The sequence below is a fragment of the Novosphingobium sp. HR1a genome, assembly GCF_015594425.1.
In the GTDB taxonomy this organism is placed as follows: domain Bacteria; phylum Pseudomonadota; class Alphaproteobacteria; order Sphingomonadales; family Sphingomonadaceae; genus Novosphingobium; species Novosphingobium resinovorum_A.
Map to the genome: position 1 here is coordinate 57672 of NZ_JABXWS010000102.1, position 57131 is coordinate 114802.

General features: G+C 63.9%; 57 protein-coding genes (2 of these 57 cut by a window edge). 34 read left to right on the forward strand and 23 right to left on the reverse strand.

The genetic code is table 11. The features are described from left to right. Positions 1-1059, forward strand: the 3' portion of a protein-coding gene (locus tag HWN72_RS26785; RefSeq protein ID WP_069710140.1) for an Atxe2 family lasso peptide isopeptidase. The gene continues 996 nt to the left of window position 1, outside the view; 1059 of the gene's 2055 nt are visible here — the last part of the coding sequence; its start codon lies beyond the left edge, outside the window; its stop codon occupies positions 1057-1059. Here HWN72_RS26785 and HWN72_RS26790 read toward each other — a convergent pair. From HWN72_RS26790 to HWN72_RS26805, 5 genes are all read right to left on the reverse strand, one after another. Beyond that, complete coding sequence (locus tag HWN72_RS26790) at positions 1043-2824, reverse strand: asparagine synthase C-terminal domain-containing protein (RefSeq protein ID WP_211151838.1); 1782 nt, start codon at positions 2822-2824, stop codon at positions 1043-1045. The genes HWN72_RS26785 and HWN72_RS26790 overlap by 17 nt on opposite strands. Continuing rightward, entirely contained in the window at positions 2824-3522 is a 699-nt protein-coding gene (locus HWN72_RS26795; protein WP_069710142.1) for a lasso peptide biosynthesis B2 protein, read from the reverse strand. Before HWN72_RS26795 ends, HWN72_RS26790 begins: the two co-directional genes overlap by 1 nt. Then, the gene (locus tag HWN72_RS31680; protein WP_256434636.1) at positions 3512-3643 is read right to left on the reverse strand and encodes a hypothetical protein; all 132 of its coding nucleotides are present in this window, start codon (positions 3641-3643) and stop codon (positions 3512-3514) included. Before HWN72_RS31680 ends, HWN72_RS26795 begins: the two co-directional genes overlap by 11 nt. 60 nt (positions 3644-3703) lie before the next feature. Then, positions 3704-3835, reverse strand: coding sequence for a benenodin family lasso peptide (locus tag HWN72_RS26800; RefSeq protein ID WP_156800062.1), 132 nt, complete (start codon positions 3833-3835; stop codon positions 3704-3706). Between the two features lie 117 nt (positions 3836-3952). Continuing rightward, on the reverse strand, positions 3953-4570 hold the full coding sequence (locus tag HWN72_RS26805) for a GntR family transcriptional regulator (protein ID WP_211151839.1): 618 nt from the start codon (positions 4568-4570) through the stop codon (positions 3953-3955). A 263-nt stretch (positions 4571-4833) separates the two neighbouring features. Between HWN72_RS26805 and HWN72_RS26810 the strand changes: the two genes are divergently transcribed. Continuing rightward, positions 4834-5166 carry a hypothetical protein gene (locus tag HWN72_RS26810; protein WP_211151840.1) on the forward strand — a complete coding sequence of 111 codons (333 nt, stop codon included), beginning with the start codon at positions 4834-4836 and terminating at the stop codon, positions 5164-5166. A 20-nt stretch (positions 5167-5186) separates the two neighbouring features. Here HWN72_RS26810 and HWN72_RS26815 read toward each other — a convergent pair whose 3' ends face one another. Next, entirely contained in the window at positions 5187-5615 is a 429-nt protein-coding gene (locus HWN72_RS26815; protein WP_211151841.1) for a transcriptional regulator, read from the reverse strand. A 704-nt stretch (positions 5616-6319) separates the two neighbouring features. On the opposite strand from HWN72_RS26815, the gene HWN72_RS26820 reads away from it, so the two are divergent. The 20 genes from HWN72_RS26820 to HWN72_RS26915 all read left to right on the forward strand — a co-directional run bounded on the left by HWN72_RS26820 (position 6320) and on the right by HWN72_RS26915 (position 27658). After that, entirely contained in the window at positions 6320-7120 is an 801-nt protein-coding gene (locus HWN72_RS26820) for a DsbC family protein (RefSeq protein WP_083274913.1), read from the forward strand. Between the two features lie 186 nt (positions 7121-7306). Beyond that, complete coding sequence (locus HWN72_RS26825) at positions 7307-7621, forward strand: hypothetical protein (protein ID WP_069710146.1); 315 nt, start codon at positions 7307-7309, stop codon at positions 7619-7621. Positions 7622-7751: 130 nt separating this feature from the next. Further along, on the forward strand, positions 7752-8018 hold the full coding sequence (locus tag HWN72_RS26830; RefSeq protein WP_069710147.1) for a type IV conjugative transfer system protein TraL: 267 nt from the start codon (positions 7752-7754) through the stop codon (positions 8016-8018). A 14-nt stretch (positions 8019-8032) separates the two neighbouring features. Next, positions 8033-8659, forward strand: coding sequence for a TraE/TraK family type IV conjugative transfer system protein (locus HWN72_RS26835; protein ID WP_211151842.1), 627 nt, complete (start codon positions 8033-8035; stop codon positions 8657-8659). Then, positions 8646-9458: a type-F conjugative transfer system secretin TraK gene (locus tag HWN72_RS26840; RefSeq protein ID WP_211151843.1), complete on the forward strand. Its 813-nt coding sequence runs from the start codon at positions 8646-8648 to the stop codon at positions 9456-9458. Before HWN72_RS26835 ends, HWN72_RS26840 begins: the two co-directional genes overlap by 14 nt. Further along, a complete protein-coding gene (locus HWN72_RS26845) occupies positions 9455-10714 on the forward strand; it encodes a TraB/VirB10 family protein (protein WP_211151844.1) in 1260 nt (419 codons plus the stop codon). Before HWN72_RS26840 ends, HWN72_RS26845 begins: the two co-directional genes overlap by 4 nt. Continuing rightward, complete coding sequence (locus tag HWN72_RS26850) at positions 10711-11340, forward strand: TraV family lipoprotein (protein ID WP_211151845.1); 630 nt, start codon at positions 10711-10713, stop codon at positions 11338-11340. The genes HWN72_RS26845 and HWN72_RS26850 overlap by 4 nt, the downstream gene beginning before the upstream one ends. Further along, a complete protein-coding gene (locus tag HWN72_RS26855) occupies positions 11337-13886 on the forward strand; it encodes a TraC family protein (protein WP_211151846.1) in 2550 nt (849 codons plus the stop codon). Before HWN72_RS26850 ends, HWN72_RS26855 begins: the two co-directional genes overlap by 4 nt. Next, a complete protein-coding gene (locus HWN72_RS26860; protein WP_069710152.1) occupies positions 13883-14230 on the forward strand; it encodes a hypothetical protein in 348 nt (115 codons plus the stop codon). Before HWN72_RS26855 ends, HWN72_RS26860 begins: the two co-directional genes overlap by 4 nt. Further along, complete coding sequence (locus HWN72_RS26865; RefSeq protein WP_069710153.1) at positions 14227-14514, forward strand: hypothetical protein; 288 nt, start codon at positions 14227-14229, stop codon at positions 14512-14514. Before HWN72_RS26860 ends, HWN72_RS26865 begins: the two co-directional genes overlap by 4 nt. Further along, complete coding sequence (locus tag HWN72_RS26870; protein WP_083274916.1) at positions 14504-15172, forward strand: conjugal transfer protein TraW; 669 nt, start codon at positions 14504-14506, stop codon at positions 15170-15172. Before HWN72_RS26865 ends, HWN72_RS26870 begins: the two co-directional genes overlap by 11 nt. Before the next feature lie 65 nt (positions 15173-15237). Next, positions 15238-16191: a TraU family protein gene (locus tag HWN72_RS26875; protein ID WP_231958531.1), complete on the forward strand. Its 954-nt coding sequence runs from the start codon at positions 15238-15240 to the stop codon at positions 16189-16191. 352 nt (positions 16192-16543) lie between these two features. Then, positions 16544-18448: a hypothetical protein gene (locus tag HWN72_RS26880; RefSeq protein ID WP_309141591.1), complete on the forward strand. Its 1905-nt coding sequence runs from the start codon at positions 16544-16546 to the stop codon at positions 18446-18448. After that, the gene (gene traN, locus HWN72_RS26885; protein WP_069710156.1) at positions 18445-19536 is read left to right on the forward strand and encodes a conjugal transfer protein TraN; all 1092 of its coding nucleotides are present in this window, start codon (positions 18445-18447) and stop codon (positions 19534-19536) included. The genes HWN72_RS26880 and traN overlap by 4 nt, the downstream gene beginning before the upstream one ends. 298 nt (positions 19537-19834) lie before the next feature. After that, positions 19835-20431: a type-F conjugative transfer system pilin assembly protein TrbC gene (locus tag HWN72_RS26890; RefSeq protein WP_309141592.1), complete on the forward strand. Its 597-nt coding sequence runs from the start codon at positions 19835-19837 to the stop codon at positions 20429-20431. Beyond that, positions 20403-20978, forward strand: a complete 576-nt coding sequence (locus HWN72_RS26895) for a S26 family signal peptidase (protein ID WP_069710157.1) — start codon at positions 20403-20405, stop codon at positions 20976-20978. Before HWN72_RS26890 ends, HWN72_RS26895 begins: the two co-directional genes overlap by 29 nt. Next, the gene (locus tag HWN72_RS26900; RefSeq protein WP_375154547.1) at positions 20975-21898 is read left to right on the forward strand and encodes a conjugal transfer protein TraF; all 924 of its coding nucleotides are present in this window, start codon (positions 20975-20977) and stop codon (positions 21896-21898) included. The genes HWN72_RS26895 and HWN72_RS26900 overlap by 4 nt, the downstream gene beginning before the upstream one ends. A 134-nt stretch (positions 21899-22032) precedes the next feature. Then, complete coding sequence (locus tag HWN72_RS26905; protein ID WP_309141593.1) at positions 22033-22497, forward strand: hypothetical protein; 465 nt, start codon at positions 22033-22035, stop codon at positions 22495-22497. Between the two features lie 12 nt (positions 22498-22509). Then, positions 22510-23931: a conjugal transfer protein TraH gene (locus tag HWN72_RS26910; protein WP_069710252.1), complete on the forward strand. Its 1422-nt coding sequence runs from the start codon at positions 22510-22512 to the stop codon at positions 23929-23931. Position 23932: 1 nt separating this feature from the next. Continuing rightward, positions 23933-27658: a conjugal transfer protein TraG N-terminal domain-containing protein gene (locus HWN72_RS26915; protein WP_289357688.1), complete on the forward strand. Its 3726-nt coding sequence runs from the start codon at positions 23933-23935 to the stop codon at positions 27656-27658. A gap of 8 nt (positions 27659-27666) precedes the next feature. Here the strand turns inward: HWN72_RS26915 and HWN72_RS26920 are convergent, their stop codons facing one another. The 3 genes from HWN72_RS26920 to HWN72_RS26930 form a co-directional block, all read right to left on the reverse strand. Beyond that, positions 27667-28071 carry a hypothetical protein gene (locus tag HWN72_RS26920; protein WP_211151849.1) on the reverse strand — a complete coding sequence of 135 codons (405 nt, stop codon included), beginning with the start codon at positions 28069-28071 and terminating at the stop codon, positions 27667-27669. 193 nt (positions 28072-28264) lie between these two features. Continuing rightward, on the reverse strand, positions 28265-28735 hold the full coding sequence (locus tag HWN72_RS26925) for a hypothetical protein (protein ID WP_248006372.1): 471 nt from the start codon (positions 28733-28735) through the stop codon (positions 28265-28267). Beyond that, entirely contained in the window at positions 28729-29619 is an 891-nt protein-coding gene (locus tag HWN72_RS26930; protein ID WP_211151850.1) for a hypothetical protein, read from the reverse strand. Before HWN72_RS26930 ends, HWN72_RS26925 begins: the two co-directional genes overlap by 7 nt. Before the next feature lie 125 nt (positions 29620-29744). On the opposite strand from HWN72_RS26930, the gene HWN72_RS26935 reads away from it, so the two are divergent. The 6 genes from HWN72_RS26935 to HWN72_RS26960 all read left to right on the forward strand — a co-directional run bounded on the left by HWN72_RS26935 (position 29745) and on the right by HWN72_RS26960 (position 36162). Continuing rightward, positions 29745-30647, forward strand: coding sequence for a tyrosine-type recombinase/integrase (locus tag HWN72_RS26935; RefSeq protein ID WP_069710111.1), 903 nt, complete (start codon positions 29745-29747; stop codon positions 30645-30647). A gap of 6 nt (positions 30648-30653) precedes the next feature. Further along, on the forward strand, positions 30654-31847 hold the full coding sequence (locus tag HWN72_RS26940; RefSeq protein ID WP_008833080.1) for an IS91 family transposase: 1194 nt from the start codon (positions 30654-30656) through the stop codon (positions 31845-31847). Positions 31848-32349: 502 nt separating this feature from the next. After that, positions 32350-33105, forward strand: a complete 756-nt coding sequence (locus HWN72_RS26945) for an MltR family transcriptional regulator (RefSeq protein ID WP_211151851.1) — start codon at positions 32350-32352, stop codon at positions 33103-33105. 346 nt (positions 33106-33451) lie between these two features. After that, positions 33452-34270: a hypothetical protein gene (locus HWN72_RS26950; RefSeq protein ID WP_211151852.1), complete on the forward strand. Its 819-nt coding sequence runs from the start codon at positions 33452-33454 to the stop codon at positions 34268-34270. 339 nt (positions 34271-34609) lie between these two features. After that, a complete protein-coding gene (locus HWN72_RS26955; protein ID WP_211151853.1) occupies positions 34610-35149 on the forward strand; it encodes a hemerythrin domain-containing protein in 540 nt (179 codons plus the stop codon). A 239-nt stretch (positions 35150-35388) separates the two neighbouring features. Then, positions 35389-36162, forward strand: coding sequence for an alpha/beta fold hydrolase (locus tag HWN72_RS26960; RefSeq protein WP_211151854.1), 774 nt, complete (start codon positions 35389-35391; stop codon positions 36160-36162). 358 nt (positions 36163-36520) lie between these two features. On the opposite strand, the gene HWN72_RS26965 is transcribed toward HWN72_RS26960, so the two are convergent. Beyond that, positions 36521-36721, reverse strand: a complete 201-nt coding sequence (locus HWN72_RS26965) for a hypothetical protein (RefSeq protein WP_211151855.1) — start codon at positions 36719-36721, stop codon at positions 36521-36523. Between the two features lie 680 nt (positions 36722-37401). On the opposite strand from HWN72_RS26965, the gene HWN72_RS26970 reads away from it, so the two are divergent. After that, positions 37402-38211 carry a S1/P1 nuclease gene (locus HWN72_RS26970; RefSeq protein WP_248006373.1) on the forward strand — a complete coding sequence of 270 codons (810 nt, stop codon included), beginning with the start codon at positions 37402-37404 and terminating at the stop codon, positions 38209-38211. Positions 38212-38341: 130 nt separating this feature from the next. Here the strand turns inward: HWN72_RS26970 and HWN72_RS26975 are convergent, their stop codons facing one another. Further along, positions 38342-39898, reverse strand: coding sequence for an alkaline phosphatase (locus HWN72_RS26975; protein ID WP_211151856.1), 1557 nt, complete (start codon positions 39896-39898; stop codon positions 38342-38344). A 109-nt stretch (positions 39899-40007) separates the two neighbouring features. Here HWN72_RS26975 and HWN72_RS26980 point away from each other — a divergent pair, with 109 nt between their 5' ends. The 3 genes from HWN72_RS26980 (at position 40008) to HWN72_RS26990 (ending at position 44025) form a co-directional block, all read left to right on the forward strand. Beyond that, positions 40008-40583, forward strand: coding sequence for an RNA polymerase sigma factor (locus HWN72_RS26980; protein WP_211151857.1), 576 nt, complete (start codon positions 40008-40010; stop codon positions 40581-40583). After that, positions 40553-41467 carry a FecR family protein gene (locus HWN72_RS26985; RefSeq protein ID WP_211151858.1) on the forward strand — a complete coding sequence of 305 codons (915 nt, stop codon included), beginning with the start codon at positions 40553-40555 and terminating at the stop codon, positions 41465-41467. Before HWN72_RS26980 ends, HWN72_RS26985 begins: the two co-directional genes overlap by 31 nt. 107 nt (positions 41468-41574) lie before the next feature. Continuing rightward, positions 41575-44025, forward strand: coding sequence for a TonB-dependent receptor (locus tag HWN72_RS26990; RefSeq protein ID WP_248006374.1), 2451 nt, complete (start codon positions 41575-41577; stop codon positions 44023-44025). A 513-nt stretch (positions 44026-44538) separates the two neighbouring features. On the opposite strand, the gene HWN72_RS26995 is transcribed toward HWN72_RS26990, so the two are convergent. Genes HWN72_RS26995 through HWN72_RS27035 form a run of 9 tightly spaced genes read right to left on the reverse strand, consistent with a single transcriptional unit; the run spans position 44539 to position 52128 of the window. Then, on the reverse strand, positions 44539-45795 hold the full coding sequence (locus HWN72_RS26995) for an NAD(P)/FAD-dependent oxidoreductase (RefSeq protein WP_211151860.1): 1257 nt from the start codon (positions 45793-45795) through the stop codon (positions 44539-44541). 25 nt (positions 45796-45820) lie between these two features. Beyond that, positions 45821-46771, reverse strand: a complete 951-nt coding sequence (locus tag HWN72_RS27000) for an ABC transporter substrate-binding protein (RefSeq protein ID WP_211151861.1) — start codon at positions 46769-46771, stop codon at positions 45821-45823. Between the two features lie 44 nt (positions 46772-46815). After that, the gene (locus HWN72_RS27005; RefSeq protein WP_211151862.1) at positions 46816-47598 is read right to left on the reverse strand and encodes an SDR family oxidoreductase; all 783 of its coding nucleotides are present in this window, start codon (positions 47596-47598) and stop codon (positions 46816-46818) included. A 4-nt stretch (positions 47599-47602) separates the two neighbouring features. Further along, positions 47603-48457: an alpha/beta fold hydrolase gene (locus HWN72_RS27010; RefSeq protein WP_211151863.1), complete on the reverse strand. Its 855-nt coding sequence runs from the start codon at positions 48455-48457 to the stop codon at positions 47603-47605. After that, positions 48457-49011 carry a cupin domain-containing protein gene (locus HWN72_RS27015; RefSeq protein ID WP_211151864.1) on the reverse strand — a complete coding sequence of 185 codons (555 nt, stop codon included), beginning with the start codon at positions 49009-49011 and terminating at the stop codon, positions 48457-48459. The genes HWN72_RS27010 and HWN72_RS27015 overlap by 1 nt, the downstream gene beginning before the upstream one ends. Before the next feature lie 25 nt (positions 49012-49036). Continuing rightward, positions 49037-49972 carry a VOC family protein gene (locus tag HWN72_RS27020; RefSeq protein WP_069709607.1) on the reverse strand — a complete coding sequence of 312 codons (936 nt, stop codon included), beginning with the start codon at positions 49970-49972 and terminating at the stop codon, positions 49037-49039. After that, on the reverse strand, positions 49948-50748 hold the full coding sequence (locus HWN72_RS27025) for an IclR family transcriptional regulator (protein WP_083274810.1): 801 nt from the start codon (positions 50746-50748) through the stop codon (positions 49948-49950). The genes HWN72_RS27020 and HWN72_RS27025 overlap by 25 nt, the downstream gene beginning before the upstream one ends. A 4-nt stretch (positions 50749-50752) precedes the next feature. Continuing rightward, on the reverse strand, positions 50753-51799 hold the full coding sequence (locus tag HWN72_RS27030) for an aromatic ring-hydroxylating dioxygenase subunit alpha (RefSeq protein ID WP_069709609.1): 1047 nt from the start codon (positions 51797-51799) through the stop codon (positions 50753-50755). After that, positions 51796-52128 carry a recombinase-like helix-turn-helix domain-containing protein gene (locus HWN72_RS27035; RefSeq protein WP_069709610.1) on the reverse strand — a complete coding sequence of 111 codons (333 nt, stop codon included), beginning with the start codon at positions 52126-52128 and terminating at the stop codon, positions 51796-51798. The genes HWN72_RS27030 and HWN72_RS27035 overlap by 4 nt, the downstream gene beginning before the upstream one ends. A 171-nt stretch (positions 52129-52299) precedes the next feature. Between HWN72_RS27035 and HWN72_RS27040 the strand changes: the two genes are divergently transcribed. Beyond that, positions 52300-53541: an MFS transporter gene (locus tag HWN72_RS27040; RefSeq protein WP_069709611.1), complete on the forward strand. Its 1242-nt coding sequence runs from the start codon at positions 52300-52302 to the stop codon at positions 53539-53541. Then, positions 53538-54377: an SIR2 family protein gene (locus HWN72_RS27045; RefSeq protein ID WP_211151865.1), complete on the forward strand. Its 840-nt coding sequence runs from the start codon at positions 53538-53540 to the stop codon at positions 54375-54377. Before HWN72_RS27040 ends, HWN72_RS27045 begins: the two co-directional genes overlap by 4 nt. Positions 54378-54565: 188 nt before the next feature. Here the strand turns inward: HWN72_RS27045 and HWN72_RS27050 are convergent, their stop codons facing one another. The 3 genes in view from HWN72_RS27050 to HWN72_RS27060 are tightly spaced (at most 55 nt apart) and all read right to left on the reverse strand, a layout consistent with a single transcriptional unit that may run on beyond the window. After that, a complete protein-coding gene (locus tag HWN72_RS27050; RefSeq protein ID WP_211151866.1) occupies positions 54566-55369 on the reverse strand; it encodes an IclR family transcriptional regulator in 804 nt (267 codons plus the stop codon). A 55-nt stretch (positions 55370-55424) separates the two neighbouring features. Continuing rightward, positions 55425-56912, reverse strand: a complete 1488-nt coding sequence (locus tag HWN72_RS27055) for an aldehyde dehydrogenase (RefSeq protein WP_211151867.1) — start codon at positions 56910-56912, stop codon at positions 55425-55427. Between the two features lie 21 nt (positions 56913-56933). Further along, on the reverse strand, positions 56934-57131 hold the 3' end of the coding sequence (locus HWN72_RS27060; RefSeq protein WP_211151868.1) for an aspartate dehydrogenase. The gene runs 594 nt beyond the window's last position; only the last 198 of its 792 coding nucleotides appear in the window; its start codon lies off the right edge, out of view; it ends in the stop codon at positions 56934-56936.

The following is a 57131-nucleotide window of genomic DNA, read 5'->3' on the forward strand; positions in this document are numbered from 1 at the left end:
ATCTTCCGGACCTCGGATCTCCTCGCTGGCTGCGAGATGGTCAAGGAAGGACTCATCTGCGGGCGCGAAAGTTCCGGCTACCCTCGAAGGCTCGTGAACATTGACACGCGAAGCGGAGAAAGTACCGTTTTGTGGGACCCGAATCCCACCTTCGCAAAGATCGAAAAGGGCCGGGTCACCAGGCTTCACTGGAGAAACGAGTTCGGTGCCGAGAACTTCGGGGATCTCGTAGTCCCGCCCGGCAGAAGAAACGGAGAGGCCATCCCTTTAGTTGTAGTCCAGTACAATACGCGCGGGTTCCTACGCGGAGGCACAGGTGACGAGTACCCAATATGGCTGTTCGCACAACGGGGATTTGCAGTTCTCAGTGTTCAGAAATCGCGATCGTACATCAGCCAAGTTCCGGATTCCGCTTTAAGCGACTGGGCGGTCGCCCATGCTCAGGCTTACACAGAATACAAAGAGCAACGAAATCAGGTATCGTCCATAACCGCCGGAGTCGAGAAGGCGATTTCCATGGGAATCGCCGATTCCGAGCGCATCGGTATCACCGGTTTGAGTGCGGGATCGTCTACCGCGATCTATGCGCTTCTAAACACGTCCATGTTCTCGGCTGCTGCGCTCAGTTCGATGGGAATCGATCCGGATTCGATGGTTTACGGTGGGGCGAGGCTGCGCAATTTTCGCATTAAGGAAGGGTATCCGACAGTGGCTAAGGAAAACCCCTCATTCTGGCGGCACACGGCGCTCGCAGTTAATGCCGATCGATTCCAGACGCCACTTCTCATGCAACTTGGTTCGCGAGAATCCTTACTCGGGATCGAAGCGTTCGAGGCGCTACGCGCGCATCACCGTCCGGTGGAGATGTTTGTCTTCGCCAACGAAGGCCACCTGAAATGGCAACCCGCGCACCGAGCGGCCATCTACGAACGAAACCTCGACTGGTTTGACTTCTGGCTGAAAAACAAGATCGACCCTGCAAAAGCAAAGATCGAGCAGTACCGCGCATGGCAAGGCCTTCGCGAAGAGGCGACATCTGACCTCAAAGCAGGGACTTGATGTCTGCTGATGCCTGGCTGCGCCCGCTCCACGCACGCAGCCAGGCCTCGACATCCACAATCGTCATGATGCGATTGAATTCGGGTGTATCATGCAGACGCTCATGGCCGAGGGCAACATGGATGGAATTCATGTCAAGCATGCCATGCGTTGCAAGCATTCCCTCGCTCAGCATGTCCCGGATTTGTGCCCTGCGGGTTTCGAAAATCTTGGCTGCGAAGCCATCGGGAGTTCCCTTGGAGCGCCGGGTTACTATCTGCTGCGGCAGGATGTCAGTGAAGGCAGCTCGCGCCACCGAGCGATTACGTCCACCTTGGAACCACATCCAGGTCGGCACGCGAAGGCACGTCTCAATCACCGGCTGACTCAAGAGCGGCCAAAGTGTCGGCAGCGTTCGGGCCTCTCCATGCCCTTCAATATGGTTCTGGACGTGCATGACCCAAGCAATGTGTGCCGCCTTCCCAGGGAGCGTGCCTGGTGGTGCATCAAGCCAGGGATGATGCGCTACTGCTCCCAGACCTGCAGCGCCAGGAGCCAGATAGCTCGAAGTCTCTGGCCAGACATAACCGTGCCGGGAGGACATCTGACGCCTTAATGAACGCCGGAACACCTCCCAGACGCTCACACCGGCGACCATGCTTACATCGATAGCCGTCTTGGCCAGCCCTCGGCTGAGACCCTCGACACGATACCGGTCAACCACTGGAAGCACGTTATGCATGAGGCAAAAGACATTGTCTCCTCCTCCTCCGCTGAAGAAGGCGTCGGCGTGGCGCGCGTCCGCCAGTTCTTGGAAGAGAGCGTTTGTCGATTGCGCAAAGGCCCTGGCGGTGGGCCGGGGTAAGTGAGCCGCCTTCGATATAGTCAAATCAACAAGATCCAGACTTTCAAAGCATGCATGGAGATCACGGCCTATCGCGGTTGCAATGACGCTGGCATAGGCTCGTTCGTCACCGCGCGGGTCCTGGGTAACCATTGTCGCAAGGGTCACGTCGACCTCGCACTCCGAGAGGCAAGCCGCCACGATTGAAGAGTCCAAGCCACCGCTAACGCCCAGAACCGACCGCCGTGTTTCGCGCGCAAGCGCGCGCACCGCGCTTCTGACTGTCTGCCCCACTGCGACAACAGCATCTTCATAGCGCGTGAATTGCCTCTCGCGACCTGCAAAGGACCACGGAGACCAGACGCAGGCGGGTTTCTCATTCGACCTCCCCAGCCTGAAAACTTGGCTCGCCAAAAGTTCCTTCACGTCGGCGAGGCAGGTTTGCGCGGCCCTTAGTCCAACTCTTCGCAGGTGCGCATCGATGCCTGTCCAGTCGATTGCAGCACTCGCGAGGCCCAGCTGGACCAGGAGGTCGGCATCGGAACTGAATGCCGTGATCTTTGGGCCCGAGGTAAAATAGCACGGCAGGGCGCCCGATGGGTCGCGCATAACGTCAATGTCGCCGCCCGTCACGTCGACGCAAACCGCGAGGTAGCTGCCCCAGACCAGTTCGGGAAGAACCGCGGCGCCGCCAATACCGACACACGCTTGCTGCGCTTCGGACAGCCGCGTTATCCTCGCGCCATCGGGCGCGAACATCGTGCCGAGCAGGAAGCCGCCGCTTGCTATTTCGACGACAGCTGAAGGTGTATCGGTGAATAGCGCAATACGGGAGGACGACGCCACCGCCACGAACTCGTCGCCAAGCTTCGCCAGCCTCTTGGTTACGGCGTCAACCAGTGACGACGGCGGTGCACCCGCCAGAAGAAGGTAGCGTACCATCAGATCACGAGAATCGGCTTGAAGGCGCGAACCTCATCCAGACTATCGTTCAAGACGGTCGTACCCGCCTGCGCCCAGCAATGGGCTTTGAACGGATTGCGCATCACGCCGATTACGAGATCGCAGGCAAAGCCCGTGGCCAGCAGTTCTCCGACCAACGCCACGGACCTTGCAAGGCAGCGCCCATGAGCAGGCAGGAACATGCCGGACCAGTAGTGCGCGGTCAGGCGGTGACAGGGGAGCAGCTGGGATTCACGCGGAACGAGCGTGGCCTTACGCTGCTGGATTTGCAGCACAACCTCACAAAGGGGTTGTGCACGTAACCGTGACCCGGCCGAGACAATCCGTGCAGCACTGCGCACAGCAGGCATCCAAACGCGGCTCGGTAGAGTGTCGAGCCAGCTGGTCTCGACCACGGCGCATGGTTCACACAACTGCGCACGGATGCGGTCATGACCAACCGGCAGCAGCCCACGTTCGATCAGCGGCCGCAGCATCCAGGAGTCGCGTTCGCTCAGCTCCGCCCCTGTACATATCCGCTCGAGCGCAGCGCTGCTGGCGACACCGGCCGCAACATAGTGGTCGTTAGCGAGATCCAGAAAGATCGCCTGACCATCCACAAACGTGAAACTCACCGCTGGCAACATCAGCGTACTCCGGGAAAAGACAGCAAGGTGCTGGCTGTAATCAGTCGTCATGCATTCCGTAGGGATAGCCGGTCCCGACGAATTCAATGAACGGCCCAGGAGGACCTTTCGTGCAGGCAATTACCGAACCCAGTTCGATGATCTCATTGGCCGAAGCTTTGTTGACGCCCATTTCGTGATCCTTTCGGAGTGAGCAGATGCCGGCGCGCGCAAGGGCGCGCGCCGGTCTTGGTCACTCGTCGGTAAGGCCGGTGGCGAGGCTCTTGCCGACGTTGTCGTCGATCACCCCGGGAGGCCCCTTGGTCTCGATGCTGGCCATCCCCAGTTCGATGACTTCGTCGAGCAGTTCGTCATTGCGATCCATGACAACTTCCTTTCTTCGAAACTGCACAATTGCAGCAACGAAGATGATGTGATCGGAAGTGCATATACCGAAGGTTATAAGCTCTCGTCTTCGTTAACGTGTACGTCTACCCGCACGTCACACGTCCAAGGTTCCCCCAACAGCGAGCGTCAACAAGCGGACCTGCTGCAACCGGCGGCGATGATACGACGAGATGGCGGCGGAAAGCCGGCGATGATCTTCCCCCGTCGCGAGATCGAGGAGTACGGCGAGTTCCTCGGCCGCACGCGGAAGGTGGTCGATTTCCTTTAGTCGCACCCGCCGCAAGCTTTCGCCTGCCGTTGCAATCGCATGTTCGAGATGGCGATTCGGTGCTGGAAAGCAGAGGTCTGAGAAGAACATCTCCGCCGTCGCCGCATAGGATTCCGGAGATTCAATCACGGACTCGCTATCAAACGCTATGGACCGCATCGTCAGCGGCCGGCGCGCCAACGCAAGCTTCATCAAATGCTCGTGCCAGAGATAAAGATCTCGTAATGAAGCAGGGGTAATATCCGGCAGCATGTACCCGATCTGGGTACCGGTAAGAAGCAGCCGCTCTCCAACCAGACGGTTCACACTGTCTCGTACGGGAGCGATGCTGACGTCGAAATCGCGTGCGATCCGAGTAATGACGATCTCGCTACCAGGACGATACAAACCACGCAGTATGTCTGAACGCAGCTGCGTGTATACGCGGTCGGTTGCGATGGCCAATGGTGCCAAGGTCAGTCCTCCAGATCAAGAGGCAGCGACGTGACGATGCAATTCATACGTGGCCCATTGATGCAGCGGACCCGAGTGCTCCCGCACAAACGGGAGACCTTTGCCGGCAGCGATCCGAATGTCGTTCTGGCTCAAGCACACACGGCAAATCACTGACCTGTTGACCGAAAGCTTGCCCCGCGCCTGTGCAGATCGTCAAGAAGATGATCCATTGCTGTCATGGCTCGAGGGCGAAGTGAAACCAGTGTTCTGCGATGATCCGCTTCGTCGTGCCCGCGTTCAACAAGGTCTTGTCGCTCAAGAGTCGCGGCCAGGCGATGAGAAGCCGCGGGAGAAAGCTGGGAGACCAAGGCCGACTGATAAAGCGCCCGGCCTTCCAAAGCCGCAAGGTACAGATCGAGAAGAATCTCCCATCGCGGACTCGCGAGCTGATTGCCATCGAAGATTTTCGTAATGAGCGCCTGTTCTGCCAGCAACAGGCGGCACAGCTCACCATGTTCAAGGCGCAAGGAATCTCGCGAAGGTCCATTGGCTGGCGGTTCCTGGTCATCGTCAGTCAAGGAATGAGCCCCACACCGACCATCTGATAGCATGACGCCGCATTTGCTTACGGCCCTTCGAGGTCGATGACCGGGCTGCGCGCAGTGGCAGGGCCGGGGCGCAGTTGACGCGCGACAGATGCCACATAGTAGTCGCCAATGCTGGCGATGCAGTGCTCGTCGAGATCACCGGGATCATCGAGAAGCAGTGCGAGAGGAAACTTCACCTCGTGCTCCATGAAGAGCAGCGGTACGAATAGATGCGATGCTCCAAGGCCAAGCGCGAATGCGCAGCGCAGATGGTTGTCGAATGTGGAACAGGGATTGCCTGCTTCTATCTCCCGCAACCACCGAACCCCTATTCCCGTACTGATGGAAAGTTGGCGCTGAGTAATATGTGAGTGCTTCCTTCGCTCTTCGATCAAACGCCCTGACACCTGTCTCACTTGCTCCAAACGTTCGGGCACCGGCGCGACAACTTTACTCAGTGCAGGCATGCACTACCCTCCTCATAAATCCGGTGTGAGCTCTCCCGCGCATATTTCCTTACAGAGTGATTTCAGTCCGGACAGTCGTCAAAGGGAATTCTTCTCAATCTGAGATGCAAACCATAGGCGCTCGCGGCATTTCCGAATCCATTTGGTTTCGGCAATGCTCTCACCAGGCACGGCCGCTTGGCGAACTCTTTTAAGACAGGAAAGCGAACGATCCAGTTCGCGTCTGGGCGCCCAGTACTCGTTGCGGTCTCAGGAATGCCGTATGAGGCTGCCGCAGTGCCTCTGGCGGCAGGCTCAGGACCTCCCCGCTTGATTGTCGCTCCTGACCATAGGCACCATTCCCATGTTGAATTCCTGAGTGGCGCCGCGCTCGGCGATCTCCAGGGAAACCTGCAAGACACTCTCCGCTCTTCCGCCAAGGAGGCCAGTATGGGATCGATACTCAGGACATTGCCCGCAATGCCCCTTCTCGTATCCGCGGTCGAGCTACTCGCTTGCGCAGGGCAGGACAGACCCACTCCGCTCCCCCATCCTCGTTTTCAGCGAGTGGAGTGGGCGGCGGACCAGTTCGTTGTTCGGCAGCAAGGCCCTGGGTCATGGGATGCGCTGCCGCGTAGCGAAACCATGGCGGCGGCAGGCCATGTGCACCTGGATCATTCTCTTCTGGATAAGCCCATTCAAAACAAACTTGGAAAGCATAGGCGATGAGAACTGTCAGCAAGTACATAGTCTGTCTGAATGCTACAATATTCAGCACAATTTCGTGCGTTGTACCAGCCGTAGGGCAGGACGGTGCGTCACACCGCGATATCTCCGCGCTAGCAGACACCGCGCAACGCAGATTGCAGCAGACTTTCACGAACCTGCGCTTCGAGGACTTCGGCCCGGCACCAGTTACGGGGCCGATCTATCAGGCCATCGCGGGCGGCAAGGTCGTCTACTACGCCCCCGAAAGCGACATGATCCTGTTTGCCGCGGTGTACGACAAGAACGGCGTTAATCTCACTGCCCTTGCTCAGGACGCCAGCGCGCGGCGGCGGATCGGCACGCTCGACCCGAAGGGCGCTCTTGCCATCGGCCCAGCGGACGCGCCTACGGTCATCGAGTTTACCGATCCCGACTGCCCATTCTGCCGCGCCCTCGACAAGTTCTGGGCCGCAAAGGAGGCTGAAGGCAAACCGGTGCGGCGGCTGATCTACTTCGTGAGCGGCATCCATCCCCACGCGGCGGCGAAGGCGGAGCACATCCTGTGCTCACCGGACCCTGCAGCAGAGTTCGAACGCATTTATGCCGGCTCGGTACCAGGCCCCTTGCGGACCTGCCCCGAGGGTCACGCGCGTGTCGCGAAGAACAGCGAGGAGGTCGGCAAGATGGGCATAGCTGCAACGCCGACGCTGATCGTGGACGGCCGGTTGATTTCGGGTTTTCAGCAGGCCGAACTGGACGAGTTTCTCTCCAAACCCAAGGCCACGCTCGAGGCGGAGCCGGCAAGCCATTCTCCCTGAGGCGCCTCGCCCAGAGGCGGAAGCAATCGCCCCGCCCCGGCACCTCTGACATCGAAGGCATGAGTTTCAGGCGGCCGCGCCCCTTCCCGGGGAGCTGTCCTGCGCCGCCGCCGGCTGCCCTGGATGAATGTCCACGACAACCGGCTTCCAGCCGGACGGCTCCCCAACAGGACTGGAGTACAGACCATGAGGTCCATCACTGCAAAGCGCCTTCTCACCTGCGCCGACGTTGGCATACCGCTGCTCCTCGCTCTCACGATCGCGGGCGCCGCGCAGGCCTTTACGGCCCCGGCGGCCGGCGACCTGGGCTACGACATCTACGACATCGTCGTGAATCAGGGGGTCAAGGGGCCGCTCGGCTTCGTCGCCGGGGTCGCTGCCTTCCTCTTCGGCGTATCGCGGCTGTTTTCCAACATCATGGTCGGCATCCCGACGATCGTCGCGGCGGTGTGCCTCATCAAATCCGACACCATTCTGCAGACCTTCGGAATGGTGATCTGAGCAATCGGGCACAGCCTCGCGCAACGACGCTCAGTCCGCGCGTGAGACCGTGCCCTCCGAGCCGGGCAACAGCCCGGATAACCGACACCCGGCCCGGCCGGGCTGTCTGTGAAGCAGGAGGAGAAGAGCCGTGGATGAACGCCTGCCCCAGTACCTTCACCGCCCCGTCCAGATTCTCTGGTTCGGTTCGGACGAGTTCGTGCTGGTCATGTCGACCATCTTCGTTGCCGTCATTGTCGGAGGAGTGATCGGCTGGACGCTCATCGCGGCTCTTCTCCTTTTCATACCCTGGAAGCGGACCAAGCCCCGCGGCTTCATTCCGCATCTCGCCTGGCGCTGGGGACTTGTCTCCTTTCGAGGCTACCCCGGCCCTACCCAGCGGCGGTTCTTCGAGTGAGCGGGGACAAAATCATGGAGCAGGCAGCCCCTCGCCGCCCTGACCCGCTGGCCGGCAAGCCCGCCAGCTGGGGGATCCATCGCTACCTTCAGGGCTCATCGAACCTTTTCGAGGAGAACCGCCTGCTCAAGTTCGCGGTTCTGGGGCTTTTCGGGATCACCGCGGTCCTCGGCATTGTGATCTACAGCGCGAACCGGAACCAGCGAACCGTGGTCGTTCCCTTCGGCGCCGGCGGCGATCTCTACGTAACCGGCGACAAGCCTTCGCCGCAATACCTGCGCAGCATGACGCGCAACATCGTCAGTCTCGCCGGAACCTATACGGCCTACTCGGCGGACCGGCAGTTCCAGGAATTGCTCGCCATCACGCACCCGTCTGCATTCGGCAGCCTGCGGGACAGCCTCAATGCAATTCTCGACGAACTCTCGGGCAATCCCACGCTGTCGATCGCTACCTACATCCGGCCCGATCAGCCCGTGCTTCTGACTTCCAGCAGTATCGCCGTGCCGGTCGAGAAAGTGCGCGTCATCGGCGGCGTCATCCGCAAGTTCCGCGGCACGCTGAAAATCGGCTTTGCCGTCGAGGCAGGGCGCTTCTGGCTGACCTCGCTCAAAGAGGAGAACTTCGATGCGCACCAGTAGGACCGTTCGCGCGCGCAATCCCCTGCTCCGCTCAGGCTGGCCCGCATCGAGGTACACCCTAGCGCTTGCGGCACCGCTTCTGGCGACGAGCACCCAAGCCTCGGCCCAGACGATCTCCGTGGTACCGGACCAGACCAGCGCGATCCGCCTCTCGAACCATGACGTCAACCACATCGTGTGCAGCGGCGGCGAAATCGAGGAGGTCAGGTTCTCCGCAGAGAAGGGTATCGCCGTCGAGCGCAGCGGCGGGGACGCCTGGGTCAAGTTCCTCGTGCGCGAGGTGGAGAGCGAATACGTCCCCACCCGCACTTATGCCACGGCCCCTTCGGAATTCTTCGTGCGCTGCAACGGTTCGGTCTACGCACTCTACGCCGAGCCTTCCGACATCCCTGCGCAGACGGTTTCGCTGCTGCCAGGCGCAGACCAGCGCGCCCGGGCAAATGCCGATCTTCTAGGCCCTCTGGTTGAGGAGGAGCGCGCAGTCTCGATCACCCTGGCACTCCTTCGCGACATGGTGCCCGCGAGCTTTTCCGAAGTCGCGCCCGAAGCGCGTGACATCACGCTCGCGGGCCTGCCCGGCACCCTCCTTCTCGAACGCAAGCGCCTCTCGATTGACGGCGCCGGATTATCCGCCAGCGAGTATCTGATCTCGGGTGGCGGGGCCCAGACGCTCGACGAACGGGCGTTTCTCGACAGCCGGCTTGGCGCCAACATCTTTGCCGTCACACTCGATCGCATCGCCCTGGATGCCGGAGCCACCGCCCGCCTCATCGTCGTGCGCAGGGGAGCCGGAGAATGACCGGACCAAACGAGCGCGATGCCATTGGACCCGAAACGTCGCTCCCAAATCCCGAAAGCCGCAGCGCCCCAGCCCGCGAGGCCTTGCGCGCAAGATGGGATGCACTGTCTTCAACGCATAAGCTTCGCGCGAAACAGGCAGCTATACTTGTCTTCGTCGGTGTTCTGGGTGGCGGCCTCTACGCTGCCAGCCGAAGCGAGGTTCCGGTCGTCTCTGCCCCCGCCGCGACCAAGCTCGACATGGGGGCCGGTCTTCGCGGCGACAGCCTGGAAGAGAAGCTGCGCGGCGATCTCAAGAAGGTTCTCGACGGCCAGCAGATGCTGGGCGACCGGGTCACCGCGATCGAGGAAGGCAAGGCTCCTGGAGGTCCAACCCCGAGCGGCAACGGCCCGAGCGATGGCGAGGGCCTCCCGCCCGCGCTACCCGGTTTTCCCGCACCGCCCGCCGATCTCGACGGCCTCGACCAGGGCATACCTCCTCCGCCCGCCCTGCCCACGGCGCCGGCCGCGCCGCCCGCACCTCCGGTCGAGAAGGTCGTCGGCGGCATCGGCCAAGCGACGATCCCTCTCGTGCCCAAGGAGGGAGCGGGCCCGGATTCGAAAAAAAAGAATCGGATGATCTATTTGCCGCCTGGTTTCATGAAAGCGCGGCTGTTGACTGGGATCGACGCGCTCGCCAGCCGGGACGCGACATCGAACCCCGAGCCTATTATCGCGCGCGTCCAGGCACCGGCCGTCCTGCCCAATGACGTCAAGGCCAACCTCTCGGGATGCTTCGTCATCGGCAATGCGACCGGCAGTCTCGCCAAGGAGCGCGTCGAGGTGCAACTCGTGACGCTTAGCTGCATCGACTTTGAAGAACGCTCTGTCGTGGATCAGCCGGTGAAGGGCTTCTTCGTCGACGCCGATGGCAAGAAGGGCCTATCAGGCAAAGTCGTGACGCGGGCCGGAGCCGCGCTCGCGCGCACATTCATTGCCGGCACGATCAGCGGCATCTCGCAGAGCGTCGAGAACACCTTTGGCAATACCTCGACTTCGGCTCTCGGTACCGTGCGCAAGCTCGATGCCGGCGATGCGATGAAATCCGGTCTGTCCGGCGGCCTCTCCAAATCCTCCGACAAGCTTACCGATTTCTATCTCGACCTCGCCCGGCAGGCCGGTCCGGTCGTAGAGGTCGGCGCCGCAAAGGAGGTGGTCGTCGTCATCCAGGAAGGCGTCGGCCTCGAAATCAAGCCAACCGTCGGAGGCAAGCTGTGAGGCTCTCGAACCGCCCTCTCCTCGCCCGCCCTCTCCTTGCAGGCGTTTTCCTTGCATCCGCCAGCTGCTGCCTGGGGGCATGCACCACCATCGGTTCACTGCTTTCTCCCTATTCGGAGACGTTCAGCTGCAAGAACCCGGATCACGGCCAGTGCATTCACCCCGACCAGGCCTATGCCGATGCAGTCGCCGAACGGACATCGCATTCCGATCCTGCCGTGACCCGTGACAGGCAGCTGCTGAAGAATGGAAACCTGGCGACAGGGCGCAAGACAAGTAACCCGCGCCGCGGCAACGAGACCGTGACCACCGCCTTTGCCGGCTATCGCGACAGTGTCTATCGGGAAATGCAAGGACTGATCGAAGCTCCGGTCACACCGATGCTGAAAGCGCCGCGCACGGTGCGCACGCTTGTCATGCCTTATGCCGATCGCCAGCGCCCGGACCGGCTCTACATGCCCCGTTTCGTCTATTCGATCCTCGACGCGCCCGGCTGGGTGGTCGGCGGCTACCTCGTGAGGCCTGCCTCACAGGCCGGCCAGGCTCCGGTGCTGGGCCAGGTGCACGAGAGAGCGAATGACGAACCCCCTAAGCCGGCAACCGTGCTGGGAGGGGCGCTGCCATGAAGTCATTCGGCACCCGGGGCGGAGGCGGCCTCACATATGCGCGGCTGCGCCAGAGCGTCTCGCGCGATCGTTTCTCGGACTTCATCCCGCTCGTTGCGTGGGACGAGACCGAAGAGGCGTTCCTGTGCATCGACGATGGCTTTGGCTACGCCTGGGAGCTGGTGCCTTCGGCCTACATGTTCGCCCATGTGCACCAGGCACTCCTCGGCCTGCTCAATGTCCACTTCGGCCCCGGCACTGTGCTCCAACTGCATACTTTCGCCGATCCCCTGATCGAGAATGCGCTCGACGCCTTTCTCGATCTCAAGTCGCGTCCCGATCCGCTGATCCAGGCCTCGGCGAGGCGCACTGCGCAGTATCTCAGTGACGGGCGCCATGGTCTCCATGCCCTGCACGGTATCCCGCTGCGCAACTTTCGCACGATCCTGTCGGTCAAAACGCGCGCGCCGATGGCGAGCGACCTGAGGCGCCAGATCGAGGAGCAGCTCGACAAGCTTGGCATCCGCCGGCTTGCTCCCGAGGAGACCGTTGCCTTCTACCGGCGCGTGTTCAACGGTGTCTACCGCGCCGCGCCCGGCGCTTTCGCTCGCAGCGCCGGTAGCCGCGCGGGGGCCAGCGCCGGGTTCAGTGGTGGCGTGCCGCCCATCCGGCGCCAGATCATCGATGCCGGACCCGACCTGCTCTTCGACGGACCCGAGGTTCACCTGGGCGGCCAGGTCGCGCGCTGCCTCACGCCCAAGTCCCCTGCCCGCCGAATTTCCGCGGAACGCGCGAACAGGCTGACCGGCGGCATGCGCGGCGCATCGGAGGACAGCGACCAGATCGGTGGCCCATTCCTTTACACCCTCAATGTCCTGTTCGATCATTCGGCGTTCGAAATCCACAAGCGGGCGCAAGTGCTGTCGGCACAGAAGGCCGCAGGCAGCTTCGCCGTCGAGGTCGGCAAGCAGATCGAAGAGATCGGTTGGGTGCTCGACGAGGCGGGCAACAGCAAGTTCGTGCGCATCATTCCCACTTTGTGGGTCTTCGGCCGGGACGCCGGCCATGCGCGTGACATGGCCGCACGCGCCAAGCGCCTGTGGGAGGCTGAACCCCTGCCCTTCATGATGCAGGAGGAAAGCTACCTCAACCCGGTGCTCCTGCCGATGAGCCTGCCGTTCGGGCTCTATCCCGACAACAAGACGCTGCGCATGCTCGAGCGCGACTTTCGCATGCCGGTCAAGGCCGCCGTGCTGATGGCACCCGTCCAGACCGATTTTCGCGGCGGTGGCCGCCCCGCCCTGCTCTATGCCGGGCGCAAGGGCCAGCTCGTCACGCTCGATCTCTTCGATCCGCGCATCAACAACTACAATTTCATCGTCTCGGCCGAAAGCGGAGCGGGCAAGAGCTTCCTCCTCAACAACCTGTGCCAGCAGTACTATGCGCAAGGCGCGCTCATCCGGATCATCGATATCGGCGGCAGCTACCGCAAGCTGTGCACCCTGTGCTCGGGCCGCTACATCGACATCGGCGAGGAGCGGATCGTTCTCAACCCCTTCGACATGGGGTTCGCGCTCGATGGCGAGGACAAGCAGTCCGCGATCTCGATGGCGGTCGCGATCGTCGCCGAGATGGCCAATGCAGCGACCCGCAAGGGCGTCACGACCTCCCAGTGGAATCTCCTGAAATCGGCTGTCCAGTGGACGATCGACAGCGGCCGTGCCGAGGACGGGATCGACGCTGTCCGCAGGTGGCTCGCAGCCTATCCAGAGCTTGTCCACAGCCCTATCGACAGCGTCGAGCATCTCATTCCCGCAGCGCGCGAGCTTGCCTTCAATCTTCGAGATTTCGGATCGGACGGCGCCTACGGCCATTTCTTCAATGGCCCCTCGACCCTCGACATCTCGCGTGACGAGTTCGTGGTGCTCGAACTCGAGCGCCTCAAGGCCATGCCCGACCTCTTCAACGTCATCGTCATGGTGGTGGTGAACGCGGTCACCCAGGAACTCTACCTCTCGGCCCGCGATCGCCCGCGCTTCGTGCTGTGCGACGAGGCCGCGCAGTTCATGACCAAAACCGATGGGCAGGACCTCTCGCGCCTCGCCGAGGCCTTCGGCCAGGGCTATCGCCGCGCCCGCAAGTACCAGGGCAGCTTCGGCATCGTCCTGCAGTCCATGAACGATCTGCTGCTGTTCGGCGGCACCGGCCAGGTCATTCTCGAAAACGCGGCAACGCGCTTCCTCCTGCAAGGCTCGACATACCACAAGGCAGTCGAAAACAAGATCCTCGACTATTCGGGTTTCGTGCTCGACCTCCTGAAGTCGGTGCGCAATTCCAAACCGCACTACTCGGAAGTCTTCATCGACTCTCCGCTGGGTCTCGGCATCGCCCGTCTCGTCGTCGACCCCTTTTCCTACTGGATCAACACAAGCGCCCCGGAGGAGGTCGCCGCCTTCGAAGCGCGCCTGCGCGCAGGACGCTCGCCCCTCGAGGCCGTCTGCGAGCTTGCCGGCGTCGATCCTGCAGAAATCCTGGGCGAGCCCCGCACCGGCATGGAGACATCATGATGGCAGATTCGAAGCGAAAGCCGCGCAGGGCCGCGGGCGGCGACCAGTTCGCCCTCGACTTGTCCGGCGACCCGATCCTGGAACGCATGGTAGAGGCGCGCGTCGCGATCCGCGCGGAAAATGAAGCCGTCCACTGGCGCCTGCGACTGGTCATGATCGAGGCCGTCATGCTGAGCGCCCTCGTGCTGATTGCAGGCCTCCTGCTCGGCCATCCGCCCACCCTTGTCGTGCGCAACGCTCTGGTGGTCGGTATCGGCTGTCTGCTGGGCGGCATCCTGCTCGTCGGTCTCTCTGCGCTTGCCGGCCACGGCCTCTCGCGCCTGCGTGGCCGGGGCAGATCATGAGGGGGCTGCTCGGCCCCAACCCCGAGCCTGCGGCCATACGGCTCCTGCTTGGCGGCTACCTTCTTCTGCTCATTCAGGCCGGGCTCGTTCTTGTCGCGCTGGCGCGCGGATCGGTCACGTCCGTCGATGCATTGCAGCTGGCTGTCATGCTGCTGGCACTCATTTCGGGCGCCTGTCTTGCAGCAGCGCTCGCCGGCCAGCCTTCCAGTCGCCCCTGTGGTCGCCATCGTCCGCGCCAACCGGCCCGCCAGACCGATATCGAGGCCACTTACGATGAGCGGTGATCGACCGATGATCTCGGAGCCGTTTGCGCGAAAGCTGGCTAAAATCGCCGCTTTTCTTCCCGGTATCCTCGTTGGAACCCTCCCGACCAACGCCCAGGGCGCGACCTCGACCATCGGACGGAGCTGGCCGATCGCGGAGCCCGATGCGCTTGCAGAGATCGAGCACAAAACTTCTGCGCTTCCGCCCGATCTTGGCCAGAAGTTCGGCCCGCGCAGCACCTGGACCTCGATGCATTCGGCGCAGCTGGCAACCGCGAGCGTATCGAAGGTGCGCAGCCTCGTGCCGTTCCATACGCTCGACATGGACATCACGCTGCCAGATGGGCGCGTGCTCTATCCCCGCGGCTTCACCTTCAACCCACTCACTTATGTCACGCTGCCGCAGAAGCTCGTGATCGTCCATCCGCGCGATCTTGCATGGGCGCTCCGCACCGCAGCGCCTACAGACTGGATCCTGCTTGCATCCCCCGCCGGTGATGTCGGTGCCATCAATGGCGATCCCATTCGTCTGGCCGAGACTGCCGGACGCCCGCTCTTCATCCTCGAGGAACGGGTCAAGGACAGGCTTGCCCTGGCCGTCGCCCCGGTCATCGTCCGCCAGGTCGGCAAGAGCCTCGAACTCACCGAGGTGGCCCTCAAGCGCGGACCCGCGACATGACGCGCTGGCTTGTCCGCATAGCATTGGTATGCGCAATCCTGGTCGCGCTCTGGCTGACACCGACGATGCCGCCGCTTGCCCATGCATCCTCTTGCCCTGCCGGGACGGTCTTCAACCCGATCACGAAAGTGCGCTGGACCTGCGTCTTTCCGATCACCATCGGCGGGGTGAGGATCGGCACTTTCGACAAGCTCTCCAAGGAACTCGACGCCCAGTCGTCCTCGAAGCCGCTCTGTGCCTGCCGCAAGGGCGCCACCTTCTGGTTCGGCGTCAAGGTCAGCTTCTGGTCGCCAAGCCGAATGATCGACGTGGTGACCGAGCCGGGCTGCATGATGGCGCTGGGCGCCGACATCATGCCCACCCACGGCCGGCTTCAGGGCAGCCAGTCATCGATCGCGGACGGGACCAATACGCGCAAGATGTTCGCGCAGATGCATTACTACATCGCCCCGGTCTGGGCGATGCTTGACATGTTCACCGACCTGCCTTGCCTGGAGGACGACGGGTTCGACGTAGCGATGATGACCGAGCTGTTGCCGACCTGGCAGTCGGCGACGCTGGGTGCAATCATCCAGCCCGAGGCCATCCTTTTCGGCAATCCCGCGGCCGGCCTTGCCTGCATGGCCGACAGTGCGGCGGCGGCGGCCGGCAAGGTCATCGACCCCCTGTTCTGGTGCATGGGTAGCTGGGGCTCCGCCTACCCGCTCGCCGGTGACATCCATTTCGACGATTCCGTCGAGGCCTGGGCAGGGCTTGCCGCGCGCGGCACCTACATGATGGGCAGGCTTGGCGCCGCGACCATCAGCACTGCGGACGGCTGCGCCTTCAAGGCAGCGCCGATCTGGACCAAGTCGCGCTACAAGTACCAGCTGATGGAGCCGGTCAAGGCCGGTGCCTGCGTCAACATCGGCCGCCCGGGCGCCCTTTGGTCCTCCTCCAAGCATGCCCCGGGCCAGGACAACGCCCAGTTCATGCTTTTCGAAAAGGTGATCTGCTGTGCCGGTATCACGGCGCCCTGAGCGATCACCCCTGCCCTTTCCCGCACCGACCGGTGCCGGCGCGCGAGGCATGCCCGCCACGCATGCGGACGTCCGGCATCGGCAGTGCGGGAACGGGACGGCGCCCGGCCTCCCCAGGGGCGCCGTCCCGCCACCCGTCAGCGCGGCCGCCAAGCCCAACCGCCAGATGCCGGCCCGCCCCCCGGCAGGCTCCTGGCAGGCGGCCGCGCTGACACTCGGGAAACGCAGCGAACGCGAGAGGCAGCGCCGCACGGTGTATGATCGCCGAGGTGGCGGCTCAGAACATGCCTACCGATCCGCCGCGCGCGAAACGGCCCTACGCATGGCAGGGCGTTGTTTACTCGCGGCCTGCGTGCTGACCTTTGCCGCTCCGCAAAGCCGGGCGCAGACAGTCGAAGACCGTGCCCGGGCAGCGGCGACGGCAACGCAGCAGCGGACCGGCTCGAGCGACGCCCTTCGCGGCAACTACCTGACACCGGGCCTGAGCGGAGAGGCCATCTCCACCATCGACCAGAGCCGGACCTTCACGCCCGCGATCGCCTGCCAGAAGACCGCAAGCCTGCTCGAGGTCCTGATCCAGCCCGGCAGCACCGGCGACATCACCAGCATAACACTCTCGCAGGACACCAATCTCGACGGCAGTCTCGATCGCTCGGGCACGATTTCCCGGCCCATCTCGGGGATTTGCGCGAACGGTGTCGTGTCCTGCGAGCCGGGCACCTGGACCCAGTGCCACTATCTCGCCTGGACCGCGGATGCGGGGCGCGCACTCAGCCTTGCCGAGGTGGCGATGCCTGAGCTTGCCGGCTGCTACTGCGTCAACAACAGCTGCGGCGCCAATCTGGTATGGGGCAACCTCGACGATGTCCTGAAGGATTTGGGCGGCGGCATGATCGGCGCGCTCACCACGTCCGACCCGCGCGTCGGAGTAGCCCAGACACAAGTCAATGGCCCGCTCATCCGCTATGTCGGCGCTGAGGCCACCGCATGCGCGGACGACCCCGCGATTGCGCAGGTCTCCTACCGCGCCAATCCGGCGACCATCCAGGCCGACGCAGCAAACGCTTCGACCGGCAGCAGCATTTTCCAGTCGCTTGCCGCTTCTGGTGCAGGCGCCGGCAAGGCACAGCAGATGCGCTCGTGCGCGATCACCCGCGAGGTCACAATTGCCGATCCGTCCATCGACGATGTCATAAGCCGTACGTCGGGCGGATACTCCGAGGTGCGTACAGGCACGGGCGCGATCGACTTCCTGATGGGATCGCCCACCGACGACAGCCTGAAGGGCGGGTCCTGCACGCTCTTCGACTTTCGCATGACGCTGCATGTGAGCCAGGCAAGCCGCATAACCGCCGCCCGGCTCGTGCGCTATTTTGCCGATGACTGGGTGCAGGTCCGGATCGACGGTACACTGCTGGGTTCCGGCCCGTCGCCATGGACAACCACGGGCCTGCCTCCGGGCAAGTGCGAGAAGAAGGCGACCTACCAGGCCTCGCCGAACCTCGACATCATCTCCTATCTTACAGAAGGTGACCACGAGGTCTGGCTGCGCGCCGCCGTCGCCGATAGCGGCGAAGCCTTCGCGCAGCTCCATGTTGAGGTGGACGACAGCTGCACGCTTGCCGAACGCGTCGTCGACCAGTGCGCCGGCTATGCGGCGCAGAGCCAGTGCACGCTTTCGAGCGAGACGGTCGATGGCGTCGAGACCTTCCGCAACGCGGTCGCCACAGGGCTCAGGCCCCTGCCCCAGACCCGCACATTCGGCGCCGATCGCTGCGCGATGTCAATCTCCCGCGACTTCTTCAATCGCGAGCGACAATACGCCTGCGTCACCGACACTTCGGCGATGACAGCACCTGACTTGTCCCGCGGCGCCTACATCATCGACCATTCGACCGAGACCCTGCTGGCCGACCGGACAAGGGCGGCCGATGGCGGCACCGTCTCCACAACGCGGGCGTTCCAGCTGCCCGATCGCGGCACGGTCGCAGCCTGCGAACCGGTCTGCAAGACCAGGGCACCGGGAGCCAGCACCGCCGCCACGCCCACCGGGGTCACCGGCGCGCTGCTCAATAAACCGGCAGGCTGGGACACTTTCTACCATTCATGCTCGGCGCAGAATGTCTGCCCGCTCGGATCCGGCGAAGAGATCGTCAGCGACTGCGGGTGCCTCGATGATTTCCCCGAAGCGGTCGTGATGATGCAGTCGGTAAGGCTCGCCAGCGCCGATATGGTCTGCACGAGCAGCGCGCCATGAGGCTGGCCCGGTCCCTTCGTCGCAGCGTGCTCGCTATCTGCCTGCTTGCGGTTTTCACCCCGCCGGCAAGCGCGCATCAGGTCTGCGCCGTCGATCTCGACGGGGATGGAGAGGCTGCAAGTGCCGGGGAGTTCGCCGCCTGCACGGCAATGGCAGGCGGCGGGGCGCAATGCCCGATCCAGCAGGTCACCTGCACGCAGGATGATACGGGCTCCTATGCTTGTCCGCTCGGCGCCCGCTTCGCCTGTGCTGCCCCGGCAAACGGCGGCCAACCCAGCTGCTCGCCCAATGCCTGCATCGACACCGAGGTGAACCCTCTCGAGGACGAGCCGGTGATCGACGATCCCGGAACACCGGCCGATGGCAGCGTGGATGCCGACGGCAACTGCACGGCTTCGATCGAAATCTTCTCAGGGCGCGCCACGCGCTGCCGCCCTGCCGGCCTCAAGACGACCTTCTCCAACTGCTGCGCGGACAAGGGCAGGATCGTCAAGGACGGCATGGGCTCGTCGATCACCTCGCTCTCGACCAAGATCGCCGTCGCCAAAGGTGTGTTCACCGGAATGAAGGCGGCCTACACCGCTTTCAAGGCAGGGGCGACGGCCGGCCAAGCTGCAACATCTGGCGCCAATGCGATCATCGCCGGCATCGATCCGACCTCGATCGCAATCAGCCTTGCGATCAACTTCATGATCGAGGTGCTGCTGCAGGGCTGCGACCAGCAGGACATGGAAACGGGCATGCTGCGCGGCTCGGACATGTGCCACGAGGTCGGCAGTTACTGCAGCTCTAGGATCCTTGGCATCTGCGTGCAGCGCTCGCGCGGGCACTGCTGTTTCAACACCAAGCTCGGCCGCATCATCCAGGAGCAGGGCCGGCCACAGCTTGCGGCCTTCAACGCGCAAGGGTGGGGGACGCCCAGGCAGCCTTACTGCCGGGGCTTCACGGCCGAGGAATTCCAGGCGCTCGATTTCTCGAAGATGGACCTCTCCGAATACTACGCGAACATCGAGGCGCGCACCCAGAGCGAAATCCAGATCGACATGAAGGAGCGGGTCGATGCGTACCTTCAAACCGCGACGAACTGACGCGAGCAGAATGGCGATGCTGCTCGCCTGCACCCTTCCTTCGCTGTGCACGCTTTCCCCCTCGGTCGCACAGGACGGCACGGGCAAAGCCGCCGCTGCACCAATGGAAGCGGCCCCGCCGGGGGCCAGTGCCGCGATCGGAAGTGAGAGCAATGCTGCGCTCGATCGCTTGCAGCATGCCGTCGACGGCAATAGGCATAACACGGGCCACACGACAATTCCTGAGCTACCGACACCCGGCGGCCGACAGAACCGTGAGGTCACCGAAGCCCTGCATTCACGGAAGGCTGATCACGCAATGGAGAGGCGAAGCAAATCCGCGTTCGACGCCGCGCGTGAGGCGATGGAGCGCGAACGAGAAGTGATGGCCGCCCGTCTAGGGCAGGCCCTTGGCCTCACACCGCCGGACACTGCGGCGCTGGCGAAAGGCGCAATCCCCGCTCCGGCAAAGGGGCACGTCGTCGTTCTTTTCGTATCCTCCTCGATGCCCGTTGCCACGCTGCGCGCCTATGCTGCCCAGCTCGAGAAGGTCGGCGGTGTCCTTGCCTTTCGCGGGATGCCGGGTGGCTTATCGAAAGTGGCGCCGATGGCCCGACTGTCCGCGCAGGTCCTGAGGATCGATCCCGGCTGCGAAGGTCCGGCATGTGCGATGCGCAATGTGCAGGTCATCGTCGATCCGATCGCCTTTCGCGCGCATGGCGTCACGCGCGTCCCCGCCCTTGCCATGATCCCGGGCGACCCGGCGCGGGCCTACTGCGAGCGCGAGGACGAAAGCCCGACAAGTGCCCACCTAATCTCAGGTGATGCTTCGCTCTCGGGGCTGCTTGAGGAATATGCACGCCTTGGTGGACAGGAGGAGGTTCGCGATGCTCAGGCTCGCCTTGATCGGCGGTAGACTTGCCGCCTCGCAGCTTGCATGCTGCGCCCGGCAGGCAGCAACGGCGCTGGGAGAGAAACCGGGCAGGCTGATGCTCGCCCAGGCCCTCGTGCTCCCAACGGCGCTCGCGACTTGGTGGGCCATACCCCAGGTCACTTGGGTCATGAGCCCCTCGATCGACGCATGGGCAGTGCGCGCACGGCCAGGGACGATCCGGCGCGGCGATCTTGTCTCGTTCATGCTCTCCCACCCCCTCGCCGGGCCTCTCCCGGTTTCCGTCACAAAATATGCCCTGTGCATGCCGGGCGATCGCCTGGTCATGATCGAACGCCCGTCGGCAACGACGGGCGCGCGGTACGGACGGTTCTACTGCAATGGCAGTCTGATCGCCGTCAGCAAGCCGCATGGACGGGCGGGGCAGCGGCTGACGTCTTATCGTCCCGCAGACGGCGTAGTGCCCGAGGGAACGATCTTCGTGGGATCGCGCCATGCCGACGGCTTCGACAGCCGATACTATGGCCCCGTGCTTATCGAGCGCCTCACACGGATGGAGCGCGTGCTGTGAAAGCCCACTTCCTGGCATTGGCCGCTGCCGCGATTGCTGCACTCCATGCTGCAACTGCGCAGGCTGCTGCGGCGCAGAGTTCAGTCGCGCCAGGTTCCATCGGGGCTGCGGCCTCCCAGACCAGGCAAGGATACTGGTGGTACCAAACCCCTCCCAAAGGCGAGGATCCAGATCCGGTCGCCGAGCCGATCAGAAAGCCGATCGTCCCGCCGATGACCGAGCTCGCGACCTGGACCCCGCCCAGGATCCGCAAGCTCATCGAGGCTCAGCGCGACTACGCAGCAACAGTCCTCACGGTCGACGCAGTAGCCGATTTCTGGCGGTTGGAGGATTTTGCACGGCGCAAGGCCCGCGCGTTCGCGGGCGTGACCCAGCTGGCCATGCTGCAGCACCCCGAACTCAATTCAAAGTCGTCCAATCCCATGGTCGGCGACGCGCGCGACCAGCTGAGCGCCTACAAGGATGCGACCCGGGCCAGCTATCTGCGCGCCCATGCCGGTGAGTTCGCACTCGTCATGTTCAGCCGCACCTCCTGCGGCTACTGCCGGGTGCAGTGGCCGATCGTCCAGCGGTTCCAGGATGAAATTGGCTGGCAGGTGACGCTGATAGACCTTGATCGGCGACCCGAGCTTGGCAATCGCTTCGGTGTCGAGATGACGCCGACGACGATGATCATCCGCCGTTCAAGCCAGCAACGCATGGTCATCGCGAGCGGCGTCGAGGCCTATCCCACCCTCAAGCAGATGGCCTACCAGGCGGTTCGTCTCCTCACCGGTGACATCCGGCCCGAACAGTTCATGACCGGTCCCGGTCAGGAGGGAGGCTTCTTCGATGCCCTGGCCAATGGCCCGGTCGCAGCCAGCGATCCTGAAGCCTTGGGGCTCGCGGGTCTGGGCAGTGTCCCGGGAGGCCGACCATGATGCGGCCGGCATGGACCGGCGTGGTCATCGCCGGATGCTCCTCGCTTAGCTTCATGGCGCCCTTGGCGGCGCAGCCGGCTCCAGGGAGCTCTGCCGCAGCTGCCGCAATACACCCTGTGGAGAATGCTGCGGCCATGCAGGCCTGGCTTGCAAGAGTTCCCCGGACCCGCGACTTTCCCGCCGATCTGCCTGAAACTCTGCGCAGTTCTGACCGGGCCGCCGTGCTGGAGATGACCACCACGCCCGGGTGCCTGCCCTGCGCGGACCTGTGGTCTCAGCTGAATGCGCTGCACCGGCAATACGCCATTCGCATAGCCGTTCTGCCAGCCGAAGAAGGCATGGTGCGCTCGGGACGGCTTGGTCTTCCATGGATCGGCCATCCGGTCGCCTGGGTCCGCGATGCCGCCAACCCGCAGCGCATGATCCCGATCGCGATCGGGACCGACCACGCACCTAATCTTGCCCGTAACGCCTATCTCGCCATCAAGATGCTCTCCGGCGCACGGCCCGCCGTGGCGGTCAGGGCCATGTCGAAGTTCACTGGTATCGTCGCGCCAGGCCGCACCGGCGCCCCCCGAGCCCTCCCCCGCAACCCCTGAAGGATGCATGCCATGCCTGCCTTGTCCCGCCTGCCGGCTCTTTCAGTCACGAGCTCGAGCATAGCCCTGCTCTTCGCGGTACCGGCCCACGCGCAAAGCTGGGCAGAGACCTGGTTCGACAACGTGACTTACACCTCGCCAGGCAGCTTCGAGGACCAGACCCGTGGCTATCTCACAGCGGGGGGCATGTCGGGCCGCGTCGATGTCCACAATGACTACCTCATGTCGCTCAGCCTCCCCAAGGTTAAGGCGGGTTGCGGCGGCATCGACATGTTCCTTGGCGGCATGTCCTTCCTCGATCCCGAATACCTAGTCGAGAAACTCGAGAGCATCCTTCAGGCCGCTCCCGCGGTCGCATTCCAGTACCTGCTGGAGACGCTCGACGAGAAGATGGGCAACATCATCTCGAAGATGGAAGCCGCCACCAATTACCTGAACTCCATCCAGGTCAACGACTGCCGCCTGGCCAACCGCATGGTGCAGATCGCCAAGGGCGACGACAACATGTCCGGGATCATCGAGGAGATGACTGGCTACCGCTCGGTCAAGCAGGGCTACGCCACTAGCTACCAGCAGAGCCGCGAGAAAATCCAGGCGAACAACAACAACCCGACCGAGGACCTGAAGGAGGCGCTGGAGAACTGCCCGCCCGAGGTCACCGACATTTTCCGGACCGGATCGCTGCTGTCGCATGCTGCCGCGCGTGTCGGCGCATCCGACTGGACCGAGGTCATGCGTGCGCGGGTGGGTGATGTCTACATGCGCTGGAACGATGCCGACAAGGTGCCCCTGTTTTCGGCCATTCCCGCCTGCCCGCACCAGGATACCGAGTCCCCCGACGACTTTCTCGCCGGGCGCGTACAGCGCCGCGCTCTCAATATCCCGGCCACGGCTGCTGACTGCTCGACTGAAACCGGCGGCGGCGCTCTCGCGCTTGCACGTACCCGCATGGAAGCGATCTCGGACAAGATCCGCGGCCGGAGTACCTTAACCAGCGAAGAGCGCCAGTTCGTCGCCAACGTGCGAACTCTCCCCGTCTATCGCATGCTGGAGTGGGGCGTGCGGCAGGGCGTCACGGGTTCGGTGATCGCGGACACGGACGAACTTGTCGCGCTGACCCTCGCCTATCAGATGCTCAATGATCTCACGCGATCGATCGACTACGCGCTCGCCAATGCCGAGCGCGGTACCCTCGCGGCGGGCTCCTCGGATGCCGCGGCAACGGGCATCTGCCAGACACGCATCCTCGGCAAGGGTATCGAGCAACTGCGCGACCTGCGCGAGGAAGTGCTGCGCCAGCGCGCGCAGATGCGCCAGTCCTACCTGGCCTCGCTGGGTTCGGCGAACCTCTCGGCGAACTACGCCGGCCTGGTCCGGGGCCGCGACCGCGATGCCCGGGACGCGGCCGGCACCACGTCATCCCGGCAGCGCTAGCGTGAAAATCCACTTCCACTTCCTCTGCGGCGCAGGTGGTCTGATCGGCACCGCGGCTTCTCCCGCCCATGCCGTCGATGCGAGCTTTCATACCTACGGCGGCTTTGCCGAAACGGTCGATGCCTTCCGGCTGGCATCCATGATCTTTGCGGATGCGCGGTACGGGACGCTTGTCGTCGTCATCGCCACGGTCGGAATTGCGCTGGGAGCCGTCCTGGCGAGCGTTCGTGGTCAGGGTATGGGCATTGTCGCGTTCGGTCTCCAGATCCTGATCGGCATCGGACTTTTCGTCGGCATGATCGCGGCGACGGGCACGGTCCATGTCTACGACCGGGTGCGCAATGCCTACCAGCCCGTTGGCGACGTCCCCAACCTGATCGTTCTCATCGCCGGGACGACCAACCTCATCGAGCGCGCACTCGTCGAGACCATCGACGACAACACCCTCGACCCGTCCGCGAAGATTGAATTTGGCGCCGGCGGCCATGCCTTCGACCTGTTCTTCAACGCGGTCTCACCGCGTGGCCCCATGACCGACACCTTCCTCGATGCAACGATCAAGGACTATGTGCGCCAGTGCTATCCGGTCGCACGCGTATCACCGGCCTACGGCGTCGATGATGACGTGCTGTTTCGCACGACAACCGATCTGCCCGCCGCATTCGCTGCTATGGCGGGGCCTGCAACCTTCTCGACCGTTTACACGGCCGCTGACAAGGGCGGCAGCACTGTCAGCTGCGAGGAGGCCTGGCAGCATATTGCGACCAGACTGTCCGACACCGGCCTGTTCGAAGGCTATGCTGCGCAGGTCTGCGCGGCGACCGGCTTCGACGTCAGTCAGGCCGCGCAGCTCACGCGCTGCCGAAGCCAGCTTGGCGACATGGGGGACATGATGACCGGCATGCCTATGTCGATGCAGACGCTTTTCGCCGATGTCCTGCTCGCCAATTCTCTGGGCGATGTACTCTTCGAGGATAGTCCGGCCGCCGCCGCCAGGGTCATGGCCAACCGCGCGGTCCTGTCGAATGGCCTCGCCACCATGGCGGTCGCCAACGAGTGGCTGCCGACGATCCGCGCCGTGGTCTTCGCAATCATGCTGTTCATGGTTCCTATCGCGATGCTGTTCATCCTGACGCCGATCAGCCTGCGCGTCGCAAGCTTTGCGCTCGGTCTCTTTGTATTCGTCGCGCTGTGGGGCGTCATCGACGCCGGGATCTACCAGCTTACGCTGGGCCGGGCGATGGACGCGCTTGCCCAGATGCGGGGGCAGGCAGCCGGAGCCAATGCATGGCTCCTGGCCCCCTCCTCGGCACAGAAAGCCCTCGCTGTTTTCGGTACGTTTCGCACGGCCGGCGCAGGTCTGGCCGGGGCCTTCGTCTTTACCGTGTTCCGTTTCTCCGGAAATGTCTTCAGCGCATTTACCTCCGGTTCGATGGGCATCCACGCGCAGGCCGGCAATGCCGCCGCCCCGATTGCGACAAGCGAGGGCTTCGCATCGGCGCTCGAAGCCCAGGGCGCGGCTGCCGGCACGATGAACCGCCGCGCATCGTCGGCCGGCTTCGGCGACTTTGGTGAGCGAAGCACTTTCGCTGCCAACCGCAGTTTCGGCGCTGCCGGCACTATGCTGGGCGAAGTGAAGCCTGCGGCCCCGGGTCAAAGAGCCATGTCCCTGGGTGATCTCGACGCAGGCCGGGAACTTGGCGGTCTGTCGCCGGCTCTGGCGAAGGGCGATATTTCGAGTCCCGCAGTTCAACAGGCCGTCCGGGCTAATGCGGCGACCGCGGCGATCCATCAATTCGCGGAGAAAGACGCGCTGCGTGATCTGGGTCATCGCTATTTCGGGAAAGACGAGAGCGGCGAGCGGGCCTTTGCGGCCTTCGCGCAAGGTATGATCCAATGGCGTGCCTTCGGCGACGAACGTGCCTACGACATGATGTTCCAGAACACTGCCCGTCATTTCGAGCGCGCGGGCTACAGCCCGGACGATGCAAGGCTCAAGGCGGCCAGCCTCATTGGCGACGCCGCCGCCGATCCGACTTTCGGCAAGATCGTCGCCAACAGCTTCGAGGCCGAGGTTATGATGCGCAACGATTTAACCGCTGCACAGGTCCAGGTCGGCGCGATGGAGGGCCGGCGCGACCACGACGGAAACCGTATAATCGAAGCCGAACGAGCCAATGTCGCAACCGAGCAAGCCCACCGCACCGGCAGCAACGAGGGTCAGCGAGGCGCCGCCGCCATGCTCGGCTTGTCGGTGGACGAAACCAGCCGCCGCATCAGCTTCATCAACGCGCTCAGCGGCGAGGCCCGCTCCACCGCCATCTCCCAACTCTCCCGCGCGACCGGGCGCAATGAGGCGCAGGTCACAAGCGCGGTCGAGCGTTACCATGCCGCGGTCAGTCTCGGGACCGCCGATGGTGCAGGCGCAGAGGCCGCGCGCGAAGGCACGAGCATCTACGGCCGCACCCGCGAGGCTGCCGGCTACGATTTTGCCGAGCGCGCAGGCAAGCTCGATGCCCAGCGTGAGGTCGGTCTGGAGGGAACCCGCTCTGCCGCCAGGATTGGCGAGCAGCGGCGTCAGTCTGATAACGCCGGCTTTGCACAAGGTGCGGCAGCCGCAGGTGTTTCGGTTCGAGAAGCAGCACGGCTCGACAGTTTCATCCAAGCCTTGTCGAAGACCGCGGGCAATCAGGTCGATATCAGCGAAGGTGGCTCTACCGGTATTGCCGATCGTGCACGCAACCAACGCATGACGAGGATCGTCGATGCCGAGCGTCTTACACGCGCGCAGGGACTGCTGGAGAAGGCGGGCATCCACATGAGCAAGCGCGAGATCGCCCTGGACCAGAACGGCGACTTTGCGTTCAACCTGACGCCGCGCACCGCAGCGCAGATGTGGAAGGGCGGCCTCATCAACGAGAGTCAGCTCGGCGCAATTGCGAACGGCGGCCACGCACGGCTCAGCTTCGCGCACAATGACCTGCTCGTATCGAGCTCCGCAGGTTTCCAGCAGTCAGCCAGAAGCGACACCAGTACGCACTTCGAAGCCGGCAAGCAGGCCGGGCCCGATACCATCGAGCATTTCATGGGCGGCGGGAAGGAAGGTCAGGCAGCGATGGCCAATTGGCTGCAAGGCGGTTTCGAGATGGATCGCAAGGGCAACTGGCACCTCAAACCGCAGGTGGCTGACACCCTCCAGCGCGATGTCCAGGCGATCATGGTCCAGACGGGATGGTCGAGGTTGCTACGAAGGTCGGCAGAAGAAAGCAACTCGATGGGGACCGAAATCAGCGGTACAATCACCGCCGATGCCCGACGCGGAACCCCACCTTCAAAATCAAAGGGTGGAAGCGTCGCCACCGGGGGAATCGCTGGCTCATTCGGCTTCACAAGTTCGGATCGCGGAGGAACGAGCGAAGCTGCAACAGCAAGCATCGATATCCTCAATTATGATGTACGCGCAGCAATCGCGACTGCTGAACGAAAAGCAGCGAGATCTCAAGACCCGGCGGGTACGTTTGCGGGGCATCTTTCAGAGCAGGTCCTCGGACGAAATGGCCTCAGGCACCGCTACCTTGAAGACGCCAAAAATGGGCGAGCCACATTCGACGTCACCGGGCCCCTGTCGTCACTGGAACAGAACTCCGTGCTGAGCACGGGAAGATTCTCGAATGATATCGATGGCAGCCCAGCTGACGGCTATTCAGAGTTCAAGACGCAGCCCTGATCGACTTTTCAAAAGTCGTCGAACCTATGCCAGTACTTCGGCGATCTCGGATCAAGAGGATCGGACATTGGATCGAGCCACCCCCCAACCGACCGCTTCGGCGGGACATAATCACGATCCGGCGGGCCGAACTCCAGTCCATGGTGATCCATCCATGACCATGCAAACCCGATGCCGAGGATGAGAAATGGGGTCATCGGCATGAAGGCCAGATTGAGATATGCCGCAATTGTACTGGTATAGAAGCTGTCGAGCCCCTCGTTATAGAGCGAGATCGCCCTGCCACCCCAGTACAGCGCTATGCACAGCCACCAGACCTTCGCGTACCATGGCGACCAGACCCAAGTCCCGATACGCGGTCTCAGCAAATCCGAGACAGCCGGTTCATGACCTGGGTGTGCGTCGGGTCCCACGATATACTCCTTGATCGAGCACCATGGTAATACTTCACACCGATCCAGGAAACCCTGTAATCATTGGGTCCGGACGGACAGCGCGCTTGCGCCAGCGGCACGCCCTTCCCTACTGCGGGCAAGTACTCGCATCTGACGGATAAGGAAAACAATTCAAAGTGGGTAGGCGCCTGTCGCCTCATAAGCGATCCGATCAATCTGCCATTGCCCGAGCCAGACTAACAGTTCCTTGTGCCCCTTGGCCGTATTCGCGACTGCCGCTCGTAGGCGGCAGGATGGCCGACAGGCTCGCAGCTTCCTCGGCGATCGGGATCGGCGTGAGCTGACTACCGGGCGCCAGGTCAAATCCTTCCGGCGCATTGGAGAATAGCTCCAACATCGCGGGGTAGCCCTCCGTCGACGGTTTGGCGAATCGGTAGAGGAACCGTTCACCTTCGCTCCGCTGCCGGATCTTGTATCCGCCTGCCTCGACAAAGGCCATGAACGTCTCGGGAAATGCCGGGTCGAGCGCCTCGACGATGAAGACAATATCGAGATCCTTGGTCGCGCGGAAATCGAGACCGGCTTCCTCCATGATCAGTTCGCATGCCGCGCCGCCGATCAGGACATACTGGTGCTCATGCCCGGAAAAATGTGTGCGAAAGCGGTCGACGCCAGCTACCATCCAAAGGGCTCCAAAAGGTGATCGGCTGCCTGCGCGACTCGTTCGTCGGCGTCATGCCGTGCGCTCAGATAGAGCGAAAGTCGGTCGGCAACTTCGTCCTCGCTAAGGACTTGGGGATCATAGGCCCATGTCTGGACCTCGATCCGGCGTTCGTCATAGGCCCAGGCAGATTCCAATCTGTGATACCGCGCCATCCGCTTCCATGCGGCGGCCGGCGCCGCCCTGCATTCAATTCGCGGTTCGTTGAGCATCGTATATCGGGCAAGGGCGCTTTCGCCCGCCAACACCGCCTCGTTCAGGGGCAGATCACCCGTGACATAACGAGTCTTGCGCACCGGAGATTGCAAGCGCCCCTCGACCGCGCGCCAAAGGTCGCCGCCATCAAAGCGAAGGCTGAGGCGACGTTGGCGGCCGACGCGGTGCGGCCGCGCAAGTTCGAGCGCTTCCAGTTCATCGAAAGCCCGGCTCATGCTCATGATCGCAACTTTGTAGCGCTCGGCGAGCTGGGTTAGGCTGGCATCGTTCACATCGTGCCCAAGCAGGGCGGCCAGAATTACGACCTGAGTGGTGGGAGACACCTGCTCGGACGACGGTCCCGGTTCGCTGGGATAGGTCTCGCGCAGGTCGACAAACGCTTCGGGCACATAGAATTGTGCGCTCGGCGAAATGAACGCGACACGCTTCTCCACGAGGCGCCGACGCAATGCCGCCGGTACAGCTTCGAGCAACAGCACGAACAGGCGGGCATCGATATGGCGTCGCATCTGGTCCCGATGCTTCAGGAACTCGTCAACACCGCCTATTCTGCCGCTTTGCGGAACGATGAACACGGTCGGGCTGTCGAGCAGTTCCCTATTCTGGATAGCTTCGACTGGCCGATGCACGAACCCGCTGCGCGGGAGTGGTGCCCGTGGTGAGCTATCCGTGACAACGAGAACGTCCCGCCTGGATTGAGCAGTCCCCGTAACGGGCGGACCCTATCGGCTCCTTCAACATGAGGAGTCGAACGATGAACGAGCTTGTTCCGGTTGGCGCGATCAGCCCGCTACGCCAGCGGCTGATCGACGACATGACGATGCGCCGGTTTTCACGCGAGACGCAGCGCAACTACTTGCGCGACGTCGGGCGGTTTGCGACCTGGCTGGGGCGCTCGCCGCACACCGCGACCGCCGAGGATGTCCGGCGGTTCCAGATCGAGCAGCAGGACGCCGGCGTTCCGGCGCCGACCATGAACAGCATCGTCGCGGCGCTGCGGTTCTTCTTCACCCACACGCTCGACCGACCCGAGCTCGCGCGCAAGCTGGTCCGCACCGCGCATGCCCGCAAGATCCCGGTGGTGCTGACCTTGGCCGAGGTGAAGCGGCTGCTCGATGCCACGACCTGCCTCAAGCATCAAGCGGCACTGTCGGTCGCCTATGGTGCCGGACTGCGCGTTTCCGAGGTCTCGGCGCTCAAGGTCAGCGACGTCGACAGCAAGCGCATGCTGCTACGGATCGAGCGCGGCAAAGGCGGGCGGTACCGTAACGCCATGCTGCCCGAAGGCTTGCTCGTGTTGCTACGCGAGTGGTGGCGCGCTGGTCGGCAGCAGGGGATCATGCTTCCGAACGGCTGGCTCTTCCCGGGCCAGAACGCGACAGTGCCGATCAGCACGCGGCAGCTGTATCGCATCGTCGTCGAGGCGGCCGAGGCAGCCGATATCGCCAAGCGGGTCGGCCCGCATACCCTGCGGCATAGCTTCGCCACGCACTTGCTCGAAGACGGTGTCGATATCCGCGTCATCCAGGCGCTGCTCGGTCACGCCAAGCTCAACACCACCGCCTTTTACACCCAGGTAGCGACCAAGACGATGCGCGCGGTGACCAGTCCGCTCGACCGGCTGATGATCCCGAGCGGGGGAACGCCCGACGGTTGAGGCGAGGTGCGCACCTCCATCGAGGTCGCCGATATCTTCCGAACGGCAGGGCCGGCGTATCGGTTGGCCCATGTCGGGCATCTGAGCCTGCACCAGCTCAAGATCATGTCGGCGATCGAACAGTGTCGCACGGCGGCAATGGGCGGCCACGTCGAGGCCTGCGAGGACTGTGGCCATTGGCGTGTCGCCTATAACAGCTGTCGCAACCGGCACTGTCCCAAGTGCCAGGGCGCTGCCGCGCGCACCTGGCTCGCCGACCGCGAGGCCGACCTGCTGCCGATCGGCTACTTCCACGTGGTCTTCACCCTGCCGGCCGAGGTCGGCGCCATCGCCTTCCATAACAAGGCGCTGATCTACGATCTGCTGTTCCGCGCGGCGTCGGAGACGATGCAGATCATCGCTGCGGACCCGAAGCATCTCGGCGCACGGATCGGCATCACCGCCGTGCTCCACACCTGGGGCTCGGCGCTGACCCACCACCCGCACATCCACATGATTGTCCCCGGCGGCGGCATCGCGCTAGACGGCACGCGCTGGGTCTCGGCGCGTCCGGCGTTCCTGTTGCCGGTACGCGTGCTCGGCGCGCTGTTCCGCCGCCTGTTCCTCACACGACTGCTCGCGCTCTACGATGCTGGCCAGCTCGCCTTCTTCGGCAGCATGGCGCATCTCGCCGAACGGCGCGCATTCCTGCGCCACCTGTCGCCGGTCCGCAAAAAGCGCTGGGTGGTCTATGCCAAGCCGCCATTCGCCGGGCCCGAAGCGGTCCTCGCCTATCTGTCGCGCTACACTCACCGCGTCGCCATCTCGAACAGCCGCCTTCTCCGCTTCGACGAGGACGGCGTCACCTTCCGCTACAAGGACTATCGCCGCGGCGGCGCCGACCGGCAGCAGGTGATGACGCTTGGTGCCGACGAGTTCATCCGCCGCTTCCTGCTCCACGACTTGCCCAAGGGCTTTCACCGCATCCGCCATTATGGCCTGCTCGCCAGCGGTATGCGCAAGGACAGTCTCGAACGGGCCCGCCAACTGCTCGCGATCGCGCCGCCTGCTGGCGATGACATGCCCGCCGAACCGCCAGATGCCCGGCCGCCGTGCTCGTGCTGCGGTGGACGCATGATCGTCATCGAGATCCTGGAACGCCGGTACCAGCCTCGCGCGCCTCCATGCTTCGCAGCATCATCCGAGAGACAGGCGTCGTGACCCGGCACGGCACATCATCGACAGACCCCGTGACGACCACGCTCCCGGGAAGGCCGGAGTCTGCTTCCCGCCTGTCAAAAAGCGGACGCCAACTGCCCGAAAGCGGACCGTCCGACCGTGAGCGACCTTCGCGACCGCCGGAAAGCAGACCCTCCGCTTTCAAATACGTCCGCTTATCCGCCGCGCCCGCCACCGCCCAGAGCCGCCCAAAGTCGAAATCCCCATAGACCATCGCGCGGGGCCCGCGGGTTCGGGCACCGCCGACTTTCCGACGCCTCTCGGCGTCCGAAACTCTAAACGATATCAGACGGTCTGGTTATCGACGAGAAAATAGCGATAACTGCCGATCCGCTTTTTCGCATCGGCCGGGTCTGGACACCGTGAAAGCTGGCCGTGAGCCATCTACCAATTGTGGACCTTGGAAACTATCTCGTAGATACCTCAAAGCGGTAATTGACCAGAGCATGGCGACACCGAACGTTCATAAAAATAAGGCGAACTAATGACTAAAACGAAGAGACTGGAAACCGAAAAGGAAGATGTTTTTAGCGACCTAAACCGCCTCAATGCGATGCTCGCTGACCTTGATGAACGAGCGCTGATACTATCTCTCGCGGCCTTCGCAGAAGAGGCTCTGCGCGAATTAGTCCAAGCTTACCTCATGCCGGGCGAATCGACAGAAAAGCTCCTTGATGGCTTTAACGCCCCGCTGGGCACTTTCTCGGCACGCCTTCGTATGGCAGACGCGCTAGGGCTGTTGACGCCCCATCAAGCCAGCGACTTCGATAGGCTCCGCAAAATTCGGAATGAGTTTGCTCATAACTGGTTACCGGTTTCGTTCACCGACCAAAACATCGCATCCCACATCCAAGCGCTGAACTTCCATGCTCTGGACTACCAATTCCCTGAGACGCTGGGCGAGAAAGTTCGAACGTCGCTCAGTACTCTGCTGCTGGAAATCAGAGTGACCACCGGTCAAATACGAAAAAGAGGTGGTGCGGTCCTGCGTGGCCAGCACATCTTGGCTGGAGTGTCGGGCGACTTAGATGAGCAGATGAAGATATGCAGGGGGCGGTTGATAGCAATCCGCGACGAACTGCATTTAGCGAAAGGAGATCGCAGAAGGTTTCTGCTCGCTTCTAAGCATCGCTGGGAAGGCAAACTGGAGATTGTTCGCTTAAATGCGGGCGGAAGAAAAGCGGAGGTGCGGGCAATTCAAGCCGAACTAGACGCTTGGAACCGAGGTCCTGAGTACTAGCCGCACCGCACATCTGACTCAGGAACGGTCGTAGCCGTGACTACAAGTTCCGCTCGACGGTTCCCCGCTGGACACTTTCGCTCTCGATCCGCTGATCGCCTAGCGGGCCCGATGATTTGCGTATCTGCCGCAGCATGCGAAGCGGACCGAGCGATGCGTTAATGTGAGATTGCGAACCCGACCAAGCAGCTGCGCGGCTTCCGCACCTAGACGCGAGCCAGGACATAAATAGACCGCGTTTCATTTGCGGCAAGCTGTCGTTCGTCGTGGCGTGGGCCAACCTACATGTGCGCCATCCAAGCTTTTGCTATCGGCCTAGCCAGCCTATAGCGGCGCTATGTGGTTCGTGGACATCATCGTCGATTTATCCTGGTTTGCGGAGACGAAGGGCAAGCTGGGAACGCCACACTCGCGCGCGACCCAACCCGTTCCTGAGCAGAATATGGACAACACCTTTTTGCTATATGGAGATGAGCTGGCCATACGCCATTTGCGCGTTCTTCTTCACACTGACTCTCATGATCCACCGCATAACGTGGTGAATGCAAACATCCATCGTTGGGTAAATCTATTGGAGGTCGCGAGTGGTCTGGTCGCCTCTAAAACCGCAACCACCGCATCGCTTGGGCGCAATACCAGTGGCATGATAATTTGGATGGGCGAAGGTGACGAAAATGCTGAATCGTGCCAGCTAGCCCCTGAGTACACCCCGCCAGTACCGATGAACTATGAAGCTGCCGCCAAGTTGATGGCCGCTTGGGAGCCTGACTATCGTGTTCACCTCTTCTACCTTGGACGCTTCCTCAATCACGACCTACCGCCAGAGGTACGCTGGCTTAATGGCTATCGCGTATTAGAATGGCATTTCCGGAGAGGCGGCGTCGGTCTCGCGAAAGATCAAAAGTATCTGGAGTTTATCGCACTTCACGGTGGCGCGCTTGATGCAGCGCTGGGACCAAAGCAAGATCGCAAGGGGCTAATCGAAGAGGTTCGGGCTCTAGCCGCCCACGCAATCCTGTCACGAACGGCCGATCCTCGCTTGGAAGACGCCAGTACCAACCTCATCAGCAAGTCGTTCCAAGGACTAGAGAGCCTCGTGATGGCGGTGATGAATGAGGGGACCGGCGGGCGGGTCAGCTTTATGCCTAACATTTCTCCGACCTGAATAGGGCGCCAGGGTTGGCCATTAATCCGCCATTTAAGAGCGTGAATCATCGCCCATCTAACACCGAATTTGGTCGACGGCCGACCGGCGGCTTTCTATCGCGAGATGAGCCACGTAAACCTGAAGTAATGACCGCTTCCGGGAAACGAACTTGAGCCGCTAGACGGCAACGAAGGGCGCGGTAGCGCCGTAGAATCGGCTCGCCAGCGCACAGATCCGTCAGCGCCACAGGCTAACGAAATATAACCGCCACAGCAGCTCGGAAAGAGGAACATTGCCTGCTGGCAGCAGTTTACTTTTTGAAAAAAGTTGGTTTTTCTCGCCAACTGGAGAATTCTCATGTCAGTTATCGACCAGGTAATCGCCGCCGTCACGCCTCCGGAAAGCGACGAGGCGCGGCAGGAAGCTCGGGCCAACGCGCAGGCTGTCGCAGCTCCGGGCAGCTGGTTCGCCATGATCCTCGATCATCACGTTTTACTCGAAGACGCGTTCGCCGCCACCAAAGCGGCGAGCGACGCAGCTTCGCGCACCGCCGCGCTCAAACATCTCGGCGTCATTCTGACCGGTCATGCGATCGCCGAGGAGGCTGTGATTTATCCCGGCCTGGGCGAGGCGGGGGAGAAGGGTCATGCCACGATGGGCTATAACAAGCAGGTGATGGTGAAGATGCAAATGGCCATGCTGGAGAAGCTCGATCCGATCAGCCAGGATTTCGACGACAAGCTCGAGCAAATCCGCGGCGCGGTCGCGCACCATATGTACGAGGAAGAGGGAACGTGGTTCATCGAGTTGTCCGAGAAGGCACCGGCAGCGGACCAGGCCATGATTACGCAGCGCTATGAGGAAGAGTGGTCGCGCTATGTCGGCGCGGACGCCTGACAATGAGCGATAGATTTTGCTCCCCTGATGCGTCGGCCGTCCCGGGAGGGGCGGCCTTTTCATTCGGGTGCGCCGGCGGCATGCCCCACCACTCGCTACGCCCTATCAGCCGCTTCGGATGAGCTTCCTTACCGAGCAGCGGCAAAGTCCCCATGCGTGTTGGAGTGTCTGCTGCCGGATGCGACGTGGTCCCATGACCGATCCGGTGCGTTAGCATTTCGACAACCAGAAAGCGCAAGATGCAGCATGTTCAACGCGGCACAGGCCGGAAGCTATTACTTATTCACGGCCTGGGCGGCAGTTGGCAATCATGGAGCACAATCCTTGATGCGCTAAGCGCACATCGCACCGTGATTGCGATCGACCTTCCCGGACATGGCGCCACGCCGGCCGTCGACGATAGTGCAACCTTCGTCGGTCTCGTCGGGAGCGTCGAACGCTACATTGCAGACGAGGGACTGACCGGGATCGACGTTGTCGGGAGCTCGATGGGTGCGCGGATCGTGCTCGAACTGGCTCGGCGTGGCATCGTCGGCAACGTGGTTGCGCTCGATCCGGGCGGGTTTTGGCGAGGCTGGGAGCGAACTTTCTTCAAGGTGACCATCGGGCTGTCGGGCCGACTGCTGCGCGCCATCCGACCTCTGCTGCCGAGGCTCAGCCGATATGCAGCGACGCGCACGGCGCTGCTGGCGCAGTTGTCGGTGCGGCCATGGGCGCTCAACCCGCAGGTCGTGGCGACCGAACTGACCGGACTGAGCACCACGCCAACCTTCGACGCCCTGGTCGATGATCTTGCCAGCGGCCCGGAGCAAACCGGGCCGGCTGCACGATCTACTGGCCGCATCGTGATCGGATGGGGCAGGCAGGACCGGCTTTGCCTGCCTCGCCAGGCGGCGCGCGCCAAAGCGGCGTTCCCATCGGCAAATTTACACTGGTTCAAGTCCAGCGGTCACTTCCCCGCATGGGACATGCCCGACGAGACTGTCGCTGTCATCCTTGCCGGGACGAGATGATATCCGAAGCCTGAACGCGCTAAATGCCTCGATGGGACGCAGCGAGTTTACAGACCGAATCTAGCGCGAAAACTGCCATGCTGCGGTTGATGAACGAAGGACCGGATTCAGGATAGCCTGAGACCCTAGCTACGGCATTTTTGTCGGCGGGTGCCGACCAGCCCCGGCCATAACCGGACTGACCGCTCCGGGGCGCGAGACTTTTCAAATTGAACGGCTTGGATGGGCGCAATCCTGCTTGAAACGATCGCTTAGACGTAAACCGTTTCCGTCTTGTCTGCGAAAGATTGATAGGAAGGCGGCATGTCGCCGCCAACCGTTAATACTCGTATCTCAGCTTGCTTGTCATGATGTGTCGCTACCCGACGGCGATTAACGGGTAGGCGACACGCTCTGACTTAGCGGCAGACACGAACTCGGCGGTGGTGACGCCATTCGGTCCAGCAACGGCGGTGATCGCGATATCCGCGATTGCTCCAATGACGTGGTCGATCATACCTGCGATAATCGCGATAGCGATGATGGTCTCGATCGCGATGCTCCCAGCGATGATGATCACGCGGGTGAGCTTCAGCGGTAGCAGTCATGCCGATGCCGGTGACTGCCATTGCAAGAGCAAGAGAAAGCTTGAAAATTTTCATAGTCGCCTCCGTTAGGGAGGTCAGCCATGGGCGAGCCGCATGAATTGCTGCTGTACGCCTCGGTCAACTGCACCGCGTGCGCCGTGTACCGCTGCGATCCCGCCTTCGGACCCATCGCTTAGCCGTGTTGGGGGCAAACCAAGCAGCGCCCTTCAAACATTCCTGATGGATCCACGTCGCGTTTCAGCGCCACGCGTCAGCGCTCAATGGGCAGACGGAGATGTGGTGACTGCTGCGGTCACGCTTGTTGGCTGCGCTGCCCGCCAGGCATTCTTTCCATGGCTGACCATAGGCACCCCGCACTCGTCGCAGAGCGCTCGATATTCATCGTCCTTGCCCCGCGAGATCGAGACAGAGGATGGCTTATGCCGACCAAGAGCGCACAGAAACCGCATTGCGTGACCATAGGCTCTCGCAGGGTGCTCCGCAGGCATGCAGTTGCCCACACCCTGTGGATAGCGGGGAAAACTGCCCCGATTTGCGATAGACTGCCTCGCTGGTGGACATGCCCCCTCCAATTGCCCGTAAAGAGAGGCATCCGTCAAAGACTGTTGGCAGGGCGCTCCGTCGGATCGCCTGCTCTTGCAAAGGAAATCGAATGCGTTTCGCCACTGCCGCCGTAATGGGTGCGACTATTGCCATCTCGAGCCCCGCAATGGCCTGGGGACCGATCGGGCATCGTATCACAGGTGCAATCGCCCAGGACAAACTCAGCGGGGTGGCGCGGGCTAAGGTCGAGATCCTGCTTGGTGAGGAAGACCTTGCCGAGGCCGCGACCTGGCCGGACGATATGCGATCGGATCCGGCAGAGTTCTGGCAGAAGACCTCGCCTGCATGGCACTATGTGACGGTGGCAGGCGATGATTACGCGCCATCGGATGAGCCCGGACAGGGTGATGGGCTGAGCGCACTAAAGCGCTACACAGCTATCCTGCGTGATCCGAGGGCATCGGCCGACGACCGGCGAACAGCCTTGCGGTTTGTCGTCCATATCATTGGTGACTTGCATCAGCCGCTTCACGTAGGGACCGGCACGGACCGAGGCGGCAACGCTGTAAAGGTGACATGGTTCGGCAAGCCTACGAACCTGCACACGATCTGGGATTCCAGCATGATCGAGCAGCGGGCGTTGTCCTACTCGGAATATGCGCGCTGGCTGGAGCGTTCGACGACGCCGCAGCAAGTCATTCAGTGGAATGAGCGCAACCCGATGGTCTGGATTCACGAGAGCATCGCGATCCGCAAGAAGGCCTATCCCCCCGACACCGTCCTCTCATATGACTACGCCTATCAGCACCGTGAAGACATCGACAGTCGGTTGCAAATGGCCGGCATTCGCATCGCGGCTTACCTGAATTGGGTATTTGAAACTCCGGATGCCGAGACAAAAACCACGAAGCGACGGTAGTCCAAGCCACCGTTCTCCGACTTTTCCCTCGTCGCACGGCAGGTTCGGCATGGCCGAACCTGCGATCTGTAAGAAGCGAAGTGGGGCTCCTTCACCGGGTGGCCATTCGGCACTGCCGAGGCACTACCGTTCAAAGACCGTGCAAGGATCCCGATCTGACGATGGCAGGTTCATGCTCCGCACCTGCTTCCTGTTCGACCATCGCCAGCACTTTTGGTCGCGCATCCCGCTGTCGTGCGTCGATTTGCCTGAGTTGTGCGCTCATCCGACGCCCATCGACTTGCATCAGGATATAGCCGGTATGGTGCGTGTCGCTGAACCGGATATGCGGATTGTTGGCCAGAACGTCGCCGAAACGTCCCGGAGGCGGCGATTGCGCAGCCAGAGCGGAGGTCACGATTTCGGTGCCCACCGCTGGACTTGAAGACGGACCGTGTCTTAGATCATTCACCCAGAAACTGTGAATGTCGCCGCTGAGCACGATGGCTTTATTCACGGATGGCTGGCCTAACCGTTCCGTCAGTCGATCCCGGGCGGCGGGATAACCATCCCACTGGTCACTCCATACCGTCTCGCCCGTCCCATCCAGCGCCAGAGGAGCGAAAAACACCCCTTGAGCCAATAGGGTCCAGGGTCGGCGTTCACGTTCGAGACGCTGATTGAGCCACGCCTCCTGCGCCGCGCCCAGCATCGAGCGGTCCGCGCGCAGCCGCTCGGCGCAGTGATCGAGCTTCACGTTGCGCGCGACGTTCGGGGCGGCGCAGGCCGGGGCGCTGCGATATTGCCGCGTATCCAGCATCGACAGCGAGGCCAGCTCGCCCCAGTCCACCGCGCGGAACAGGCGCGGCGCGGGCGTGGAGCGCCACAGGCTGGGCCGGATCGGCATGTGTTCGAAATAGGCCTGGTACGCCGCCGCACGGCGCGGCGCGAAGACTTCGGGCGGCAGGCCCTCGCGGTTGGCCAGCGCGGCGTAGTCGTTGAGCACTTCGTGGTCGTCCCATGTCACCAGCCACGGGAACAGCCGGTGCGCCTCGCGCAAGTCCGGATCGCTGCGGTAGAGGGCATAGCGGGCGCGGTAGCCGTCGAGGTCGGTCGGGTCCGGCGCGCCGAAGCTGCGCACCTGCGGCTCCTTGGGATAGGCCTGTTCGTAGATGTAGTCGCCCACCTGCACGATGATGTCGGGCGCGGCGGCGATCATGTCGCGGTAGGCGCCGAACCAGCCCAGTTCCCAGTGCTGGCACGACGTCATGGCAAGGCGCAGGCGATCGGCATTGACCGGCACCGTCTTCGTGCGCCCGACCGGACTGGTCGCGCCCAGCGCGTGGAAACGATACCAGTACGTGCGGCCCTCCCGCAGGCCGCCAAGCTCGACATGCACGCTGTGCGCGGCTTCGGGCCGGGCGATCTCGATGCCGGTGCGCACGATGCGGCGGAACGCCTCGTCCTCCGCCACTTCGAAGCGGACCGCGACCGCGCGTGGCGGCAGCGGGGTTCCCGCCGGGCCGACGAGGCGGGTCCACAGCACGAAGCCGTCCGCCGCCGGATCGCCGCTGGCGACGCCCAGCGCGAACGGGTCGGCGCTGGCGGCGAAGGCGTCGAACCGGGGCAGCGCCTGCGCGCCGAGCGCGGCCATGGCAGCCAGCACGGCGCGGCGGTGCCATGCGAAGCCTTGCGGAAAATCATGCATGCGGCCCCGCTATCGGCCTTTTCGGACAGTCATGTGACAGAGTTTGTCCCGGTACTGTCATTCTCACCGCCTAACGGCCGCGTCCGGGTTGCGACAAAGGACAACGGCCTTGACCTGGCTACGGGACGCAGATCGCTGGTTCATCGATGAAGTGCTGCCGCACCGTGCAGCGTTCCGGCGTCAGGCCGCGCGCCTCGTCGCGCCCGCCGATGCCGAGGATCTGGTGCAGGAAGCCTACGCCCGCGCCATCGATGCCGCGCACCAGCGCGAGATCGCCAATCCGCGTAGCTTCGTCCTGACGATCATCCGCAACCTCGCCCACGAACGCCATCGCCGCGCCGCCGTGGTCCGTTTCGAGCATCTGGCCGACATGGAAGCGATGGATTTCGCCGACGGCGCGCCGGACCAGTTCGCGGTCGTCTCCGGCCGGATCGAACTGTCGCGGCTGATGGAACTGATGGAAACGCTGCCCGCTCAGGCCCGCACGGTGGTGCAGTTGCGGCGTTTCGAAGGAATGTTGCCGCGCGACATAGCGGTGAGGATGGGCTTGTCCGTCTCTACAGTGGAGAAGCATCTTGCAAAGGGGCTGGCCATTCTGGCCACCGCGCTGCAGGAAGCGCCCCCGCAGGCAGAAGGACCGACGATTTCACGCCTATGGCAACGCCGCCGAAACCAAGCAAACTGATCGAAGAAGCGGCCGCGTGGCTGGCCGCACTGGACGCCGGATCGGCCACGCGCGAGGACTTCGAAGCCTGGCGCGCCGCCGATTCCCGGCGCGCGGTCGCATTCGCGCAAGTCGTCGATGCCTTCGAACAGATCGAGCCGCTGCGCGGCGTTCATGAGCCCTTGCCCCGGCCCTCGCGGCTCAACCGCCGCAACCTGCTGCGCGGCGGTGTGCTGGCGGGCGGGATCGCGCTGGCGGGCGGCGTCGCCATGCAGGCCGCCGCGCGCGAGCACGCCGAGACGGGCGTGGGCGAGACGCGCGCGGTGGTCCTGGAAGACGGCACGCGGGTATCGCTCAACACCGACACCCGGATCAGCTGGCGTATCAAGGGAACCACGCGGTCGCTGTGGCTGGAACGCGGCGAGATCGCGCTCGACGTGCGCGCCGTAACGGGCCCGCCCTTGCGCCTTTCCGCCAACGGCACGCGCTTCGACCTGAAGCCCGGCACCTTCAACGCGCGGCGCGAGCCGGAAACGGTGGCGCTGCTGGTGCTCAAGGGCACCGCCAACGCCGAAAGCAAGCCCGTCCACGAAGGCGCGCTGGCGCAAGTCATCGGACGCGACGTCGCCGTGGCTCCGGCCGAGGCCGTGGCGATCGACCGCGCCAGAAGCTGGCAGAGCGGCCAACTGGTCTTCGAAGGCGAGAGCCTCGATTTCGTGGTGGCCGAGTTCAACCGCTATCTCGAAAACAGGCTGGTGGTCGCCGACCCGCGCCTCTCGCGCATCCGCCTTGGCGGGCGCTTCACCAATACCGACCCCGCCGAATTGCTGAAAGCGCTCAGCGCCTCCTTCGGCATTCACGCCCGCCGCAGCGAGAGCGGCGCGATCATGCTTTCTGCAAGCTGAACATTTTTTGCACTGCGATAGAGGTGGGCGCGGCTTCGCCCATCTCCCCTTCCGAGACACGGTTTTCCCGGAGGGCAAGAATGCCAGTTCACTCTATCGCACTACCCATGATCCTCGCCATCTCGCCCGCCAACGCGGCGCAGGATCGCGCCGTCAGCTTCGATATTCCCGCCCAGAACATGGCAACCTCGCTCAACGAGTTCGGCCGTCAGGCAGGCGTGCAGATGGTGTTCCCCTACGACACCGTGGCAGGCCAGCGCTCGGCGCCGCTCAAGGGCCGCTTCACCCGCGCCGAGGCGATCCGCCGCCTGATCGCCGGGCGCGGCATGAAGATCGCCTTCGAAGGATCGAACATGATCTCGCTCGCCGCCGAGCCGCGTTCGCTCAGGCGCGAAGTCGCCGCGACCGACGCGGCTGCGGGCGGCGACATCGTCGTCACCGCGCAGAAGCGCGAAGAGGATCTCTCCAAGGTTCCCGCCGCCCTGACCGTCGTTTCCGGGGACGAGGTCGAGAAGCGCAAGATCACCGACTTCACCAGCCTGGTCGACGAAGTTCCGGGCCTTTCGATCAACTACAGCACCGGCGGCGAAAGCTACGGCCTGCTTTCCATCCGCGGCATCGGCGGCGCAGACGACTATAAACCCAACGGCAGCCCTTCGGTCGCGCTGCACGTTGACGGCGTCTACCAGAGCTCCAACGCCTATCTCGGCATGCCGTTGTTCGACCTCGAACGCATCGAAGTGCTGCGTGGGCCGCAGGGCACGCTTTACGGCCGCAACACCACCGCAGGCGTCATCAACGCGATCACGCGCGGCGGCAGCGACCACTTCGAAGGCTATGTCGATGCCCGCTACGGCAGCTACGACAGCTTCCGCGCCGAAGCAGCCTTCGGCGGCCCGCTGAGCGACAACGTGCGCATGCGCGTGGCCGTGATGACCGATCAGGGCGGCGGCTTCATGCACGGTATGGGCGCGGGCGATCTGGCCGGCGCACAGCTCAGCGTCGGCGGCGTTGTACAGTCGCAGGTTCCCGCAATAACCGATCCGGGCGAACGCAAGGGCTTCGGCGACAAGGATCTGTTCGCCGCACGCGGCACGCTGGACATCGATCTGGGCCCCGACACCTCCCTGACGCTGAAGGCCTTCGCCAGCCGCGACCGGGGCGACACCCGCCAGTACGACCGCATCAGCGCCACCGAGGACAGCAGCGTCCTCAACGCGGGTGAGGACAGCGATCCCTACACGTTCTATTCGGCCAAGTACTTTCGCCAGAAGATCGACATTCAGGGCGGCTCGGCCCAGCTTTCGCACCTGATGAACGACAACCTGCGGCTCGACGTGGTGGTCGGCGCACAGGCCAGCCAGCGTCAGGTCGGCGGTAACGGCGACGGCACGCCCTATCCCCAGTACGAATACCTGTTCGACGAAAAGCTCAGCCAGGCCTCGTTCGAAGCGCGTATCCGCAACGAACAGCAGGGCCGCTTCAACTGGGTGGTCGGCACGTTCATCATGAGCGACACGATCGACTACCAGAGCCAGTGGACCAGCTGGGCCGCGCGCACGATCTATCACAACATCCACAGCCAGCGCCGCCGTTCGGGCGCGGTGTTCGGTCAGGCCGATTTCGAGGTGGTTCCCGACGTGCGCGTCACCGGCGGTCTTCGCTACACCAGCGACCAGATCGATTCCACGGGCCGCAACGTCGATGACAATCCGTGGGGCATCACGTATTACAACACGCTGTTCGCCTCGACGAACAACTTCTCGTGGGACAAGCAGTTCAAGGACAGCGACGTCTCGGGCCGCGCCTCGGTGCAGTGGTTCATCAACCCGGACCTCAACGTCTTCGCCTCGGTGGCACGTGGCTATCGTTCGGGCGGTTTCGACGGTACCTCGATCATGACATTGGCCGAAACCGAGCCATTCCAGTCGGAAACGGTGTGGGCCTACGAAGCCGGCGTTCGCTACTTCAACGGCCCGATCCGCCTGTCGCTGGATGCTTTCGCCAACGACTTCGACAACCTGCAGGCGACTACCCGGCTGGCCAACGACACCAACGGGCGCACCAACGTCGGCAAGGCCAAGACGCGCGGCTTCGAGGGATCGCTTGACCTGACTCTGTTCCGATCAGGCGGCCACAAGCTCGATTTCGATGCTTCGGGCACGTACCTCTACTCGAAGATCACCGAGTTCAATTCCGCTCGCATCGCCGACGTACTGGCGACCGTGGGCGATCCGCTGCCGGGCGCGCCGAAATGGACCGGCCGCGTCGGCCTCGTTCACGACTACAGCTTCGGCGAGGGCTGGAAGCTGGAGAGCCGCGTCAACGTGTTCCACCACGGCAAAGAATCGAACCGCCTGAACGCGCTTCCGAACAACACCTCGGCCGCCTACACGCTGCTCAACGCACGCATCGAACTGCAGTCGCCGCACGGCTGGTCGATCTATGCGATGGGCCGCAACATCACCGACGAAGTCTACTTCCCGGAACTGAACGGCGCCGCGCGTCTGGTTGGCGCACCTGCGACTTACTCGGTGGGCTTCCGCGTAGCCTTCTGATCATTCCAAAAAGGCCTGGGCCTATGAACGGCGGTGAAGGGGCGAGTGGCAACCCTTTCCGCCGTCGACCCTTCCCAGTCGCTCAGCACCCAAATGTCAGGCCCCATCTGCAGACTGTCCACTTCGCCATCTCACATGCGTACAATGACCATGAAAAGAACTGGCGGTTTCAGTTCGTAGACAGAAAATAGCCGTCTCTTCTAGCTAACGCACAGCGAGGTCGGCTACCGCCCAAGTGTGGCTGACGTTACGTCGAGTTTCGGCGTTGCATGTCGTAAGGTCAAAAGCGACTGGTCAAGAGCAAGATGAACGCAGAAACGATCATCTTTCAGACTAGGCAATAGTAGGCGGACCTCATCGACATCGTTGATGCAACGGCAGACGGCTCAAAAAGATAGCCCGCTGCGCCATGATCATCCGGTAGCGCCACATCACCCATGTATTGGCCGATAGTGTGAGCGCGGCTCCTTCCGAAGTTGAGCCGATAAGACTGGTTGCCGATTGACGAATCCTTCAGTCCGCAAAAAGGTCCTTCAACGGCACGCCCGCGTCGGCGAGGCACCCCACGTCAGGCGTCGCGCCCGCTTCCACCAGCTTGCGGCCCTGCACGTAGTCCTTGACCATGTTCACGCAGTCCAGCGCCACGACCTTGCCCTGCTTGAGATAGACTACCGAGAAGCTGCGCCCCTGGACGTCGCCGCGCGTCACCGTCTGGTCGAAGCCCATGTTGATCCCGGCCGTCTGCAGCTTGAGATCGTACTGGTTCGACCAGAACCACGGGAACGCCTTGTAAGGCTTTTCGTCCCCGCAGATCGCCTTGGCCACGCACGTCGCCATGTCGTTGGCGTTCTGCACCGATTCCACCCGCATCACCGTACCGCCCGCATAGTCGCAGGCGAAGGCCGCGCAGTCGCCAATCGCGTAGATGTCCGGCAGCGAGGTGCGGCAGAACTCGTCCACGTCCACGCCGTTGGCGCCCGAGGCGCCCGCCAGGATCAGCGGGCCCACGGCAGGGACGATGCCGATGCCGACGATCACCGCCTCGGCGGGGATCACCTCACCATCGACCAGCTTCACGCCCGTTACCCGGTGGCCGTCGCCTTCGAGGCATTCCACCGCAACGCCGGTGCGCAGATCGACGCCGTGATCGCGGTGTTCCTTCTGGTAGAATTCGGACAGCTTCTCGCCCGCGACGCGCGCCAGCACGCGCGGCAGGGCTTCGAGCAGGACCACGCTCAGCCCCATCTTCGACAGCACCGCCGCCGCCTCGAGCCCGATGTAACCGCCGCCGATGACGACGATGTTCTTCGTGCCCGCATCGACCTCGGCCATCAGCGTGTCGCAGTCCTCGCGGGTGCGTACCGCGTGGACGCCCGCACGCTCGGCGCCGCCGCACGAAAGACGGCGCGGATCGCCGCCGGTCGCCCAGACCAGCTTGCCGTAGCCGAATGTCGTGCCGTTCGAGAGCGTCAGTTCCTTCGCCTCTGCGTCCACCTTGGTGACTGCGGTGGAGAGCTTGAAGGTCACCTCCTTCTCGGCCCAGAACGTTGGCGGGCGGATGTAGAGGCGGTCGAAGGTCTTCTCCCGCGCGAAGTATTCCTTCGAAAGCGGCGGGCGCTCGTAAGGATGCTCCGGCTCGCGGCCGATGACGGTGATGGTTCCGGTGAACCCGTTCTGGCGCAGGGCGAGCGCACACTGCGCTCCCCCATGTCCCGCTCCCACAATGACGACGTCGGCTCTGCCCTTGCCGTTCGTCTTAAGGCCCGCCACCGTGTCTTGCAAATTGCTTCCCACGTTATCGCCCGACGATCGAGTTTGTGAAATAGTCAGAGGCCGACCGACGACGTATCACCAGCTTGCGTTCCAACAGTTCGCCTTCGGCGGAGCAAACAGTCGCCTCGTTGAAACGCCCCAATAACTTCAGATCACCGTAGACATGTGTGGCGAGCAACCCGAAAATACGCACGATCTCGGCATGGCTATAACCGCTGGAGGGGACTGCAGCTTCATAGCGCATCGCTGCCCCCTCCGGGTCGCGGGCAATCTGCCGGATCATCTGCAGGGTCGCACGCACGAACCTGCGCAGGACCTTCGGCTTCGCCGCGATCGTGGTTTCCGACGCCATGATCGCCTGCGCCATCGCCGGATAGATCGCATCCAGTTCCCGGTAGTCGAGCCTGAGGCCCTCGCGTTCGGCCTTCACGCCCCAGTCGACCGTCCCGATGAATCCATCGATGCGGCGCGAACCGAGCGCGGCGATCAGTTCGGCCGGAGGACGCGCTTGCGTGCTGATCCGCAGGGAGCTTCCGGACGAGCCCTCTGCCATCCTCTGCACCGCGTAGTAGGAGGTGTCCTTCAGCGACGGCACATCGATGGCCTTGCCCTCGAAGCTACCCGACGTCTCGAAGCTGTCGTGACGGGTGACGAGCGTGAGGAAAGAATGCCGGCCCAGCAGCGCGATGCCCTTGACCGGCAGATCCGCCGAGCGCAGCAGGATCGGCGTATCGCCGCTGGCGCCGCCGAGATCGCCTTCGCCGCGCGCCAGAGCCTCGCCGACGTTGAAGCCGCCCGGAACCACGACGAACCGGACGTCCAGCTTTTCGCGGCGGTAGCGCCCCTCCTGCTCGGCCAGCAGGAACGGGGCAAGCACGATCGCCTCCCTGGGCGCGGGCAACAGGTACGTGACCTTGTCATCGGGCCGGGCAAGCACAGGCTGCCCGAGTATGGCGGCGGCGAAGCCCAGCATGCAGAGCGCCCGTCGATGGCTGCGCCTGCCGAGAGCGAAGCGCATCATGCGAACCGCGACACACCGCCCGCCACTTCCAGCGCGGCGCCCGTAATGAAGCCCGCAGCCGGAGATGCCAGGAATACGATCGCCGCTGCCGTCTCCTCCGGTTCCCCGAAGCGCTCCAGCGGAATGTGCTTTTCGCGCGCGAGACCGGTCAGCCATTCCTGGTACGTGACGCCCGGAGCCGCACGCTCCCTGTAGCGGCGCTCCCACTGCCCGCTGTTGACGGTGCCGATGAGGATGGAATTCACCCGCACCTTGGGCGCCAGTTCGACGCTGAGCGACTTGACCAGGTTCTGTACACCAGCACGCGCAGCGGAAGTGCAGACCATGTGCGGTTCCGGCTGGCGCGCCAGCAGCGAATTGACGACCACGACCGCGCCCGCATCGCTGGCCTGAAGCAACGGCAGGAACGTGCGGGTTGGATGTATCACGCTGAAGAACTTGAGTTTCAGTTCCGCGTCCCAGTCCGTGTCGAGCGTGCTGGCGAACGTGCTCAGGCGCGCCTGCCCGGCGTTGTTGACGAGGATATCGACCTTGCCGAAGCGATTGACCGTGTTCTCGGCAAGGCGCTGCACGGCCTCGGGATCAAGCACGTCGCAGGCTTCGGCATGGAGATTATCCCCACCGCCAAGCTGCGCGACGGCGCTGTCCAGGCGCTCCCGATCACGGCCACAGATCACCACGCTCGCGCCGTCGTCGAGGAAACGGCGTGCGGTGGCGAGGCCGATGCCGGACGATCCGCCGGTGACGACCGCGACGCGGCCTGCGAGACCCAGATCCATAGCTTCAGTTTCCTCCTGCGCGATCGACGGCGGCCAGGACCGGCCGGATCGCCTCGTTGAATTGCAGCGGGCCTTCGGTCGCGAACGCGTGACCAAGCCCTGGTATTTCAATGCCTTGCACGCCTGAGAAGGCTTCGGCGATGCGGCGGCAACCGGCCGGCGGGGTCACCACGTCCTCAGCCCCCCACAGCACCATGCCGGGCCGCGACACGCCGTGCAGCAACGCCGGAAGGTCGCTGGCGGCGAGCAGGCGCACCGCCTGTTCGTAGCCGTCCGGGTTCACCGATGCCATCGCGCTGCGCACCAGCGCACGCACTTCAGGCAAGGCCTTGTCGGTAACGAGGCGCATGGCGCGGCGCTCGGCCATGCCTTCGGAGCCAAGCTCGCGAATGTCGGAAATCCGCCGCGAAATCGTCTCCGGAAGGTCCGCGCCCGGGGGCACCGCATAGCCGGTCGCCGGGCTGGCGAGCACCAGCGCCGCCACCCGCGGAGGTGCGATCCGAGCCGCAGCCGTCGCCATGATCGCCCCCAGCGACTGCCCTACAAGGATGCACTGAGCGGCACCCAAGTGGTCCATAAGGCGCCACAAAGCCGCGCCATAGTCCCCGGCGACGGGAGTACCGGCCGGCAAGGGCACGCTTCCGCCGTACCCCGGCGCATTCCAGGCGATCACCCGCCGCTCGGCGGCGAACGCCTCGAACTGCCCCACCCAGCTTCCGGCATTGGAGCCGATGCCGTGCAGCAGCACGAGCGGCGTCCGCGTGCCCTCTCCGGCCTCGCGCCAGCTGAACCCGGCGCCTTCGCGCAGCGGGGCGATGGCGTCGAGGCGTGCTGAAAGATCGGGCGGCGCGAGGTCCATTATGCGTCCGCGTTGATCGGCTTGGGACGCTTCACCTGCGAGAGCGGATGCTCGGGCGGATACGTCGGCGTCTCGGGAACGTTGGTGCCCAGGCACACGATCATCAGCGCTTCCTCGATGCCCTCGTTGACGAGGCCGCGATAGATGCCCGCCGGGACCGAGACGAGATCGCGCTCGCGCACGTACGTCTCGTAATATTCGCCCTCGGCCTCGAACATCAGCTTCACCTTGTTGCCCTTCAGGATGAAGAACACTTCCTCGACGTCGTCGTGGAGGTGGAGCGGGCCTTCGCAGCCTGCGGGGAGCACCATCGTCGAGAAGGTGAAGTGCTCTGCCGCGACGGTGTTGGTGTCGTTGGCAACGCCGGTGGCGCCGGTGCCGACGTAGCGCATCTGGGCGCGCTTGTACTTGGGATCGAAGTCGGCCTGGAACTTCAGGGCGTTCCAGTCGAGCTTGCGCGTCTCATAGCGCGCAAGGCGGCTGTCGACCCATTCGGCGAGGGTCTTGCCCTCGGGCACGATCTTGTTGCGCGCGGGCGCTGCGGTGTCTTCCATCACTGTTCCTCCTGAGATTTCGAGATCAGGCGCCGCGTGCCTGGCGCCGTGTATTGCCGTCAATGCCGCCCGCGATGGCCCATTCGGCGAACAGTTCGGGCCTCCGCTCGAACTCGCTGGGCACCCAGTCGGCGGTGCAGTAGTCGTCGTCGGCGTAGAACTCCCACGAGCCGCCCATCGGGCTGCGGAAGTACCAGAAATAGGCCGACGAGATCGGATGGCGGCCCGGACCGATATCGGTGGTCCAGGCCTTCGCGCTCATCGACAGGCCGCTGCCGAAGACCTCGTGGATGTTGCCCACGGTGAAGGCCACGTGGTTGACGCCGGGCTTGCCGGGACGACGCAGCACGAAGGCATCGTGGTGCGGCCCCGGCGTACGGCAGCGCAGGAACGCGGCGTGGCCGGGGTAGCTGTCGCTGACCACGAAGCCGAGGCGCCTGGTGAAGAAATCCAGCGTCGCGTCAAGGTCATCGATGAACAACACGACATGGCCGATGCCGATCGGCGCGGGCCTGGTGTAGACCGTCGAGCGGCTGTCCACGCGATTGGCGCGGCCGGGGCCGTTGACCAACTGCACATCCGCTACCGCTTCGCCGCGCTGGCGCACACGGAAGCGGTGGGTGAAGCCGGTGGGATCCTTGATGCTGAGCAGGCCATCGGCGTCCGGCGCGGCATCGCTGCCAAGACGCAGCGCCAGCGCGGCAAGTGCAGCCTCGTCGGTCACGCCCCAGGTGACGGCGCGCAAGCTGGCGCCCTCTTCCACGCCGGGTGCCAGGGCCGGATCGTCGCAGTGGCGCACTTCGACTTCGGCGCCGTCACGGGTGACGTAGCGCAGGCAGGCGGAATCGCTGCCCGCGTCGGTCAGGCCCCAATCGCCGAGGAAACGCGTGGCTTCGGCAAGGTCGGTGGTCGAAAACTGGACCGCTTCGATGCCGGTCAGGCTGCTGTCGTGGAGGGCCATGCCCGTTCTCCATTGGAATTGACGAACGCTGCAGGCGATCCGCCCATCAGCGCAGAAATGGTATCGGCCGCCTCGATCACCGCGGCGCGCACGCGCACCGCCTCGGCGGCGCTGGCGCCCGCGCGGGTGGCGTTGATCGCGGCGGCAATGCTGTCACCGCGCTCGCGCACCGGCGCGGCGACGACGGCGAGGCCGGTCTCGTAATAGCCGTCGCTGGCCAGGCACCCGGCGGCGCGGTCCCGTTCAAGCTGCTCCAGCAAGGCCTGCAGCGAGGAAGGCACCGCATCGCCGCGATCGCCGAAGACATGGGCTTCGTAAAGCGCCGCAACGTCCGCGCCGGCCAGCCCGGCCAGCAGCACGCGCCCCATCAGGGTCGCGTGGGCGGGCAGCGTGGCGCCGACCGAGACGTTCTCGGTCACCGCGCCCTCGCCCCGGCAGCGCACGAGGTAGAGGATCGAGGCGCCCTGCCGAACCGCCAGGTTGGTGGTCCAGCCGGTGCTCGCGCTCAGCGCTTCCAGCACCGGCCGCGCCAGCGCGACGACATCCTGCGAGGCGAGGAATTCGTGCCCCAGCAGCAACACCCCGGCGTCGAGCGCATAGCGCCCGTCGCCGTCGCGCCGCAGCAGCCCCATGTCGACCATCTCGGCCAGCAGCCGGTGCAGGCTGGAGCGCGGGATGCCGAGCGCCGCGCCGAGATCGGCGGCGCCCAGCCGGGGCCGCTCGCGCCCGAACTGGCGCAGCACCCTGACCCCGCGTTCCAGGGAGGACTCGGGCATGGGCTCAGGCCCGCTCGTGCTCGCAGGCAGGCTCGGACGCGCTCGCGACTTCGGCCGCCGCCAGCTGGTCGAGCATGCGGCGCAGGCGCACGATGCCCCCGTCGTGGGCGTAGAGCGCTTCCTGTTCGCGGGCCTTGTCGTCCATGCCTTCGAGGATCAGGCGATCCTGCTCCAGCACGTCCCAGTGCAGCGATTCCAGACGCGCACGGTAGAGGAACTTCCACGCATTGCGCGACCAGCCCTGTACCTTGCGGCAGCGCCAGAAGAACACGCGGCAGCTGGTCTCGTCCACCGGCACGACCATGCCGACGATGCCGAACGAGCCGCCCGGCCCTGCCGACTTGCCATAGGGGATCGACAGGCGCAGCCACAGCGCGCCGGTAACGCCCACTTCGGTCCAGTCGAAGTTGACGCCGGTCTGGTTGGTCTTCTCGAAGACGAAACCGGACTCGGTGTCGCGCGCGCGCATGGTCGCGGTCTTGTCGCCTTCGGCCATCGAATGGCTCTGGGCGTGCAGGTACGCGCCGTGCATCGGGTCCATGACGTTGTCGACGGCATAGCGCCAGTTGCACTTCCAGTGCGCGGTGCACAGGATGTCGGCCCATTCGCCGCCGGAGATTTCCTCAGGCAGTTCGAGCGGCGCAGGCTCACCCTCGCCGAACCAGACGAAGATCGCGCCTGCGCGTTCCACTGCCGGGAAGGCACGGTTGAGCTGGCGGCCCTTCATCACGCACTTGGCGAGCGCGGGAATGTCCTCGATCCGACCTTCGCCGTTCACTTCGACGCCGTGGTACCAGCAGGCGACGCGGTCGCCCAGGTTCCAGCCCATCGACAGCCGCGCGCCGCGATGCGGGCAGCGGTCGTCGATCGCCTTCACGCCGCCGTCGGCGTCGCGCCATAGGACGATGCGCTGCGACAGGCGGGTCAGGCCCAGCGGCGCCTGTTGGAGCATCCAGCTGGGCGCGACGGGATACCACATCTCGCGCAGGCCTTCGTTAAGGCGCTGGCCTGCGGTGATGGGGCTCGCTGCGATCTTGGCGGGAGCGTTCATGCGGCGATGCCTCCGGAAACGGGCTGGAAGAGCGCCTGGCCGAGACGATCGAGTTCGGCATCGAGCGTCGGCTCGGTCCACGCGGCGCCGTCAGGCGCGCGGCTGCCGCCGGCATTGAGCGCGGCGACGAGTTCGGGAAACTCGAACGCGCCGGCATCGAACGCGGCGGTCAGGGCCTGCGACAGCGCCTGCTCGAACGGATCGAGCGGACCGCCGCGCGTCTGGAAGACGAAGTTGTCAACCTGATCGGGCTCTTCGATGAAGCGACCGCCGCCCTTGGCGTCGCCGGTTTCGGCGAGATAGAGATTGTACCGCATCGCGACCCTCATGTTTGATATACGAACCATTGTCTACGATATGGGATTGGTGCCGCAACGAAGCCTACCTGTCAAGCGGGGCTGATTGCGTCCGGTTTCGAGACTCCGATTTCGGGCTTTGCAAGGCGATATGTTTGACATAGGAATAATCCGTCTCAATTATGATACATGAGGGCCGCATCCATGACATCTGACGGCTCCGCACTTGCGGAATCGAACCTGGGCTATCCCGGCTGGCGCGTGCTCGCCGCCGCGGTGATCGGCCTCGCCTTCAGCCCCGGCCCGATGATCTTCGGCACTTTCGGCCTGTTCGCCCCGCATTTCGTATCCGAACACGGCTGGAGCCGCGGCGCGATCATGCTGGCGCTGACCTTCTTCAACGTCGCAGGCGTGCTCGTCTCGCCGCTGACGGGATCGCTGCTCGACCGGCATGGCGTGCGCCGCCTGCTTTTCCCGGCAATGATCGCGCTGGCCCTCGGGTTCCCGGCGCTCGCCTATCTGGCGGGAAGCCTGCCGCTGCTGTACGCCGTGACCTTCGCATGGGGTGCAACGACGGTGGCGACTCAGAGCATCAGCTATTCCAAGCTCATCACCGGCTGGTTCGTGCAGCATCGCGGCCTTGCCATCGGCATCGCGGCAGCGGGCCTCGGCGTCGGCTACGTGGTGATGCCGCTGATCGCGGGCGCCCTGCTCTCGGCTCTCGACTGGCGCGTCGCGCTCTCGGCGCTGGCGCTGCTGGTGATGACGGTGCCATTCTTCTGCAACCTGGCGCTGGCACGTCCGGCTGCCGTGACCGCCACCCTCGCCTCCACCACCGCCGTCGCCGGCCTGACGCTGGCGGAAGCGCGCCGCACCCGCGAATTCGCGCTGATGGCGGCAGCGATCCTGCTCGCCTCGGTGGCGCTCACCGGGATCGTGCCGCATATCTCGCTGCTGGCGCTCGACCACGGGCTCAGCACCGGGCAGGCCGCCGCCGTCGCCTCGGCCTACGGCCTCTCGACGATCGCGGGCCGCGTGCTGGTGGGCTGGCTGGCGGACCACTTCCCGGTGCCGCGCGTCGCCATCGCCTTCTTCGCCTGCTCGGCGCTGGGCTTCGTGCTGGCGGTGAGCGTGGGCGCGCATGCGGGTATGGGGTTGCTGGTCATGGTGGCACTCACGATCGGCCTCGGCTTCGGCGCGGAGAGCGACGTCATCGCCCTGTTCATCAGCCGCTACTTCGGCCAGCGCGCCTTCGCGGCGATCTACGGCTACCTGCTGGCGGCGTTCCTCGTCGGCTCGTCGATCGGCCCGGCGCTGTTCGGCTTCGTACGCGACGCCAGCGGCGGCTACGGCGCCGTGATGACCATCGCCACCGGCCTGATGGCAGCGGCCTGTTGCGCGCTGGCGCTGCTGCCGGTGACGAAGCGCGAGCCGGTACCGGCATGATCGTCGCCAGCTTCGAGGAGCTTGCGGCGGCGGTGCGGGACCGGCGCGTCCTGCTGTTCGCCGGCGCCGGCCTTTCGATGAGCGTCGGCCTGCCTTCGTGGCACGAGCTGATAGACCACATGAAGCGCGAACTCGGGCTGGAGGACATGCCGCACCAGTCCGGCTGGTCCTACCAGACTCTATCGGAATACTACCGCCTCAAGAACGGCAGCATCGGCCCTTTGCGCAGCTGGATGGACCGCACCTGGTCGGTCTGCAGCGACAAGGTGCGGGAATCGGAAATCCACGATATCATCGTCGATCTCGATTTCCCGCTGGTCTACACCACCAACTACGACAACAACCTCGAGATCGCCTACCAGGCCCACGGGCGCGAGTTCGTGAAGGTGGCCAACACCAGCGACATCGTCAACGCCGAGCGGGGCTTGCCGCAGATCGTCAAGTTCCATGGCGACTTCGACGATGACGAATCGCTGGTTCTGGCCGAAACCGACTACTTCCGCCGCCTGGCGTTCGACTCCCCGCTCGACATCAAGTTCAAGGCCGACGCGATGGGCCGCACGCTGCTGTTCCTGGGCTACAGCATGTCGGACCTCAACATCCGCATGCTGCTCTACCGGCTGTGGCAGATGTGGCAGGAATCGGGACGAGAGCGCGATCGGCCGCCGTCCTTCGTGTTCTCCCCCAAGCAGGATCCGGTGCAGCAGATGGTGCTGAGCCAGTGGGGTATCCGCGTGCTGCACGAAAGGGCGGACGATCCATCGGCGGCCACGCTCAAGTTCCTGCGGAGGCTGCGCGATGCGGTCAGGAGCGGGACCGGGGCGGAACTAAGATAGCAGTGGTCCATTGTCCTGAGAAATAAAGGAGAACGGACATGGGCAAGGGTATCCTGTTGTGGCTGATCGGCGTTCCTATCCCCGTCATTCTGCTGCTATGGTTCTTCTTCCACTAAAGCCGGCCGCGCCCGGCACCGTCGCAATGCCCCGGTGCCGGGCAGGGTGGCCGAACGGTATGGCCGAAGGCGTCAGATGCCAGCGCGGTATCCGAGACCACGCGAAATCTCCATGCCCGCGCGCTCCACTTGCGTGGAGATGCGGCCCTCGAACGTCTCGCGGTCGAAAGTGTTGATCGGGCAGCTGATCGAGATTGCCGCCGCCACTTCGCCCGATGCGTCATAGACCGGCACCGCCACACTGGCGACGTTGCTGTCGTAGAACCCCCAGCTCACCACCGTCCCGCGCTTGCGGTCGCCTTCGACGAGGCTGACGAGATCGCCCATGCTGTCGGGTGTGGCGTCGGTGTACTTGGTGAACTCGAAGCTCTCGTAGAGTGCCACGACTTCCGACAGGCTCATGTTCGCCAGCAGCACGCGGCCCGGCGCGGTGGCGTGCGCCGGCAGGCGCGAACCGACGGTGACGGCGCTGATGAGGCTGGTATTGCCCTGGAACCGCGCGATGTAGACCGCGTCGCGCCCTTCGCGCACCACCAGATGCGTCGAAGTGCCAGTGTCGTCACGCAGGCGCGCAAGGATTGGGTTGGCGACTTCGATCAGATCCTTGCCCGCGAGGAAGCTGTAGCCGAGTTCCAGCACCCGGCTGCCCAGCTGGTAACGCTTGCCGTCCGCGATGCGGCGCAGATAGCCTGCATATTCAAGCGTATAGACCAGCCGGAACGCGGTCGAGCGGGTCGCGCCGATCTGGCGCGCCACTTCGGCGACGGTCTGTTCCTGTCGTTCGCGGGTAAAACTTTGCAGGACCTGCAAGCCCCTGACGAGGCCGGGCACGATGTAGCGCTCGTCGATATCCGGCGAAGTTTCGGGCTGGGTCATCGTGTCTCGACTACTAAACAGGAACCGAAGTCTTTGACCGGCAATGACCCCTGGATCAACCCCAGCCTATGGGTTCTTCGGACATTCCCCAGTAAATCGCCTTCTGGTTCATGTAGGCCTGAATCCAGTGCCGTCCCTTTTCACGGCCGAGGCCGCTGTCCTTCACGCCGCCGAACGGCGTGGAGGAACTGAACTGCTTGTAGGTGTTGATCCAGACCGTGCCCGCCTCGATCCGGCGCGCGATGCGCCAGGCGGCCTTGTAGTCGCGTGTCCAGATGCCGCAGGCGAGGCCGTATTCGTTGTCGTTGGCCTGCGCGACGAGGTCTTCCTCGTCGCGCCACGACAGGACCGCCAGCACCGGGCCGAACACTTCCTCGCGGCAGATGGTGTCGGTGTTGGTCACGGTGTCGAGGATCGTCGGCGGATACCACGCGCCCTCGGCGAATTCGCCCTGCGGCACTTCGCCGCCACACAGCACGCGCGCGCCTGCGGCCACAGCGGCATCGACCATCGCGGCGACATGGTCGCGGTGGCGGTGGTGGATCATCGGCGCCATCTGCGTGCCCGGCGCATCGCCCCGGCCCATGCGCAGCGCCTTCGAGCGCTCAACCAGGCGGCTGACGAACTCCTCGCGGATGCTTTCATGCACGAACAGGCGCGAACCCGCGATGCACGACTGCCCGGTGGAGCTGAACACGCCGTAGAGCACGCCCGCGATCGCCTCCTCGATGTCGGCATCGGGGAAGACGATGGTGGGCGACTTGCCGCCCAGTTCGAGCGAGACCGGCATCAGCTTGCTCGCCGCGATTTCCGCGATGCGCACGCCGGTGACGGTGCCGCCGGTGAAGGACACCTTCTTGACGAGCGGGTGGCGCACCAGCGCATCACCGATCACCCGGCCCGGCCCCGGCAGGACCGAGAGCAGCCCCTTGGGCAGACCGGCGCGGTAGGCCAGCCGCGCGAAGAACAGCGAGACCAGCGGCGTCCACTCGGCGGGCTTGAGGATCACGGCATTCCCCGCCGCCAGCGCAGGTGCGACCTTCTGGGCGTCGCTGGCGATCGGGGAATTCCACGGCGTGATGGCAGCGACCACGCCAAGCGGTTCGTGCACGGACATCGTCACCCACGGCCCACGCGACGGCGTCAGGTCCTCGTCGAGCGTCTCGAGCGTCGATGCGACATAGCGGAAAGTGCCCGCCGCCGACATCGCGAGGGCGCGGGTTTCGATCAGTGTCTTGCCGGTGTCGCGGGTCTGCAGCGCGGCGATCGCGTCGGCATGGGCCCCGATCATGTCGCCGATGCGGTAGAGCACGCGGGCGCGCTCATGGGCCTTGAGATTACGCCACGCCGGATCGGCCATGGCAGCCTGCCCCATCGCCACCGCGTCCTCGACATTGTCCAGCCCGGCGATACCGTAATCGGCGACCAGCGTGCCGTCGGTCGGATCGATGCTGCGCGCGGTGCCGCCGCTGCCCGGCCCGAAAACGCCGCCCACGCAGATTTCGGAAAAGTCGACGTCGGCGGGGGAAAGCAGCTGGGTCATGGCCAAAGTCCTGACAAGTTCTCAGATAACGATCGGTGCGGCCATGCCGTGAAGCAGGCGCACGATGCTGTGCGCGGTCAGCGCGGAAGTCTTGGGGTTGGCGGCAGAGGGCGCCCCGGCGATGCGCACTTCAAAGGAGCCGTCGGCGCCCTCGAAGCTCAGTTCGTGGACGTTGGTGGCGATCGTCGGATCGGCGACCAGTTCCACCTCGGTACGGTC

Coding starts and splice junctions, on each gene's coding strand:
- HWN72_RS27040 (WP_069709611.1), top strand. CDS start 52,300: ATGACATCTGACGGCTCCGCACTTGCGGAATCGAACCTGGGCTATCCC.
- HWN72_RS27000 (WP_211151861.1), bottom strand. CDS start 46,771: ATGCTGGGCTTCGCCGCCGCCATACTCGGGCAGCCTGTGCTTGCCCGG.
- HWN72_RS26840 (WP_211151843.1), top strand. CDS start 8,646: ATGCGCACCAGTAGGACCGTTCGCGCGCGCAATCCCCTGCTCCGCTCA.
- HWN72_RS26875 (WP_231958531.1), top strand. CDS start 15,238: ATGCCGCCGCTTGCCCATGCATCCTCTTGCCCTGCCGGGACGGTCTTC.
- HWN72_RS27020 (WP_069709607.1), bottom strand. CDS start 49,972: ATGGCCCTCCACGACAGCAGCCTGACCGGCATCGAAGCGGTCCAGTTT.
- HWN72_RS26865 (WP_069710153.1), top strand. CDS start 14,227: ATGAGGGGGCTGCTCGGCCCCAACCCCGAGCCTGCGGCCATACGGCTC.
- HWN72_RS26825 (WP_069710146.1), top strand. CDS start 7,307: ATGAGGTCCATCACTGCAAAGCGCCTTCTCACCTGCGCCGACGTTGGC.
- HWN72_RS26955 (WP_211151853.1), top strand. CDS start 34,610: ATGTCAGTTATCGACCAGGTAATCGCCGCCGTCACGCCTCCGGAAAGC.
- HWN72_RS26925 (WP_248006372.1), bottom strand. CDS start 28,735: ATGGTAGCTGGCGTCGACCGCTTTCGCACACATTTTTCCGGGCATGAG.
- HWN72_RS27015 (WP_211151864.1), bottom strand. CDS start 49,011: ATGGAAGACACCGCAGCGCCCGCGCGCAACAAGATCGTGCCCGAGGGC.
- HWN72_RS26835 (WP_211151842.1), top strand. CDS start 8,033: ATGGAGCAGGCAGCCCCTCGCCGCCCTGACCCGCTGGCCGGCAAGCCC.
- HWN72_RS26790 (WP_211151838.1), bottom strand. CDS start 2,824: ATGGTACGCTACCTTCTTCTGGCGGGTGCACCGCCGTCGTCACTGGTT.
- HWN72_RS27045 (WP_211151865.1), top strand. CDS start 53,538: ATGATCGTCGCCAGCTTCGAGGAGCTTGCGGCGGCGGTGCGGGACCGG.
- HWN72_RS31680 (WP_256434636.1), bottom strand. CDS start 3,643: ATGGGCGTCAACAAAGCTTCGGCCAATGAGATCATCGAACTGGGTTCG.
- HWN72_RS26800 (WP_156800062.1), bottom strand. CDS start 3,835: ATGGATCGCAATGACGAACTGCTCGACGAAGTCATCGAACTGGGGATG.
- HWN72_RS27035 (WP_069709610.1), bottom strand. CDS start 52,128: ATGAGGGTCGCGATGCGGTACAATCTCTATCTCGCCGAAACCGGCGAC.
- HWN72_RS26990 (WP_248006374.1), top strand. CDS start 41,575: ATGATCCTCGCCATCTCGCCCGCCAACGCGGCGCAGGATCGCGCCGTC.
- HWN72_RS26795 (WP_069710142.1), bottom strand. CDS start 3,522: ATGACGACTGATTACAGCCAGCACCTTGCTGTCTTTTCCCGGAGTACG.
- HWN72_RS27025 (WP_083274810.1), bottom strand. CDS start 50,748: ATGCCCGAGTCCTCCCTGGAACGCGGGGTCAGGGTGCTGCGCCAGTTC.
- HWN72_RS26860 (WP_069710152.1), top strand. CDS start 13,883: ATGATGGCAGATTCGAAGCGAAAGCCGCGCAGGGCCGCGGGCGGCGAC.
- HWN72_RS26820 (WP_083274913.1), top strand. CDS start 6,320: ATGAGAACTGTCAGCAAGTACATAGTCTGTCTGAATGCTACAATATTC.
- HWN72_RS26810 (WP_211151840.1), top strand. CDS start 4,834: ATGATCCGCTTCGTCGTGCCCGCGTTCAACAAGGTCTTGTCGCTCAAG.
- HWN72_RS26895 (WP_069710157.1), top strand. CDS start 20,403: ATGCTCAGGCTCGCCTTGATCGGCGGTAGACTTGCCGCCTCGCAGCTT.
- HWN72_RS26970 (WP_248006373.1), top strand. CDS start 37,402: ATGCGTTTCGCCACTGCCGCCGTAATGGGTGCGACTATTGCCATCTCG.
- HWN72_RS27030 (WP_069709609.1), bottom strand. CDS start 51,799: ATGAACGCTCCCGCCAAGATCGCAGCGAGCCCCATCACCGCAGGCCAG.
- HWN72_RS26855 (WP_211151846.1), top strand. CDS start 11,337: ATGAAGTCATTCGGCACCCGGGGCGGAGGCGGCCTCACATATGCGCGG.
- HWN72_RS27050 (WP_211151866.1), bottom strand. CDS start 55,369: ATGACCCAGCCCGAAACTTCGCCGGATATCGACGAGCGCTACATCGTG.
- HWN72_RS27055 (WP_211151867.1), bottom strand. CDS start 56,912: ATGACCCAGCTGCTTTCCCCCGCCGACGTCGACTTTTCCGAAATCTGC.
- HWN72_RS27005 (WP_211151862.1), bottom strand. CDS start 47,598: ATGGATCTGGGTCTCGCAGGCCGCGTCGCGGTCGTCACCGGCGGATCG.
- HWN72_RS26975 (WP_211151856.1), bottom strand. CDS start 39,898: ATGCATGATTTTCCGCAAGGCTTCGCATGGCACCGCCGCGCCGTGCTG.
- HWN72_RS26815 (WP_211151841.1), bottom strand. CDS start 5,615: ATGCCTGCACTGAGTAAAGTTGTCGCGCCGGTGCCCGAACGTTTGGAG.
- HWN72_RS26935 (WP_069710111.1), top strand. CDS start 29,745: ATGAACGAGCTTGTTCCGGTTGGCGCGATCAGCCCGCTACGCCAGCGG.
- HWN72_RS26870 (WP_083274916.1), top strand. CDS start 14,504: ATGAGCGGTGATCGACCGATGATCTCGGAGCCGTTTGCGCGAAAGCTG.
- HWN72_RS26890 (WP_309141592.1), top strand. CDS start 19,835: ATGGAGAGGCGAAGCAAATCCGCGTTCGACGCCGCGCGTGAGGCGATG.
- HWN72_RS27010 (WP_211151863.1), bottom strand. CDS start 48,457: ATGGACCTCGCGCCGCCCGATCTTTCAGCACGCCTCGACGCCATCGCC.
- HWN72_RS26905 (WP_309141593.1), top strand. CDS start 22,033: ATGCAGGCCTGGCTTGCAAGAGTTCCCCGGACCCGCGACTTTCCCGCC.
- HWN72_RS26985 (WP_211151858.1), top strand. CDS start 40,553: ATGGCAACGCCGCCGAAACCAAGCAAACTGATCGAAGAAGCGGCCGCG.
- HWN72_RS26960 (WP_211151854.1), top strand. CDS start 35,389: ATGCAGCATGTTCAACGCGGCACAGGCCGGAAGCTATTACTTATTCAC.
- HWN72_RS26845 (WP_211151844.1), top strand. CDS start 9,455: ATGACCGGACCAAACGAGCGCGATGCCATTGGACCCGAAACGTCGCTC.
- traN (WP_069710156.1), top strand. CDS start 18,445: ATGAGGCTGGCCCGGTCCCTTCGTCGCAGCGTGCTCGCTATCTGCCTG.
- HWN72_RS26910 (WP_069710252.1), top strand. CDS start 22,510: ATGCCTGCCTTGTCCCGCCTGCCGGCTCTTTCAGTCACGAGCTCGAGC.
- HWN72_RS26945 (WP_211151851.1), top strand. CDS start 32,350: ATGACTAAAACGAAGAGACTGGAAACCGAAAAGGAAGATGTTTTTAGC.